The 56223-nt window shown below is 57.2% G+C and carries 52 protein-coding genes and 1 pseudogene (1 of these 53 only partly in view); 26 read left to right on the top strand and 27 right to left on the bottom strand.

Annotation, left to right across the window (positions count from 1 at the left end; all coding sequences use genetic code 11):
- A protein-coding gene (gene nrdF, locus ACFSE1_RS17870; RefSeq protein ID WP_377404459.1) for a class 1b ribonucleoside-diphosphate reductase subunit beta crosses the window boundary here: on the top strand, positions 1 to 598 show its 3' portion. 377 nt of this gene lie to the left of the window's left edge; 598 of the gene's 975 nt are visible here — the last part of the coding sequence; the start codon falls outside the window, past its left edge; its stop codon occupies positions 596 to 598.
- A 44-nt stretch (positions 599 to 642) separates the two neighbouring features.
- Here nrdF and ACFSE1_RS17865 read toward each other — a convergent pair whose 3' ends face one another.
- Both ACFSE1_RS17865 and ACFSE1_RS17860 read right to left on the bottom strand, forming a co-directional pair.
- On the bottom strand, positions 643 to 1722 hold the full coding sequence (locus tag ACFSE1_RS17865) for an ATP-binding protein (RefSeq protein WP_377404456.1): 1080 nt from the start codon (positions 1720 to 1722) through the stop codon (positions 643 to 645).
- Positions 1703 to 2401, bottom strand: coding sequence for a response regulator (locus ACFSE1_RS17860; RefSeq protein ID WP_377404454.1), 699 nt, complete (start codon positions 2399 to 2401; stop codon positions 1703 to 1705). Before ACFSE1_RS17860 ends, ACFSE1_RS17865 begins: the two co-directional genes overlap by 20 nt.
- A gap of 399 nt (positions 2402 to 2800) precedes the next feature.
- Here ACFSE1_RS17860 and ACFSE1_RS17855 point away from each other — a divergent pair, with 399 nt between their 5' ends.
- The 11 genes from ACFSE1_RS17855 to ACFSE1_RS17805 all read left to right on the top strand — a co-directional run bounded on the left by ACFSE1_RS17855 (position 2801) and on the right by ACFSE1_RS17805 (position 13113).
- The gene (locus ACFSE1_RS17855; protein ID WP_377404451.1) at positions 2801 to 3484 is read left to right on the top strand and encodes an MtnX-like HAD-IB family phosphatase; all 684 of its coding nucleotides are present in this window, start codon (positions 2801 to 2803) and stop codon (positions 3482 to 3484) included.
- A 14-nt stretch (positions 3485 to 3498) separates the two neighbouring features.
- The gene (locus ACFSE1_RS17850; protein WP_377404448.1) at positions 3499 to 4911 is read left to right on the top strand and encodes an aspartate aminotransferase family protein; all 1413 of its coding nucleotides are present in this window, start codon (positions 3499 to 3501) and stop codon (positions 4909 to 4911) included.
- A 4-nt stretch (positions 4912 to 4915) separates the two neighbouring features.
- Entirely contained in the window at positions 4916 to 5866 is a 951-nt protein-coding gene (locus tag ACFSE1_RS17845; protein ID WP_377404445.1) for an arginase family protein, read from the top strand.
- A complete protein-coding gene (locus ACFSE1_RS17840) occupies positions 5863 to 6213 on the top strand; it encodes a DMT family transporter (protein WP_377404442.1) in 351 nt (116 codons plus the stop codon). Before ACFSE1_RS17845 ends, ACFSE1_RS17840 begins: the two co-directional genes overlap by 4 nt.
- Before the next feature lie 44 nt (positions 6214 to 6257).
- Positions 6258 to 7103, top strand: a complete 846-nt coding sequence (locus ACFSE1_RS17835; RefSeq protein ID WP_377404552.1) for an alpha/beta hydrolase — start codon at positions 6258 to 6260, stop codon at positions 7101 to 7103.
- Positions 7093 to 8262: a GNAT family N-acetyltransferase gene (locus ACFSE1_RS17830; RefSeq protein WP_377404439.1), complete on the top strand. Its 1170-nt coding sequence runs from the start codon at positions 7093 to 7095 to the stop codon at positions 8260 to 8262. The genes ACFSE1_RS17835 and ACFSE1_RS17830 overlap by 11 nt, the downstream gene beginning before the upstream one ends.
- Positions 8259 to 8645 carry an EamA family transporter gene (locus ACFSE1_RS17825; protein WP_377404436.1) on the top strand — a complete coding sequence of 129 codons (387 nt, stop codon included), beginning with the start codon at positions 8259 to 8261 and terminating at the stop codon, positions 8643 to 8645. The genes ACFSE1_RS17830 and ACFSE1_RS17825 overlap by 4 nt, the downstream gene beginning before the upstream one ends.
- 346 nt (positions 8646 to 8991) lie before the next feature.
- A complete protein-coding gene (locus ACFSE1_RS17820; protein ID WP_377404433.1) occupies positions 8992 to 10332 on the top strand; it encodes a TolC family protein in 1341 nt (446 codons plus the stop codon).
- Positions 10333 to 10334: 2 nt separating this feature from the next.
- Positions 10335 to 11471: an FtsX-like permease family protein gene (locus ACFSE1_RS17815; RefSeq protein ID WP_377404430.1), complete on the top strand. Its 1137-nt coding sequence runs from the start codon at positions 10335 to 10337 to the stop codon at positions 11469 to 11471.
- A 4-nt stretch (positions 11472 to 11475) separates the two neighbouring features.
- Positions 11476 to 12189, top strand: a complete 714-nt coding sequence (locus ACFSE1_RS17810; protein ID WP_377404427.1) for an ABC transporter ATP-binding protein — start codon at positions 11476 to 11478, stop codon at positions 12187 to 12189.
- A 3-nt stretch (positions 12190 to 12192) separates the two neighbouring features.
- On the top strand, positions 12193 to 13113 hold the full coding sequence (locus ACFSE1_RS17805; RefSeq protein ID WP_377404424.1) for an HlyD family secretion protein: 921 nt from the start codon (positions 12193 to 12195) through the stop codon (positions 13111 to 13113).
- Positions 13114 to 13157: 44 nt separating this feature from the next.
- Here ACFSE1_RS17805 and ACFSE1_RS17800 read toward each other — a convergent pair whose 3' ends face one another.
- Positions 13158 to 14081, bottom strand: a complete 924-nt coding sequence (locus ACFSE1_RS17800; RefSeq protein ID WP_377404421.1) for an SMP-30/gluconolactonase/LRE family protein — start codon at positions 14079 to 14081, stop codon at positions 13158 to 13160.
- Between the two features lie 30 nt (positions 14082 to 14111).
- The gene (locus ACFSE1_RS17795) at positions 14112 to 14825 is read right to left on the bottom strand and encodes a GntR family transcriptional regulator (RefSeq protein WP_377404418.1); all 714 of its coding nucleotides are present in this window, start codon (positions 14823 to 14825) and stop codon (positions 14112 to 14114) included.
- Between the two features lie 101 nt (positions 14826 to 14926).
- On the opposite strand from ACFSE1_RS17795, the gene ACFSE1_RS17790 reads away from it, so the two are divergent.
- From ACFSE1_RS17790 to ACFSE1_RS17750, 9 genes are all read left to right on the top strand, one after another.
- Positions 14927 to 15979 carry a Gfo/Idh/MocA family protein gene (locus ACFSE1_RS17790; protein ID WP_377404415.1) on the top strand — a complete coding sequence of 351 codons (1053 nt, stop codon included), beginning with the start codon at positions 14927 to 14929 and terminating at the stop codon, positions 15977 to 15979.
- Positions 15972 to 16988, top strand: coding sequence for a Gfo/Idh/MocA family protein (locus ACFSE1_RS17785; protein WP_377404411.1), 1017 nt, complete (start codon positions 15972 to 15974; stop codon positions 16986 to 16988). Before ACFSE1_RS17790 ends, ACFSE1_RS17785 begins: the two co-directional genes overlap by 8 nt.
- Entirely contained in the window at positions 16985 to 18058 is a 1074-nt protein-coding gene (locus ACFSE1_RS17780) for a Gfo/Idh/MocA family protein (RefSeq protein ID WP_377404408.1), read from the top strand. The genes ACFSE1_RS17785 and ACFSE1_RS17780 overlap by 4 nt, the downstream gene beginning before the upstream one ends.
- A 22-nt stretch (positions 18059 to 18080) precedes the next feature.
- Positions 18081 to 19352 carry an ABC transporter substrate-binding protein gene (locus ACFSE1_RS17775; RefSeq protein ID WP_377404405.1) on the top strand — a complete coding sequence of 424 codons (1272 nt, stop codon included), beginning with the start codon at positions 18081 to 18083 and terminating at the stop codon, positions 19350 to 19352.
- A gap of 50 nt (positions 19353 to 19402) precedes the next feature.
- A complete protein-coding gene (locus tag ACFSE1_RS17770; RefSeq protein WP_377404402.1) occupies positions 19403 to 20371 on the top strand; it encodes a carbohydrate ABC transporter permease in 969 nt (322 codons plus the stop codon).
- The gene (locus tag ACFSE1_RS17765) at positions 20364 to 21407 is read left to right on the top strand and encodes a carbohydrate ABC transporter permease (RefSeq protein WP_377404398.1); all 1044 of its coding nucleotides are present in this window, start codon (positions 20364 to 20366) and stop codon (positions 21405 to 21407) included. The genes ACFSE1_RS17770 and ACFSE1_RS17765 overlap by 8 nt, the downstream gene beginning before the upstream one ends.
- Before the next feature lie 19 nt (positions 21408 to 21426).
- Positions 21427 to 22506, top strand: a complete 1080-nt coding sequence (locus ACFSE1_RS17760) for an ABC transporter ATP-binding protein (protein ID WP_377404395.1) — start codon at positions 21427 to 21429, stop codon at positions 22504 to 22506.
- Positions 22507 to 22544: 38 nt separating this feature from the next.
- Positions 22545 to 24269, top strand: a complete 1725-nt coding sequence (araD, locus tag ACFSE1_RS17755; RefSeq protein WP_377404392.1) for an L-arabinonate dehydratase — start codon at positions 22545 to 22547, stop codon at positions 24267 to 24269.
- A 72-nt stretch (positions 24270 to 24341) separates the two neighbouring features.
- Positions 24342 to 25070, top strand: coding sequence for a ribonuclease activity regulator RraA (locus ACFSE1_RS17750; RefSeq protein ID WP_377404389.1), 729 nt, complete (start codon positions 24342 to 24344; stop codon positions 25068 to 25070).
- Between the two features lie 279 nt (positions 25071 to 25349).
- On the opposite strand, the gene ACFSE1_RS17745 is transcribed toward ACFSE1_RS17750, so the two are convergent.
- Both ACFSE1_RS17745 and ACFSE1_RS17740 read right to left on the bottom strand, forming a co-directional pair.
- A complete protein-coding gene (locus ACFSE1_RS17745; protein WP_377404386.1) occupies positions 25350 to 25505 on the bottom strand; it encodes a hypothetical protein in 156 nt (51 codons plus the stop codon).
- Positions 25506 to 25617: 112 nt separating this feature from the next.
- The gene (locus ACFSE1_RS17740) at positions 25618 to 26520 is read right to left on the bottom strand and encodes a LysR family transcriptional regulator (protein WP_377404383.1); all 903 of its coding nucleotides are present in this window, start codon (positions 26518 to 26520) and stop codon (positions 25618 to 25620) included.
- A 133-nt stretch (positions 26521 to 26653) separates the two neighbouring features.
- Here ACFSE1_RS17740 and ACFSE1_RS17735 point away from each other — a divergent pair, with 133 nt between their 5' ends.
- Entirely contained in the window at positions 26654 to 28228 is a 1575-nt protein-coding gene (locus ACFSE1_RS17735; RefSeq protein ID WP_377404549.1) for a proton-conducting transporter transmembrane domain-containing protein, read from the top strand.
- A gap of 4 nt (positions 28229 to 28232) precedes the next feature.
- The gene (locus ACFSE1_RS17730; protein WP_377404380.1) at positions 28233 to 30650 is read left to right on the top strand and encodes a YbcC family protein; all 2418 of its coding nucleotides are present in this window, start codon (positions 28233 to 28235) and stop codon (positions 30648 to 30650) included.
- Between the two features lie 98 nt (positions 30651 to 30748).
- Here the strand turns inward: ACFSE1_RS17730 and ACFSE1_RS19455 are convergent, their stop codons facing one another.
- The 14 genes from ACFSE1_RS19455 to pdxR all read right to left on the bottom strand — a co-directional run bounded on the left by ACFSE1_RS19455 (position 30749) and on the right by pdxR (position 44413).
- Positions 30749 to 30835 (bottom strand): small membrane protein YohP, encoded by an 87-nt coding sequence (locus ACFSE1_RS19455; RefSeq protein ID WP_465269783.1) that lies wholly within the window; start codon positions 30833 to 30835, stop codon positions 30749 to 30751.
- A 77-nt stretch (positions 30836 to 30912) separates the two neighbouring features.
- Positions 30913 to 31560 (bottom strand): 2'-5' RNA ligase family protein, encoded by a 648-nt coding sequence (locus ACFSE1_RS17725; RefSeq protein ID WP_377404377.1) that lies wholly within the window; start codon positions 31558 to 31560, stop codon positions 30913 to 30915.
- 87 nt (positions 31561 to 31647) lie between these two features.
- Positions 31648 to 31959, bottom strand: coding sequence for a hypothetical protein (locus tag ACFSE1_RS17720; RefSeq protein WP_377404374.1), 312 nt, complete (start codon positions 31957 to 31959; stop codon positions 31648 to 31650).
- Between the two features lie 369 nt (positions 31960 to 32328).
- Positions 32329 to 33279, bottom strand: coding sequence for a DMT family transporter (locus ACFSE1_RS17715; RefSeq protein WP_377404371.1), 951 nt, complete (start codon positions 33277 to 33279; stop codon positions 32329 to 32331).
- On the bottom strand, positions 33276 to 34070 hold the full coding sequence (locus ACFSE1_RS17710; protein ID WP_377404368.1) for a gamma-glutamyl-gamma-aminobutyrate hydrolase family protein: 795 nt from the start codon (positions 34068 to 34070) through the stop codon (positions 33276 to 33278). Before ACFSE1_RS17710 ends, ACFSE1_RS17715 begins: the two co-directional genes overlap by 4 nt.
- On the bottom strand, positions 34067 to 35413 hold the full coding sequence (locus tag ACFSE1_RS17705; RefSeq protein WP_377404365.1) for an O-acetylhomoserine aminocarboxypropyltransferase/cysteine synthase family protein: 1347 nt from the start codon (positions 35411 to 35413) through the stop codon (positions 34067 to 34069). Before ACFSE1_RS17705 ends, ACFSE1_RS17710 begins: the two co-directional genes overlap by 4 nt.
- Positions 35407 to 35775 (bottom strand): hypothetical protein, encoded by a 369-nt coding sequence (locus tag ACFSE1_RS17700; RefSeq protein WP_377404362.1) that lies wholly within the window; start codon positions 35773 to 35775, stop codon positions 35407 to 35409. Before ACFSE1_RS17700 ends, ACFSE1_RS17705 begins: the two co-directional genes overlap by 7 nt.
- Positions 35685 to 36536: a fatty acid desaturase gene (locus ACFSE1_RS17695; RefSeq protein WP_377404359.1), complete on the bottom strand. Its 852-nt coding sequence runs from the start codon at positions 36534 to 36536 to the stop codon at positions 35685 to 35687. The genes ACFSE1_RS17700 and ACFSE1_RS17695 overlap by 91 nt, the downstream gene beginning before the upstream one ends.
- A 46-nt stretch (positions 36537 to 36582) precedes the next feature.
- Positions 36583 to 37881, bottom strand: coding sequence for an APC family permease (locus ACFSE1_RS17690; protein ID WP_377404356.1), 1299 nt, complete (start codon positions 37879 to 37881; stop codon positions 36583 to 36585).
- The gene (locus ACFSE1_RS17685; protein WP_377404353.1) at positions 37878 to 38525 is read right to left on the bottom strand and encodes a pyridoxamine 5'-phosphate oxidase family protein; all 648 of its coding nucleotides are present in this window, start codon (positions 38523 to 38525) and stop codon (positions 37878 to 37880) included. Before ACFSE1_RS17685 ends, ACFSE1_RS17690 begins: the two co-directional genes overlap by 4 nt.
- Positions 38522 to 39376, bottom strand: a complete 855-nt coding sequence (locus ACFSE1_RS17680; protein WP_377404350.1) for an ABC transporter substrate-binding protein — start codon at positions 39374 to 39376, stop codon at positions 38522 to 38524. The genes ACFSE1_RS17685 and ACFSE1_RS17680 overlap by 4 nt, the downstream gene beginning before the upstream one ends.
- Complete coding sequence (locus ACFSE1_RS17675) at positions 39373 to 41397, bottom strand: class I tRNA ligase family protein (RefSeq protein ID WP_377404347.1); 2025 nt, start codon at positions 41395 to 41397, stop codon at positions 39373 to 39375. The genes ACFSE1_RS17680 and ACFSE1_RS17675 overlap by 4 nt, the downstream gene beginning before the upstream one ends.
- 50 nt (positions 41398 to 41447) lie before the next feature.
- A complete protein-coding gene (locus ACFSE1_RS17670; protein ID WP_377404344.1) occupies positions 41448 to 42764 on the bottom strand; it encodes a lysine N(6)-hydroxylase/L-ornithine N(5)-oxygenase family protein in 1317 nt (438 codons plus the stop codon).
- A 176-nt stretch (positions 42765 to 42940) separates the two neighbouring features.
- A complete protein-coding gene (gene pdxR / locus ACFSE1_RS17665; RefSeq protein WP_377404546.1) occupies positions 42941 to 44413 on the bottom strand; it encodes a MocR-like pyridoxine biosynthesis transcription factor PdxR in 1473 nt (490 codons plus the stop codon).
- 239 nt (positions 44414 to 44652) lie between these two features.
- Between pdxR and ACFSE1_RS17660 the strand changes: the two are divergent.
- Positions 44653 to 44869: pseudogene (locus tag ACFSE1_RS17660) on the top strand (transposase); the annotation flags it as partial.
- Positions 44870 to 44900: 31 nt separating this feature from the next.
- Here the strand turns inward: ACFSE1_RS17660 and ACFSE1_RS17655 are convergent.
- From ACFSE1_RS17655 to ACFSE1_RS17625, 7 genes are all read right to left on the bottom strand, one after another.
- Positions 44901 to 46292: an FGGY-family carbohydrate kinase gene (locus tag ACFSE1_RS17655; RefSeq protein ID WP_377404341.1), complete on the bottom strand. Its 1392-nt coding sequence runs from the start codon at positions 46290 to 46292 to the stop codon at positions 44901 to 44903.
- Positions 46289 to 46609 (bottom strand): L-rhamnose mutarotase, encoded by a 321-nt coding sequence (gene rhaM, locus ACFSE1_RS17650; protein WP_377404338.1) that lies wholly within the window; start codon positions 46607 to 46609, stop codon positions 46289 to 46291. The genes ACFSE1_RS17655 and rhaM overlap by 4 nt, the downstream gene beginning before the upstream one ends.
- Positions 46606 to 47619: an ABC transporter permease gene (locus ACFSE1_RS17645; RefSeq protein ID WP_377404335.1), complete on the bottom strand. Its 1014-nt coding sequence runs from the start codon at positions 47617 to 47619 to the stop codon at positions 46606 to 46608. The genes rhaM and ACFSE1_RS17645 overlap by 4 nt, the downstream gene beginning before the upstream one ends.
- Complete coding sequence (locus tag ACFSE1_RS17640; protein ID WP_377404332.1) at positions 47616 to 48605, bottom strand: ABC transporter permease; 990 nt, start codon at positions 48603 to 48605, stop codon at positions 47616 to 47618. Before ACFSE1_RS17640 ends, ACFSE1_RS17645 begins: the two co-directional genes overlap by 4 nt.
- Before the next feature lie 9 nt (positions 48606 to 48614).
- On the bottom strand, positions 48615 to 50147 hold the full coding sequence (locus ACFSE1_RS17635) for a sugar ABC transporter ATP-binding protein (RefSeq protein WP_377404543.1): 1533 nt from the start codon (positions 50145 to 50147) through the stop codon (positions 48615 to 48617).
- Positions 50148 to 50310: 163 nt separating this feature from the next.
- Entirely contained in the window at positions 50311 to 51315 is a 1005-nt protein-coding gene (rhaS, locus tag ACFSE1_RS17630) for a rhamnose ABC transporter substrate-binding protein (RefSeq protein WP_377404329.1), read from the bottom strand.
- A 58-nt stretch (positions 51316 to 51373) separates the two neighbouring features.
- On the bottom strand, positions 51374 to 52186 hold the full coding sequence (locus tag ACFSE1_RS17625) for a DeoR/GlpR family DNA-binding transcription regulator (RefSeq protein WP_377404326.1): 813 nt from the start codon (positions 52184 to 52186) through the stop codon (positions 51374 to 51376).
- 193 nt (positions 52187 to 52379) lie between these two features.
- Between ACFSE1_RS17625 and ACFSE1_RS17620 the strand changes: the two genes are divergently transcribed.
- Together ACFSE1_RS17620 and rhaI are read left to right on the top strand one after the other, a co-directional pair.
- A complete protein-coding gene (locus ACFSE1_RS17620) occupies positions 52380 to 54476 on the top strand; it encodes a bifunctional rhamnulose-1-phosphate aldolase/short-chain dehydrogenase (protein WP_377404323.1) in 2097 nt (698 codons plus the stop codon).
- 81 nt (positions 54477 to 54557) lie between these two features.
- The gene (gene rhaI, locus ACFSE1_RS17615) at positions 54558 to 55850 is read left to right on the top strand and encodes an L-rhamnose catabolism isomerase (protein WP_377404320.1); all 1293 of its coding nucleotides are present in this window, start codon (positions 54558 to 54560) and stop codon (positions 55848 to 55850) included.
- The last annotated feature ends 373 nt before the right edge of the window (positions 55851 to 56223 follow it).

Here is a 56223-nt window from a genome sequence, read left to right as displayed (position 1 = left end):
CTATCGGTGGTCGCAGGAGAACCAGTTTCTACAAAGGAAGTCCTCGCTCATCATGGAGCAATATGACAGCGGCGATCCGTTCAAGATAAAAATCGCCTCCGTATTTCTGGAAAGCTTTCTTTTTTACTCCGGCTTCTACCTGCCAATGTATTGGTCCAGCCGAGCGAGGTTGACCAATACGGCGGATTTGATCCGTTTGATCATTCGTGACGAAGCGGTTCACGGCTATTACATCGGCTACAAGTTTCAGCGCGCATTGGAGCGTGAAGCGCCATCCAGACGTGAGGCCATCAAGCGTTTCGCTTTCGACCTGATGGACGAATTATACGATAATGAAGCGAAGTACACACAGGACCTCTATGATGCTGTGGGCCTGACAGAAGACGTGAAGAAGTTCCTGCATTACAACGCCAATAAGGCACTGATGAATCTTGGCTATGAAGCGCTCTTCCCCAGCGAAGCCTGCAAGGTCAATCCGGCGATACTGTCAGCGCTTTCGCCCAATGCGGACGAGAACCATGACTTCTTTTCCGGGGCAGGTTCTTCCTATGTTATCGGAAAAGCCGTTTCTACCGAAGATGAAGACTGGAATTTCTAGAACACGTCCAGCCAAACCGCTGACGCACTTTTGCTGGACATGCCCTAGCTGAACTCCCCTGGCTTGCTCAGCGGAAAACGCAACTCAATGCTAAATCCACGTTCCTCTGGCGGCAGGACGAGAGCGCTGCCGCCATGCGCGCTCGTGATGGCTTTGACAATGGATAAACCTAGACCAGATCCGCCAGAAACGCGGCTGCGGGAATCGTCTGCGCGCCAGAAACGTTCAAAAACGCGGCTTGCATTTTCTCTGGAGATGCCGGGTCCCGTATCCGTGCACCGAAAGAAAACATAGCTGTTGGATCGGCCTGTTTCCAGGAGCACGGTGGAGCTTGGGGCATAGCGGCGGCAATTGTCCAATATCGCAATGATCGACTGCCGGATCCTCGGCTTGTCAGCGTTGAAAACTGCAATACCAAGTCGCTTTACCAGAACAATATCGGCGCCGGAGAGTTCGCCTTCCATTGAAAGCGCAGCAGCGTCTACCTCTGCGGCAAGATCCAGGCGAGAATATTGAAGATCGAGCTGGCCAGCGTTGCTGAGGCCCAATGTGCGCATCTTTTCAACGATCTCGGAGAGATCATCGACATGGGCAATAAGGCGAAGATATAAGTCGGAGCTTGGTTCAAAAGCGTTATCGACCAATCCCTGCAACCGTCCGCGCAGAATGGTCAAGGGCGTTCGTAGCTCGTGCGCGATTGCAGAGTTGGAATATTTGAGTTCGGTCTCCGCACGCTCCAGACGTTCTGCCATGAGATTGAAATCGGCCATGAGTTCGTTTGCCTCGCCAAAACTGCGACGTGGCAATATTGCGCGGGCGGAAAAATCGCCCTGAGCGATTTTTTGCGCCGCACTGGCAACGGATTTCAACGGTTCCGTGACGTAGCGAGCCAGCCACCATCCTGCAACGGAAGCGGTGAGGATGCCCATACCGAGGATAATGCCGAGCCCGACGAAATCGCTGAATTGCCAAGGGCTGTCGAAATCGATGTCCGGGTTGATCCACTCGTAAATGAAAAAGAAATAGGCGACCAAGCCGGCATAGACCACGACAAACGCGAGGAGAGCCAGCAAGATCATTGCCCGGACAAGGCGGGCGTTCAGATTAGCGTGTCTGGATGTCATCGATCCGGTATCCTACGCCTCGCACGCCAGAAAGAAGATTTCCCACTCCCGCCGCCGCCAGCTTTCGTCTGAGATTGCTGACATGGCTGTCAACAGTGCGATCAAGCGCCTCGCCTTCGGGCAGACATGCATCGACCAGTTCCGAACGCTCGAAAACACGATTGGGAGAGGCTGCCATATGGGCCAGGATCCGGAATTCGGTGCGGGTCAGGTCCAGAATTGTGCGCTGCGTTCCAATCTCGATCACAGCCCGATAGGCTTGCGGATCCACCGAGAGAGGGCCAAGCCGAAGGACATGGTCGGAGCTTCGCCCGGTTACGCGCCTCAGTATCGCCTTGGCGCGAGCGACGACCTCCAGAGGGTTGAAGGGTTTGACGACGTAATCATCGGCGCCGATCCGCAAGGCCTGCAGTTTGTCCAGATCCTCCGCGAGCGCGGTGACCATGATCACCGGCGTATCTGCGACACGCCGCAGCGCCGCCAACACCTCGTAACCATCCTGACGCGGGAGCTTGATGTCCAGTACGACCAGATCCGGCCTGAGGCGTTGATGATGGCTCAGTCCGATCACACCGTCTCCAGCCGTTACCACCCTGAAGCCTTCACGTGTGAAATAGGTTTCCAGGATCTCACAGATTTCCGGCTCATCTTCGACTATGAGAATAAGCGCATTGTTCATGTCGATCTCTCGGTAACTTAGAGAACGTCCGGTTCAACGGAATCTCTAAAGTGCTTTATCTATTTGTTTTTCAAGCAGTCCAGACGCAAAATCGCCGACGCGCTTTTGCTGGACGTGCTCCAGGTCTTGCTGAGTATTTCGGACATTCTCCGCCGCTGAAACACGAATTCATGAAGTGCTGCGGGCGTGATCTGCAGATGTGAGCCGTCAGTTTCTGTTCTTCAGATGGCTCAATTCAGCGGGGTCCGTCAATCGCTCTTTTGCGCTCGGCAGGCCGTATTCGTGCGGTTCCGGCTCCCGGATCGGAGTCTCCACCGATTGCGGGAATTATCTCCACGCTTTCTCGACAAAGCGGACGCATCTCCTTGACCCGACGGCAAGAACAAAGGCGATTTGACGATGCATGCATTTTGCGATTTCGATGGAACGATAGCCATCGATGATGTGACGGACCTCGTTCTGGAACGTTTTGCAAGCGATGACTGGAAGCGCCTGGAGGAAGAATGGCAGGCGGGCCGGCTGAGCGCTGCTGAATGCATGCGGTCTCAGATCCCCCTCATCGATGCGAGCCTGGAGGATCTTAATGCGTTTCTCGATACAGTCGAGATCGATCCGGCTTTTCCCGATTTCGTTGCCTTTTGCCGTAGACACGCAATCGGTCTGACCGTTGTCAGCGATGGCGTGGACTACTTCATTCGCCGCATACTTGGGCGTTACGGTATCACCGACATCACGATCATTGCCAATCGTCTGTCATCGACGGTCTCGCAGCAGAATTTCCGGTATCGGCTGGATACGCCTCATGCCAGATCTGGCTGTGCGTCTGGCGCGGGTGTCTGCAAATGCACGGTTGTTCAGACATCCGACGTGCATTTCTACGTCGGTGACGGCCGCAGCGATTTCTGCGTTTCGCGACAGGCCTCGCTTGTCTTTGCGAAGTCCAAGCTCGCCCAGCATTGCGAGCAGCAAGGCATTCCCTTCGTTCCCTACGAAAGCTTTGCAGACGTGCAGTGTCCCATTGCCAGCCTTCTTAACGAAATGCCGAGCGGAGCGACCGACTTCCGCCTGACAAGAACAGCATAATCGAAGGAAACATCATGAACGTTCGTTCCAATATCGCCGAGCTTCTGGCTATCGAGCCACCCGAAGAGGAGCTTCGCAGGCTCGAAGCCATCTATTGCTCGCATGGCGACACTGTCCACTACACCGAACATCCGAAGTTCTTCTCCGGTTGCGACGGCTCCTTCCTCTTCGATAGCAGCGAGACACCGTTTCTCGATCTTCAGATGTGGTACTCCGCGGTTAACTTTGGCTATCGGAACGAAAGGCTGAACCGTGCAGCCCATCGCCAACTGGACCGCCTGCCGCAGGTGGCTTCGCAGTACCTGCACCGCGAGAAGGTGGAAATGGCAGCTCTGATTGCCCGGGACGCGGAAGCCAAGTTTGGTCACAAGGGCCGCGTTCATTTTAACGTCGGTGGCTCTCAGGCGATTGAAGATTCGCTGAAACTGGTTCGCAATTATACCGGCGGCAAAAGCCTTATGTTTGCTTTCGAAGGTGGTTATCACGGCCGCACACTGGGCGCGACGTCCATCACCTCAAGCTACCGTTATCGCCGCCGTTACGGTCATTTCGGGGAACGTGCGCAATTCATTGAATTTCCCTACCACTTCCGCGGCCCGAAGGGCATGTCGAAGGAGGAGTACGGCGAGTATTGCGTACAGAAGTTCGCGCGTCTTTTCGAAAGCGAATATAACGGCGTCTGGGATCCAAAGGCCGGCAAATCGGAATATGCAGCCTTTTACATCGAGCCGATCCAGGGCACAGGCGGCTACGTCATCCCGCCAATGAACTTCTTCACTGGCCTGAAGAAAATACTGGATGATCACGGCATTCTTCTGGTTGTCGATGAAATTCAGATGGGCGTTTATCGCACTGGCAAATTGTGGTCCATCGAGCACTTCGGTGTGTCGCCGGATGTCCTCGTCTTTGGCAAGGCCATCACCAATGGCCTGAACCCCTTGTCTGGCATCTGGGCACGCGAGGAGATGATCAATCCCACCATCTTCCCGCCTGGCTCGACCCATTCGACATTCGCATCCAACCCGATGGGAACGGCCGTCGCCTTGGAAACGCTGAACATGGTCAGTGAAACCGATTTCGGCGCAGCCGTCATGGAGAAGGGGGCGCGTTTTCTGGACGGCTTGAAGGAGCTGCAGAAGCGCCATTTCATCGTCGGCGATGTCGACGGTCTCGGCTTGGCTCTGCGGATGGAAATCTGCAAGCAGGACGGTTTCACCCCTGATAAGGCGACACTCGACTGGATGTCCGATGAGGGGATGAAGGGCGACATGCTGGTCGACGGCAAGACCTATGGTCTCGTTCTCGATGTTGGCGGTTACCACAAGAACGTCATCACTCTGGCGCCCAATCTTATGATTTCGCACGCTGAAATCGATCTGGCCTTGCGGTTGCTCGATGAGCTTTTGGCCCGCGCCGGGCGGAGATGAACCTGTGAATACCCTGCTGCTCCATCTTGATGACGCGATACTCATGCAAACATCCTTTATGGATGCTGCACTGTCAGCGGGCGCTTATGAAGCGGACGAGAGGTGCTGTGGAAGTACCATTCGTCTATGGAGCAGGAGAGAGTCGCTCGATCCCTTGAGACACAGCATTGCGCGTGCCGCCCGCGCGCAAACACCCCCCAGACTGTGTTTCATCGGATCGGGCGACTTTCATCATGTATCCGCATTGCTGATTGCGGAAGCGGCGGAACGCTTTGATGGCCCTTTGACCGTCATCCATATCGATAACCATCCCGATTGGGTGAACTTTGCCAATGGTGTGCATTGCGGTTCGTGGGTCAATGAGGTTGTCAAGCATCCCCAGGTGCAAAAGGTCATTACGTTTGGCGTTTGCAGTGGAGACCTGCAATGGCCAGAACGCAAGGGCGCCAACCTGCAGAACCTCGTATCCGGCAAGCTGGAACTCTACCCCTTCGATCATCCGCCCAGTCGCGTCAGACGCAATTATGGGGAAGGGGCGAGTTACGTTCAATCATCCAGGCGCTTGAACTGGGTGACGATGCGCCATTTCGGTTTTACGGGCTTTTGCGAACATTTGCTGCAGCGCATAGAGACGACCAACGTCTACATCACGATCGACAAGGATTGTTTGTCGCCGGAGGAGGCCGTCACCAATTGGGACCAGGGCAAGCTGCGACTTTCGATGCTGCTTCGTCTCCTGGGCGAGATTGGAGCAGGGCACCGTATTATCGGAGCGGATGTTCTGGGGGACTACTCCACACCGGTCTATAGCGGCACATTTTTCACCCGCTTCCTCAAGCAAAGTGAGATCCTGCTCGATCAGCCCTTACGAACGCCGGACCCTGCCGCGACGACTTCTTGCAATGCCGCCAGCAATCTTGCGCTTCTTCGGGCGTTTTCGGAAATCATGAAATGAACGGAAATATCAACGGCGCCATGCTTGGGCTTATCGCTTTTTGCGTCCTGACAGAAGCCTGCCGGGAAATCTGCTTTAAATTCGCTTCCATCCGCGAAGGCGGACATCTTTTTCTCCATCCGGCAATGGCTTTCGGCGTCGTGTTCTGGGCCGTGGAGCTGGTTGCCTGGACTTACGTGCTGGCGCATGTGCCGCTGTCCGTGGCTTTCCCTCTCATGGCATCGAGTTATGCAATCATCGCGCTTTCCGGAGCAGTGGTATTCGAAGAGCCAATCAACTGGCGCCACTGTGCGGGGGTTGCTCTGGTAACTGGAGGCGTGATCTGCGTGGGAGTGACCGGGTCATGAGCCACTCCCTCACCAGTTTCAACGTGGCGACCAAGGTCGACGCAATGCAAGCCGCACCGGCCGCCCGCGCCAATATCTGCAATCCTTTCAACGATGGCTTCTCGTTTTATGAAGAGGGCAGGAATGGCAAGGCTGTGCTGCTGGTTCATGGCATGAGTGGCGCCCCGGCGGAAATGCGCCTGGTCGCGCGCCAGTTCGTCCGCATGGGCTACTCGGTTCTGGCACCCTTGCTGGCCGGGCATGGGCGGGGCGAGCATGCTTTGCGTCGCTCCCGCTGGCAGGATTGGCTCGAAAGCGTTGCTTCAGCTGCGGATTGGCTTGCCGCGAGAAGTGACATGGTTTTCGCAGCCGGCATTTGTGTGGGCGGAAAACTGTCTCTTCTTGCATCTCATGGGGCGTTTTCGCCGATCCGCTCGGTCGCGCTTTATTCGCCCTGCTTTCACTATGACGGCTGGAACGTCCCGCGCTATTATGCCGTTCTGTCGCCCCACATCGGGTGGATGAAATATGTGCCCTTTATCGATCGTCTCAACTTCAGCGAAACGCCATCGCTGGGCATCAAGGACGATCGCTTACGTCGAATGATTGCCGGAATGGAGAGCGAAGGCGTCCTCAGCCATTTTCCCGGAAGAGGCCTGATCGAGATGCATGACCTTGGGGTCCATCTCAAGAAAAGCCTGCCTGGCATCACCACGCCCTCGCTTATCGTCCATTCGAGGGAGGACGATCTCAGCGCCCCCCGTCACGCCCACTATATTGCAAGCCATATCGGCGGGCCGGCTGAACTGCATTTGCTCAATGACAGCTATCACATGGTTCATGTCGACAGGGAGCACCGGAAGGTTGCCGAACTTTCCGCACGCTTTTTCGAGGTGAACCATGCGTTTTGAGGCAAGCTTCGAGGTGGCGGATAGTCCGAATTTCGAAATGAGCGATCTTCAGTTTGAAGTATGCGAGACCTTGGGTGGAATCGAGAAATCAGAGTGGGATGCCTGCTTCCCCGGCGAGCTTGAGCGTTATGATTATCTGCTGGCGGTGGAAAAATCCTCGCTCCGCGGTTTCCAGTGGAGATATGCGACGATCCGGTCCTACGGGCGGCTGATTGCCGCTGCACCGGTCTTCCTCTGCGATTACGGACTTGAAACCACGCTCGAGCGCGGGCGGCTTTCTCGCCTGATTGAAAAACTGCGCAGCATTGTGCCCGGCTTCTTGTCCCTGAAACTGGCGTGCCTGGGATCTCCCTGCACGGAATGCGGGCGTATTGGCACGCATCCCGGTATTCCTGACCTGTGGAAGGCCGATCTGCTGGCAGTCATGCTGCGCCAGACTTCTGCATGGGCTGAACGGGCTGGCTACGGCCTTTTTGGCCTGAAAGATATTCCCTTGCCATTAGACTGGACGCTTTCCAAAGCAATTGATGAGGCTGGCCTTGTGCGTATGGCGAGCCTGCCGACGGCATCCCTTTCCATCGATTTCTCGAGTATCGACACCTATCTGTCCAGATTGTCGCCGGGCACGCGCAAGGACATGCGCAGAAAGCTGCGGGCAAGATCGCAGGTGACAGTCGAGACTGTCGAGGATCTTGGAGATCTGTTGCCTCGCTTTATCGAGCTTTACAGACAAACGCGCCTGCGAAGCGAGTGGCAATTCGAAGACCTGACAGAAGACTATTTCGCGGGCGTTCTCGCCAATATGGGCAGTAACGCCTTCTGCAAAGTCTACCGTGTTGGTGACGAGGTTCTTGCCTTCAATCTGTTGCTGCGGGACGAAGCGCGCCTCGTGGATAAATTCTTCTGCATGGATGCAGAACGGGGTAGGTCCTACAATCTCTACTATATGAGCTGGTTCGAGAACATCCGGTTTTGTCTGGAGAACCGATTGGCCCTGTATCAAAGCGGACAGGCCTATTACGAGAACAAGATCCGTTTGGGCAGTCAGCTAACTGAGAATGCCTTGTTCTTCAGGCACAAAAATCCAGTCCTGCAGTCCGTTCTCGGGCTGCTTGCACCGCTCTTCGGAACCGATGGAACCGGGAAAGCGCGGCAATGAACAAAAGCTATCGCATGTTGTGGCTCTACGTGCCCATCCTGAACGCGCTTCAGCAGATCTTCCTGAAGCAAAGTGCCTCCACCTTCGTTGACGATTTCGGGATGAACTGGCTTACGGCTCTGCTTTCATCCCCCTGGTTTCTTCTGGCAATCGCGGCAGAAATTGCCTGTTTCGTGCTGTGGATTCGCATCCTCGCGGAAGTGGATCTGACCAAGGCCTTTCCCATATCGGCGATCAGCTATGTCTTCGTGCTGGCCAGCGCCTGGTTTCTGTATGACGAACCGGCTTCCTTGTTGCAGCTTGTGGGCAGTGCCCTGATCATGACTGGCGTCTGGTGGATTTCAACGGCTTCCACAAGCACATCGCGCAGCGCTTCTCCATGAAATCTGCACGGTGACTACGCAAAACCTGCAGTCAGCTGATCCAAAACCCGGTCTCGGCAAACGCAGTTTCAGCAAGAGACTGTGAGAAGCGAGCAACCTCAGCGCATTCGTGACCACCGGAGGCGCTCAATGCCAACATGAAAGCTTCCAATGCGGTTTCTTCAGTGGATCCAACATGGCGTTACAGAGACGGCAACGCCGGCAAGAAAAACGGCTTTCATTAGGTAAGCGTGCTCCAATGAAGTTTACTCAATGCACGATGCGGGCGTGGAATAGAGCGCCCAATGTCTGCTGTGCGAGCCTTTTCGCCCTGCTTTTAACCTCCTGCCAATCAGGGGCGCCGGCAATGTCAGACATCCTGCCGGTATCCTCCAGCGCCCGATCTTCCACTGCCAGTAGCCTGACCGACAAACAGTGGCCGGATGACGCATGGTGGCAAACCCTCAACGATCCGACGTTGAACGAGATTGTTCTGCGCGTGCGGCGAGGCAATCTCACCGTTGCGCAGGCGCGGGAGAGGTTGGTCGCGGCCAGCGCTCTGGCACGATCCGCCGCTTCCGCCTATCGCCCCGGTCTGTCGCTTTCCGGTGCTGCAACTGCATCGACGAGCAAGGTTGAAGCGCAGGATATTTCCCGTCGTCCGGCCCAGATCAATCTCGAGACCGGTTGGGAAATCTCCCTGTTCGGACAGGACGGAATGACCAGACAGTCCGCCGATATGGATGCTGCCATGGCTGCGGCGGATCTGGATGCGGCAAGCCTGTCCGTCATTGCGGAAGCGGCCAAAAGCTATGTGCGGTTGAGAGCCTTGCAACAGGAACGTCGCGATGCGGAGTTGAGAATATCCGTACAGGCCAAAGCCAGCAAAATTGCAAACACGCTTTCGCAAAGTGGCCTTGGTACAAAGCTCGCCGCACAGCTTTCCACCGATGACGTTTTGGCAGCAACCGAGCAGAAACGGCTGCTCGACAATGCCATTGCAGATGAAATCCAGAGCATCGCCATTCTCCAGGGGTCGAGAGAAGGCGATGTCGCGCTTTCGGCAATTGGACCACAGCCCTCCCTCGGCAGGGATCTGGCAATGGAGGTTCCGGCGGACCTTTTGCGGCGGCGTGCCGATGTTCGCCGTGCCGAGTTTGCGGTGCTTAAGGCTGCTGCCGAGGTCGGCATTGCGAAGGCCGATCTTTATCCAAAACTGCATCTTTCCGGCATGATCGGCTTCGGCTCGCCCGTCTCCGGCTCCCTTTTCGGTCTCATGGGTGGGCCATCGCTGCAACTGCCCATCTTCGATCAGGGAAAGCGACGCGATATCGTGGAGGCAAGGGCGGCTCAATTGCGGGAAGCGACAAGCGCCTATCGTCAGGCCGTTCTTGTAGCCTATGGCGAAGCATCGACCGCCTTGCGCGCCCTGCATGCGGCGAGGCAATCGACCGCCCGGGCCCGGTCGGATTTTGCTACTGCCTCGAAAGCGCAGGCGGCTGCCGAGCTGATGTCACGTGAGGGCCTTGCGGACGCCGCCAAGGTTCTGGACCGCCAACTGATTACCGTGGAGCGCCGCAAGCAGATCACCGAGGCGGTGGCGCGAGAGGCTGAGGCATTCATTGCCTTCGTCAAGGCAACGGGGGGAGGTTCAGGCAAGAGCAAAGGGCCTCGCCTGTCGCCTCCCGAGCAAAAGAGGGGCATATAGGAATGGCGATTTCCATCGCGCGAAAAACCCTCCTGCATGACTGGCGCCGGTTCTTGCCGGCGACCATAGCGATTGCCTTTTCCGGTGTTTTGATGACGGTTCAAGGCGCATTGCTTCTGGGAATAGTCGGGGCGAACAGTCTTTATGTGACACAATCCACGGCCGGTTACTGGGTCGGCTTTCCCGGTACCCAGAGTGTGGATCTGGGCAGGGCAATCCCGGCAAGTGTCGCCACCAATCTCTATGCCGAGCGAGAGATTTCGCATGTCGAGCCCATTCTGTTTGGGTCGGGTGACTGGAGAGGAATGCAGGGGGCAGGGGGCGTCAGCGTTACGATTTTAGGCATTGAAACGGACAATAACGCTGAAGCGCTTGCCCGTATCATCCCTATGTGGCTGCGAAACCAGTTGAATGAACCGGGTACGGTGGTCGTCGATGTCGCCGATGCGTCCAAACTGTCCGCCCGGAAGGGAAGCACAGCAGAAGTCAATGGTCATGCTGTGCGTGTCATCGGTTACATCGATGGGCTTCGTGGACTTGGGGGTGTCAATGTTGTCGCCTCCAGGGAGACCGCACGCAGTCTTGATCGCAGCCTGCCAGGCGAAGGCGGCGCAACCTATTTCCTCTATGACGTCAAAAAGGAAGCCGATGGTCCGATCGTCCAGATGAGATTGAACAGTGGCCAGGGTGTCCGTCACTTTGAAGTGTGGTCCGCTGAGGAGCTGGCCTCGATGACGACCATGTATATGCTGCTGGATTCCGGCGCCGGTATTGCCTTCATTTTTGCGACCTTCATTGCAGTCCTCATTGGCGCTGTCATCACCAGCCAGACGCTGATGTCCGCCGTGGCGGGCACGGTTCCGCAATACGCGACCTTGAGAGCTTTGGGAGTGCCCTTTCACAAGCTGCGGCTGATCGTGGTTGAGCAGGCGGGATGGGTGGGATTGCTTGGATTTTGCATCAGCCTGATCCTCAGCCTCGCGCTCGCCATTGCGGCCGCAATCTACAAGGTTCCTTTCGAACTGCGGTTCAGCATCATCGTTTCTGCCTCAACCGTGGTGCTTGTGGTGGCCGCCGTGGCATGTGTGCTGGCCATTCATCGGTTGCGCGACACAGATCCGGCAATGTTGCTGAGGTGATGTGATGCAACCCGTTTTGACCGCCCGCAATCTGGGCAAGTCCTTCACGATCCAGAATGTCCGAACCCAGGCGCTTCTCAACGTCTCGGTGGAGGTTTTCGCAAGCGAGTTCACCTTGCTCACCGGGCCGTCGGGCTGTGGCAAGAGTACTTTGCTGGCCGTGCTGAGCGGAATGACGAAGGCGGATGAAGGTGTGGTTTCTGCAGGCGACATGGCTCTATCGTCAATGACGGATGATGAACGTGACGCGTTCCGACTGAAGCACTGTGGCTTCATCTTTCAGGGTTTCAACCTTTTCCCTGGGCTGACTGCCGTCGAGCAGGTTCAGGTGCCTCTGGATTACATGGGGGTAGCGCCCAAGGAAGCGCGGGAAAGGGCTGCTCACGCCATTGCAAGCGTTGGACTTGCGAAGCGATCCCACCTGCGGCCCGCTGAAATGTCTGGCGGAGAGAAGCAGCGAGTGGCAATTGCGAGGGCGATTGTGAAAAACCCTGCCATTCTCTTCGCAGATGAGCCGACCAGTGCACTCGACAGTGAGAACGGTCGCAACATCGTGGAAATTCTCCAAAGCATAGCAAAGAAATCCGGGGCCGCCGTGCTTTGCGTTTCTCACGACATGCGCCTTGTGAAACAGGCTGACCGGGTTCTTCAAATGGAAGACGGCCGATTGTTGAGAGATGTGCGCCCGCTTGCCGCTGCCAGTTCAAAAGGATCGTGAGTCATGAAGCGTTTGCGTCCAACGCATAAATCCCTGGTCACCATTTCGACTGCCAGCATTCTCGCACTGTGCCTTTTGTGGTTTAGCGCACTTGCGCCAAGCGCCGAAGAGGACGGAGACAGTGCCGACCCGGTCGGGCCGCCCATCCTGGCGGCGGCGCGCGGTGTTGTCGATGTTCAGGGAGGGCTGCTGCGCATGACGTCACCGCGTGACGGCATTGTTGCATCTGTGCTGGTCAGAGAGGGGGATCAGGTCAAGGCCGGGGATGTGATGGCGACGCTGGATAACAGGCAGGAAGTGCTGTCAGCCAATATAGCGGCTGAAGAGGTTGTTCAGGCCGAGGAGCACTACCGCCTCCTCGAAATGAAAATGAAGGCCCTGTCCAGGCAGGCGGACAGGATGAAACGCGCAGCAGCAGGCGATGCGGTGTCCAGCCAGGCGCTTGATGAGGCACTGTTTGCCAAGGATAATCTGGCCGGTGAACTGAAGGTTGCCGCTTCCGTTCTGGCGGCATCGAAAATGCGTCGCGACATTGCCAATCGGGAAGTAGAAATCAGGACGATACGTGCGCCCGTCGATGGTTTCATCATTCGTCAGTCCATCAAGGTTGGAGAATTTGCTGCCGCCAATAGCCCGCTCGAAATCTTCACGCTTCTTCCGGACGGGCAGAAGATCGTGCGGGCTGAAATTCCCGAACAGTTTCTCGATAAGGTGAAGCCCGGTGTGCCCGTCGAACTGCTGGCGGAAGATCGGACAGGTCAGACTTTCCAGGGGCAAATCAGCCGCATCTCGCCCGTGCTGATGCAGGCAAGCGGGACTTCCGGCGATCGAAACGATATTCGCACCGCAACCTCCATCGTCCTGGTCAGCCAGGACGCGCCATTCCGAGTGGGACAAAGAGTGATTATCCGCGTTTACAAGTAGCGGCTTCAGTCCGGCGGCCCTGCGGTGGACGCTTCCGCCGCAGGCTATGCGTTACTGTCGAAGCGTGGGGCGGGAAATCCCTCGGCAGATGAGGGAATAAGCCAGACACCACCCGAAAGGGGAGCCCTGCTCAGTTGATCCTCGCTCATGTTGTGACGGTGTGACGTGACCAGGAGAGAGCAAAAATCCGGGCCGCCGAAACAGGGCATTGTGGGACGAGGCACCGGCATTTTCACGGTTGCGATTTGTCCGCTGCCATCCTCGGCGAATATGTTCAATACACCGGCTGAGACACCTGCGCTCCAATATCGTCCACTCGTGTCGATGCAACCGCCATCCGGTCTTCCGGTCTCTTCCTGCATATGCGCAACCAGCACGCCGTCGTCGAATGTTCCGGTTGTTTTGTCGAAGTTTCGTCTGCGTATCCATTTCTGCACGGAATCGCTTTGCCACATGACGGAGCCGTCCTGTGAAAAGGCAAGGCCGTTCGGGCATGTCAGCCCGGTTTGCACGCGTTCGGCAGAACGTGCTGTAACCCGCCAAAGCTCGCCGATTGGCTGCATTTCGGGCAGCGGAACATGATGCATGGTGCCGACCCAGAAAGCGCCATCCGGACCGACGCGCCCGTCGTTCAGCCGGTATGGGACGTTGTCCGGCTTCGGAATGGAATGGAGCTGATGCGTGCTGCCATCTTCCGGATTGAGGATGATGATATCCATGCCGCAGGCCACGACCAGATCGCCGTTTTCACAAAGCCCGAGGCTCGACACCGTGTCAGGCAGCTGCCAGTGGCGACTGATGCCGGATCCGATTGAAGCGGATCGCACCGCATTACCAAGAATATCGCACCAGAAAAGCACCTGTCGCCGCTCGTCCCAAACCGGCGATTCCGCCAGAATGCTTATGGTGTCGCAGAGAAGTTTCGCCTCGGACAGGCAAAGCGCGTCTTCCGGTTCTAGTGTTGCCATAGTGCTTTACCCGCTGAAAATGGTGGAAGGCTATTCGAAATAGTCCTGATGGTTCTCGAAAACCTGTGAAAGAATGCCGAGTACGCGTCTCAGGTGTTTGCGCAATTCATCCACCGCCCGCGCCTCATCAGCCGCCTTGACGGCATCGTATACGGCTTCGTGTTCGCAGAGCAGCCGTCCCATATGGGCCTCGTCGGTGATGGCGAGCGCCCTCAGCCGGTCCAGTCCCGCCTTTTCGCGGATCAGCAGCGTTTCCAGTCTCTCCAACCCGGTCGCGGCCGCCAGCGCTGCGTGAAACTGATCGTCATGGACACGGAAAGCCTTCCTGTCACCGGCCTTCATGGCTGCACGCTGGCCATTCAGCGCATGCTCGATTTCCTGCTCTGCCTCCGCCGTCAGTCCCATCTGACACAGTCTGGAAACGGCTGCGATCTCCAGAGCCTCGCGAATGAATTGCGCGCTTCGGATATGCTTTTCCGAAAGCTTAGAGACATAGGTTCCGCGGCTGGGAAGCGTCACGATCAGGCCATCGTCCCGCAGCCGGCTCAGCGCTTCGCGCACGGGCGTGCGGCTGGAGTTGAAAGAGTGACCGATTTCGGTCTCGGATACAGCCTGTCCCGGAAACAGCTCACGTCCAAGGATGGCCGACTTCAGGGCCGTATAGATCTGGTCAACCACCGGACGGTTGAGGTCAAGTCGTTCCATCGGCGGCACGCTGCCACTCGTCTGAGTCGATTTCGGCATTAAGCCCTCCGGTTCATCTTGGCCGGTATACCGGAACACAAGCTGGTTGACAACCGGGATACCGGTATGCCAACCATGGCGCATGGGAGGAGGATCCCGAGATGAACAATATCAAGACCTGCGTCATCGTGGGCGCTGGAATGGTGGCGAAGACGCACGTGCTCGCCTGCGCGGCAAGTCCTGACAAAATTCGCTTGAAGGGAATTGTCGACGGCGGATCCGGTCGAGCCGGTGCATTGGCCGCCGAGGCATCTAAGCATAGCGGATATGAGGTCATTGCCTATTCCTCGATCGAGGAAGCGGCTGCCGATGGTGACATTGATTTCGCCATTATCGCGACCCCGCCGAATGCCCGGATCGATATCGTCGGCACCTTTGCGAAGGCCGGCAAGCATATCCTGATGGAGAAGCCGGTTGCTCGCAATACGCAGGAGGCTGACCGCATTGTCGCGCTTTGCAGGGACGCGGGCGTTACGCTCGGCATCGTCTTCCAGCACCGCATGCGGGCGGCATCGCTGAAAGCCCGTGAGCTGGTCGAGGAGGGCGGGCTCGGAGCGCTTGGCCTTTGCGAGATTTCCGTGCCCTGGTGGCGTGCCCAGTCCTACTATGATGAACCGGGCCGTGGCACTCTTGCGCGCGATGGCGGCGGCGTCCTGATCTCTCAGGCTATCCATACGATCGATCTGGCGCTCAGCCTTGCCGGTCCGGTCCAGCGTGTCCAGGCCATGGCGGCGACGACACGTTTCCACCGCATGGAAACCGAAGATTTTGTAACGGCTGGCTTGCGCTTCCAGAACGGCGCCATCGGTTCGCTGGTGGCGAGCACTGCAAGTTTTCCCGGTACGGCGGAAAGCATCCTCCTTCATTTCGACAAAGCGAGCCTGCGGCTTGCATCCGGCCTCCTGCATATCGACTGGCGAGATGGCCGACAGGAAACCTTCGGTGGTGCAGCGGCCGGAACAGGCGGCGGAGCCGATCCGATGGCCTTTACGCACGAGTGGCATCAGGGCGTCTTCGAAGACTTTGCTGATGCCATCTCCTCAGGACGTCCGCCGGTCGTCACCGGCGAGGCGGCTCTTTTGTCTCACAGATTGATCGACGCGATCATTAACTCGGCCGAGACCGGCAAAGAAGTGGAAGTGCATAATGACTAAAGCAATCAGGTTCGCCGCTCTTGGTATCGAGCACCGGCACATTTTTGGCATGGCCCAGAATCTGCTGGAAGCGGGAGCGGAGTTTGTCGGCTGGTGGACTGAGGGCGAGCCGGATGTCGTTGAAGGTTTCCTCAAGCGTTTCCCCAACGTGCCGCGTGCCGCTTCGAAAGAAGCTTTGCTGGCGGATGGCACGATTGACCTTGTTGTGATTGCCGATATTCCCTCCAAACGAGCTGATCTGGCAGTTGCCGCCATGGAAGCGGGCAAGGACGTCATGTCCGACAAGCCCGGCTGCACCACATTCGAACAGCTTGAGCGCCTGCGCAAAACCGTGGCGAAAACCGGCCGCATCTGGACCATCGATTTTTCCGAACGTTTCGAGGTGCCAAGCGTCACCAAGGCTGCAGAACTTGTTGCTCAAGGCGCGATTGGCCGCGTCATTCAAACCGTCGGCCTTGGGCCGCACCGCCTCAACCGCCAGATCCGTCCGACCTGGTTTTTTGAGCGTGAAGCCTATGGCGGCATTCTCACCGATATCGCCAGCCACCAGATCGACCAGTTCATGTTCTTTACCGGTTCGACAGAGGTCGAAATCGTATCGGCGACTGTCGCCAATTATGCCAATCCGAAAGATCCGGGACTGCAGGATTTCGGTGAAGTCGTTCTGCGCGGCGACAAGGGGCACGGTTACATTCGCGTCGACTGGTACACGCCGGATGCGCTGCCAACCTGGGGCGATGGCCGCCTGACCATCCTTGGTACCGAAGGCTATATCGAGCTGCGGAAATATGTTGATGTGGGCAATACGGAAGGTACCGACCGTCTTGTTCTCGTGAACGGCGACCGCTGCGAATACATCGATGCATCGGATGCGGGATTGCCCTATTTCGGTCGGTTGTGCGACGATATTCGCAACCGCACAGAGACGGCGATGACGCAGGAGCATGTCTTCAAGGTATGCGAATTGTCTCTGCAGGCGCAGGCCAAGGCCGAAGGAGCGAAGGCATGATCGGCGTCGCAATCGTTGGAGCGGGCATCGGTGCCCTTCATCTGAAGGGCTATCAGGCCCTGCCCGAGCGCTTTGTCGTGCGCGCAATCTGCGACCTCGATCTGGATCGAGCCCGCTCCGTGGCGGGCGAAGACACGTCTATTCGCCTGACCTCCAATCTCGATGAGGTTCTGGCTGACGACACCATTCAACTGGTCGATATCTGCCTTCCGCCTCATCTGCATTTTCCGATGATGTTGAAGACCCTTGAGGCGGGGAAGGATGCCGTTTGCGAGAAGCCTCTCGTCCGGTCACTGGAAGAAGCAACGGCGCTGGTTGAGGCCGTCAAGAAAACCGGTCGGAACGTGTATCCGGTGTTCCAGTACCGTTTTGGCCACGCGATGCGTCAGCTCAGGGCCCTGATTGACGCTGGTCTGGCAGGCAAAGCCTTCGTGGTCAGCTCTGAGGTTCACTGGAACCGCGGTGCGAGCTACTACGATATTCCCTGGCGTGGTACCTGGAAGGGAGAGTGCGGCGGAGCGATCCTCGGCCATGCGATCCATGCCCATGACCTTCTATGCCACGTCCTCGGGCCAATCGAAGACGTTTTTGCAATGGCCGACACGCGCGTCAACACGATCGAGACCGAAGACTGCGCCGCTCTCAGTTTCCGCATGAAAAGCGGCGCGCTGGCAACAAGCTCGGTTACGCTTGGCGCTGCCGAAGATACCTCGCGCCTGCGCTTCTGCTTTGAAGGTTTCACCGCGGAAAGCGGCACGCTACCTTACCGTCCGGCGGAAGACACGTGGCGCTTCATCGCGCGTGCACCGACCACGCAGGAGCAGATCGACGCTGTGCTGGCAACAGTGGCGGATGGTGAAGACGGATTTGCAGGTCTTGTCGAGGCAATTGCCAACGCGATGGAAGGACGCGGCGGCAAGGAAGTGACTGTCAGCGACGGCTTGCAGTCCATCGAACTCGTCACTGCCATCTATCGATCAATCAGGGAGGGAAGGCCGGTGCGCCTGTCCGAGGCCGCTGAAGGGGAGTGGGTCAAGGGCTGGGCTCCGCACGCATCCGCCATTGCATAATCATCTAACGGGAGGAAACCAGATGACTAGAAAATACAGCATGGCATTGGCCGTCGCTTTCAGCGCGGCGTCATTTGCAGGCATCGCTCAGGCGGCACAGGAGGTGCGCTTTACCTGCGCTTACGACGGAAACGGCTGCGAAATCTTCAAAGACATTCTGGCGCGCTATGAGAAGCAGAATCCAGATGTGAAAATCGTCACCGATGTCGTGCCCTACAAGGCGCTGCTGGAAGGTCTGCCGGTACAGCTTGCTGGTGGCAGCGGCCCTGATTTCGCAACAGTGACCGACCTTGGCGGTCTCAACCGCTACTATCTCGATCTCACCCCCTATGTGGATGCGAAATACTGGCAGGATAACTTCGGCGACGTGTTGCCGTGGTACCGTAGCGGCCCGGACGACAAGGGCATCTACGGCATGCATACCCAGCTGACGATCACCGGTGCCTTCATTAACCGCACCCTGTTCGATCAGGCGAATGTTGCCGTTCCTGGCAAGGATGCAACCATGGACGACTGGGCAAAGGCCGCCAATGCTGTCGCAAAGGCGACCGGCACGCCCTATCCGATGGCGATTGACCGCTCCGGTCACCGTATTGCAGGTCCGGCAATTTCCTACGGCGCGAAAATCTTCGATGCTGAAGGCAAGCCGATCCTCGTCGATGAAGGCTTCACGACCTTCGTGAAGAAGTTTGTCGAGTGGAACAAGGACGGCACCATGGCGCGTGACGTCTGGGCCGGTCAGGGTGGCAATACCTATCGTGATGCCGGCCAGGAATTCATCAACGGTCAGCTCGTCTATTACTATTCCGGTAGCTGGCAGACGGCGCGTTTCGATAGTCAGGTGGGAGATGGCTTCGATTGGGAAGTCGTTCCGCAGCCCTGCGGCGGTGCTGCTTGTACTGGAATGCCAGGCGGAACAGGCATTGTCGGCTTCAAGAGCACAAAGCATCCGAAGATCGTCGCAGACATCCTGAACTTCATGGCGAAGGATGAGAACTATCTGGACTTTACCGTCCGCAGCCGCAACGTTCCGGCCCACAAGGCAGTTGCTGCAAAGGGTGTGACCTATACAGGCGCGACGCCTTCCACGCAGAAAGCAATGGACGCATGGTTGGCCCAGATCCCCGGCATCAGCCCGATCGCCTACGCTTACCAGGGCTACAAGAACAACCGCGCGATGTTCAACATCTCGGTTCAGCGCATCACTCAGGCTATCGTTGGTGAAAGCACCGTCGATGAAGCGATGGCCCGTGCGAAATCGGACCTGGAAGCAGCGTTGAAGCAGGCGAATTGATCCGTCGCCTTCCGGCGCGGGTATGCCGCGCCGGATCGAAGGAGGACCCCATGTACAAATTTCTTGCGCCCGTCATGGGCATTGTCGAGTTGCCTTTTTCTGCCCTGCAGAAGGTGCTCGGCCAACGGCGAATTGCCTGGGTGTTCCTGACGCCCAACCTCATTCTGTTCGCAGTGTTCGCGTTTCTGCCCATTGTGCTGAACATCGCCTACTCGATGACCGGCAGCGAACATATATTGCTTTCGGAACGCCCATCGGTCGGCGGAGAGAATTTTTCGGTCCTCCTTTCCTGTCAGAACTATCTCGATCCCAACAGCTGTGAGCGCGATCTTTTCTGGCGCTCGGTGGGAAATACGATCTTTTTCGTGGTGCTACAGGTGGGCTTCATGGTGGGATTTTCGCTGATCACCGCGATCATCCTCAACCGCGATATCAGGGCGCGGGGATTTTTCCGCGCCGTCTTCTTCTTTCCCGTTCTCCTCTCTCCAGTAGTCGTTGCGCTGATATGGAAGTGGATTCTCCAGCGCTTCGGGGTTCTGAACGCTGCAATGGAGGGCTTGGGGCTCGGTTCCGTCGATTGGCTGCTGGAAGCCAATCTTGCCTTTGGCTGGTCGGTCTTCCTGTCGGTCTGGGCGCATATGGGCTTCTACACGCTTATCCTGCTTGCCGGTTTGCAGGCGATCCCGCGCGATGTCTATGAGGCGGCGCAGCTGGACAGGGCAAGCCCGTGGCGCATCTTCCGGCGCATTACCCTGCCATTGCTGGCACCCACCATGCTTGTGGTTCTCGTTCTGTCGCTGATCAAGGGCGTACAGACGTTTGATGAAGTCTTTGCCTTCACAGGCGGTGGACCGGGCTCGGCGACCACCTTCATCATCCAGTTCATTTATCAGACCGGCTTTGCCGGAACACCCCGCGATTTCGGCCTTGCGGCTGCCGCATCGCTACTGCTGGCCGTGGTGCTGGTGGTGTTGACAGCCCTGCAGTTCAGGGCAAACAGGAGCAAGGTCGATGGCTAGAATTGCTGCATTTCTGACCCGCACGCGCGGCCATAATGGCAAGCTGCACTGGACGGACTGGCTGTCTTACGCCTATCTCGGCATGGCGGTGCTCATGATGTTCGGGCCAGTCGTCTGGCTTGTGCTGTCGTCCTTCAAGACGGAGGCGGATCTCCAGCGCTTTCCGCCGCGCTTTCTGCCCTACGCCCAGGAAACGCTTGTCGTCGATGGACAGGCAGCGCCATTGCCCGCCTATATCGACAAGGACGGACGCAAGCTTGGTATGGTTCGGCGCATCGGCCTCGTTGCGCAGGTCATCGACCCCGCGAAGCCAAGCGAAGTGTTGAAGATGCCGTTCAACGAGCTGAAGCCTGCGGAAAAGGTCGCGCTTGCTACGGAAAACTACACCGAACTTTTCGAGCGCTTCAACTTTCCGCTCTATTTCTGGAACTCGACCTTCATCACGGTGACGTCCACAATCATCATGCTGATCGTCAATTCCATGGCGGCTTTCGCGCTGTCGAAATACAAGTTCAGGGGCAGGGGCGTGGTGCTGGCCCTGGTGGTTGGCACATTGATGGTTCCACAGACGGTCGTTCTTGTGCCCTTGTTTCTCATCACCAGTCAGTTGGGGATGATCAACAGCCTCTGGGGCGTTATCATCCCCGGTGCGGCCACCCCGACAGGCGTTTTTCTGTTGCGGCAGTACATGCTGACGATCCCGGATGAAATCCTCGATGCAGCGCGCATGGACAAAGCGAGCGAGTGGAAAATCTACTGGCGTATCATCCTGCCGCTCTCGGCTCCGGCGCTAGCCGTTCTGGCAATCCTCGCGGTCATGTGGCGGTGGAATGACTTCCTCTGGCCGTTGATCGTGTTGACACGCAACGACAACTTCACCCTGCAGCTGGCGCTCAATTCCTTCCAGGGGGAGATGACGACGGAATGGAGCAACCTTCTGGCCATGACAGTGCTGACACTGGCGCCAATCGCGCTCGTCTTCATGTTCCTGCAAAAATACATCGCCACCGGCATCGCATCGACAGGCGGCAAATAATATCGGGGAGGAAATAAACATGACAGGTGTTCAGCTTCGTCAGGTTAAAAAGGCATATGGTGCGCTTGAGGTGATCAAGGGTGTCGATCTGGATATCAAGCATGGCGAATTCTGTGTGTTCGTCGGTCCCTCCGGCTGCGGCAAGTCCACTCTGTTGCGCATGATCTCCGGCCTTGAGGAGTTGAGTGGCGGCGATATCGTGATTGGCGGCGACGTGGTGAACAACGTCCCGGCCGCGGACCGTGGTCTGGCCATGGTGTTCCAGTCCTATGCGCTTTATCCGCATATGACGGTGCGCGAAAACCTCTCCTTCGGGCTTGAAAACATCGGCACGCCCAAGCGGGAGATTGCCGAAAAGATCGGCCAGGTCGCAAAGATGCTGCAGATCGATCAGCTTCTGGAGCGTCGTCCGAAGGATCTGTCGGGTGGGCAGCGTCAGCGTGTGGCCATTGGTCGTGCCGTCGTGCGCGAGCCGCGCGTCTTCCTCTTCGACGAGCCGCTCTCCAATCTGGATGCGGAGTTGCGCGTCGATATGCGCGGCGAGATTTCGAGCCTGCATCGAAGGCTCGGAAACACCATGATCTACGTGACCCACGATCAGGTGGAAGCCATGACCATGGCGGACAAGATCGCCGTTCTTCGTGCCGGCAGGCTGGAGCAATTTGGTGCGCCGCTCGATCTCTACAATCGTCCAGCCAATCTTTTCGTGGCAGGCTTCATCGGCTCGCCGAAGATGAACTTCTTTTCGGGCGAAGTCACCTCGCACTCAACGCCTTCCCTGAAGATCGCAACAGGTGAATCGATTCCTCTGCCGGACAGCGGTTTTTCCTTCAAACCCGGACAGAAGGTAACGCTCGGTATCCGTCCGAACCACATCCAGATGAGTGCGGACGGTCCACTCACCATTTCGGTGCGAACGGCTGAACAGCTGGGCGGAGAATCCTATCTTTACTGCAGTCTGGGAGATGGCACCCCCGTAACGCTGCATCTTTCAGGCCAGACCTCTACCGCAGCGGGCGAAGTTATCCGTTTTACAGCGCCCTTGGCGCATATTCACCTTTTTGACACGACCAGCGGGCTTTCGCTTCGGCAGGACTGACTGCCGCATCGCGCCAACCGCAAAGCAGGAATTTTCAAATGACCGACAAAAAGCTCCGTTCCGATCGCTGGTTCGCGCCCGACGACCTGCGCAGTTTCGGCCATCGTTCGCGCATGATGCAGCTTGGATATGCGGAGGAGGATTTCGTCGGCAAGCCCGTTATCGGCATTCTGAACACGTGGTCGGATCTGAATACCTGTCATTCGCACTTTCCGGAAAGAGTGAAGGACGTGAAGCGCGGCGTTCTTCAAGCGGGCGGCTTCCCGGTCGAAATGCCGTCCCTTTCTGTAGATGAGAGCTTCACCAAGCCGACGTCGATGCTCTACCGCAACATGCTGGCGATGGAAGCGGAAGAAATGATCCGCTCTCATCCGCTGGATGGCGTGGTGCTGATGGGCGGATGTGACAAGACTACTCCGGGCCTCGTCCTGGGCGCGATCTCTGCGGGTGTGCCGATGATCTATTTGCCCGCGGGGCCCATGCTGCGGGGCAATTACGCGGGCAAGGTTCTGGGTTCAGGTTCCGACGCCTGGAAATACTGGGACGAGCGCCGTGCGGGCAATGTGACGGATGAAGAATGGCAGGGCTTGCAACGAGGCATCGCTCGCTCGGCTGGCGTCTGCATGACCATGGGTACGGCATCGACAATGACGGCCATTGCCGATGCCTTGGGCATTACGCTTCCTGGGGCCTCTTCTATCCCTGCTGTCGACGCCGAACATCAACGCATGTCAGCGGCCTGTGGACGCCGCATCGTTGAAATGGTCGATGAGAAGCTGTCACCAGATCGAATCCTGACGGCTGCCGCCTTCCGTAACGCCGCCATTGTGGCCATGGCCACAGGGTGCTCCACCAATGCCGTTGTACATCTGATCGCCATGGCGCGGCGTGCTGGTGTGCCAATGACATTGGATGAACTTGACCAGCTTGGCCGGGTCACGCCGCTCATCGCCAATGTTCGCCCATCAGGAAAAGATTATCTGATGGAGGATTTCTATTATGCAGGCGGTCTGCGTGCGTTGATGAAGCAGTTGGAAAGCCGGCTGGATTGCTCTGTGATCACCGTGACCGGGCGCACACTCGGCGAGAATCTGGAAGGTGCGGAGGTCTACAATGATGACGTCATCCGCTCGCTGGACAATCCGGTTTATGCGGAAGGCTCGCTGGCGGTGCTACGGGGAAATCTCTGCCCGGATGGCGCCGTCATCAAGCCTGCCGCCTGCGATCCGAAATATCATGTTCACGAAGGTCCAGCCCTCGTCTTCGATAGCTATCCCGAATTGAAGGCTGCGATTGACGACGAAAACCTGGATGTCACCCCCGACCATGTTCTGGTCTTGCGTAATGCCGGTCCGCTCGGAGGCCCAGGCTTTCCGGAATGGGGAATGCTGCCTATCCCCAAGGCGCTGATCAAGAAGGGCCATCGCGACATGCTGCGGATCTCCGATGCACGCATGTCCGGCACGTCCTACGGTGCCTGCGTACTGCATGTTGCACCGGAAAGCTTCATTGGCGGACCGCTCGCGCTGCTCAAAACCGGCGATATTGTCCGCCTGGATCTGCCGCAGCGCCGTCTCGACATGCTCGTCAGCGAGGAGGAGATCGCCCGGCGTCGCGCCGCCTGGCAAGCACCCCCGCCGCGATATGAACGCGGTTACGGCTATCTCTTTTCCAAGCATGTCACGCAGGCCGATGCTGGATGCGATTTCGATTTCCTGCAAACGGATTACGGTCGCCCAGCAGATGAACCTGCCATCTATTGAGCGCCCCAGGCCAACGGGCAGAACTCTCATTAAACTTCCAAATTAAATGCACGCCGTCATGAGGAGACGTCCATGAACACTGAAACACGCGAGAAACTGATGACGGTTTCGGTCGCCACCCTGGCGACAGCGCTCTACAAACGGGGCCTGCGCAATCAGGTTATCCAAGGAGTGCGGCCGCTCGGCTACAAGGGCAAGAACATGGTGGGGCCCGCCTTCACCCTGCGCTATATTCCCGCCCGTGAAGATCGAAATCAGCTGGTTGAATTCCGCAATCCCGCCCATCCGCAGCGGGTCGCGATCGAAACCTGCCCGCCCGGTCATGTGCTTGTCATGGACAGCCGCAAGGATCCAAGCGCTGCATCGGCTGGCGATATTCTGGTGACGCGGCTGATGGTTCGTGGTGGTGCAGGCATCGTGACCGATGGCGGCTTCCGTGACGCTGCGACGATTGGTGAACTGGATATACCGGCCTACCATACTCGCCCCTCCAGCCCGACCAATCTCACCAAGCATGAGGCGATTGAAATCAACGGGCCAATCGGATGCGGGGATGCGCCGGTTTTCCCTGGCGACATCATCGTTGGCGATGCGGATTGCGTGATCGTTATTCCCGCCGGGATTGCAGATGAAGTCGCGACGGAAGCGGTGGAGATGACGGCTTACGAAGACTTCGTGGTGGAGCAGGTAAAGGCGGGTCAGACCATCATCGGCCTTTATCCCTGCACGAAGGAAGATCATCAGGTGGCTTACGCGAAATGGCGCGAACAGAGGGACAGCTTGCAAAAATCGGAAGGCTGAGGAGTTTCGCTGTCATCGCGTCTTGTCACGATGGCCTTGAATTGGCTCGGGGGATGCTCTCGCTCGGGCTAGTTTCAGGCTGATGGGGACACGTTCTCGAATGAGCCGCACGTCTTGTGATTCATGCCGACACACGCCCCGGGGCTGGCGTAATGACCCAAACGATTATGGACCACATTCCGGTAACGACTGGCTGACGCCATAAGTGCGCTCAGCCCGTTCCCGGCAGTTCATGGCCTGTGAAATGATGTGAGCGGTGTTTTGCGCGATGAGCGCTGATCAATCAGGCCAAAGGGCGTTAATCCCCCCGTACACCACAATGATGCCGATGAAAATGCCGAGGATCGCTACTGCTCCGCAAAAGCCGATCAGGATCAAACTCCCCTTTACGGTCTTGCTCTTCGGCCTGTTGGGTTTCGCGTTACCGTCTGCCATGTTTCATCCAATGCGTCGATCGTGTCAGTGGGCGAACAGGCTATGTGGGGTGGTAGTTCCAAACGGGAATTCTCAAGGGTCGGCAAGGTTTCGAAGATGTGCCGAAAACGCACTAGGAATGACCGTCGTGAATTGTGCCGGGGGCGTTCTGATGCAGCAATTCGAGTAGCAAAGGATTGGGAAAGCGACGCTTTATGGTCACCGCATAAAAGGTCTCCACCATCCCCGGGAGAGCGTCAAGTTCAACCAGGATACCCGCCTCCAGCTCCCCCTTGACGACGATGGGTGGCAAGACCGCAAGGCCCGCTCCTTCGCGGGCAAGCAGACGCATCATCGCCATATCATCCACCTCGGCGGCAATCTGTGGTGTAAGGCTGAGGGTTGCCATCAGCGCTTCGAACTGTGAGCGAACATCGCTTTCGAGCGTTGGCAGGATCACGGGATGTTGCCCGAGAAGATCGGTGAGTGTGGCCCCCGGCGTCAGGTAGGAAGGTCTGCCAATCAGGCTCACGCGCTGCTGATAGACATGCTGGGCGATGAAGGGTGTCACCGCATCGGCCATCGGTGCCTTGTTCAAGAGAACAATATCGAGGTTAAGGGCCTCCAATGCGCCCAGTAGTTCTCTGGTACTACCGGAGCGAAGGACCATATCGATATCCGGGCGACCGAGGATCGGGCGAAGGAACTCCATCTGGAAGTTACGTGACAGGGTTGCCAGCGCTCCGATGCGGATTGCGCGGCGTTTCCTTCCGGCCTCCTTCAGCGTCTCCACCAGTTCTTCACCTGCGGAGAAAATTGTGTCGGCATGATCAAGCGCGATGCGGCCAGCTTCGGTGAGGTAGAGTTGGCGACCGCGTCTCTCGAAGAGGGCGTGCCCCAACCGCTCCTCCAATTGCTTGATCTGGATGGAGAGCGCCGATTGCGACAGATTGAGCCGTTCAGCCGTCCGCGTCAGGTTGCCATCATGGGCAACAGCACGAAAATAGCGGAGGTGATGATAGTTCAGTTCAGCCATAGTTCTATTTTATAGAACGATTTCGCAGAAACAATGAATTTTTATTGAGGTCACGCGGCTGCTAGCAGAGCTGAGAGATCGTCGCTGCCTCCTCCCAAGCAGCGGCCCAGCCCGGAGACCTCCAGTGATCTACATGCTGCCGCTTCTCGCACCTCTGCTGCTTGCCGGTGCCTCGCTTTATGCTTTCAGCGCGCCCGGCCTTCGCCCACGCTTCGCGATCCGTATTTCGGAAATTGCTGCCTTCGGCTCTATCCTCGTCGCTGTGCTGGCTGGCATTGTGCTTGCGATCCATGGGCCAGGCACCAGCCAGCCAGTCGGATATGGTTATCTTGCCTTTGCATCCCGTCTTGATCTCGTCAGCCTGGTCATGCTTCTGCTTGTCTCCTTCATTGGCTGGGTCGTGCTGCGGTATGCGGGCACCTTCCTTGATGGCGAGGAGCGTCAGGGGCCCTTTACCGGCTGGATGACGGCGACGCTCGCTGCTGTTCTCTTGCTCGTCCAGTCCGGCACATTGCTGCAGCTCGTCATCGGCTGGGTTGCCACCAGCCTGCTTCTGCACCAACTCCTGCTCTTCTACCCGGAGAGGGTTGCAGCCCGGCGCGCAGCACGCAAAAAATTCATCGTCTCACGCATCGGGGACGTCGCGTTGATCGGCGCGGTTATCCTGCTCGCTATCTCCTTCAAGACAGGCGATATCGCTGCCATCCTTGCCGCAGCGCGTGAAGGCGAGGGGCTGCCGCTAGCGATGACTGCCGCAGCGCTCCTTGCCGTCGCGGCCCTGCTCAAATCGGCTCAATTTCCCACCCACGGCTGGCTGACGGAAGTGATGGAGACGCCGACGCCGGTTTCTGCTCTGTTGCATGCAGGTGTTGTGAATGCTGGCGGTTTTCTGTTGATCCGCTTCGCCGATGTCATGCTGCAGGCGCCTGTCGTGCTCGCCGTCCTGGTCATGGTCGGTGGCTTTACGGCCCTCTTCGGCAGTCTCGTGATGCTCACCCAGTCGGCAGTCAAGACCTCTCTCGCCTGGTCGACCGTGGCGCAGATGGGCTTCATGATCCTGCAATGCGGTCTTGCGCTCTTCCCGATTGCACTTTTGCACATCGTGGCTCATTCACTTTACAAGGCGCATTCTTTCCTTGCCTCCGGCTCTGCCATCGAAACGGTTGCTGCCATCCGGCGTCCGGGTCCTGTTGCGATCCCCAATGCCAAGGCTGTGGGGCGCGCCTTCCTCATGGCGCTTGCCATCTATGCAGTCATCGGCCTGCTCTTCGGCTTTGCCGACAAGCCGCCGCAAGCTCTAGCGCTTGGTGCAATCCTGATCTTCGGCGTCGCCTATCTGATTGCGCAGGGGCTGGCCGATGCAGCGCCGCGAGCCCTGACCTGGCGCACCTCACTCTACGCAATCTCGGCGGCAACCGCTTATTTCGCTCTGCAGCGGATAGCCGACAAGCTGATGCTTGGGCCGCTGCCGGCCACACCACAGCCGGGTCCATTGGAATGGACATTGATGCTGCTGGCTGTCGTGAGTTTTGGTGTGGTCGCAGTCGCGCAGTCGCTCTTCCCGCTCTGGGCCTATCATCCGGCCGCGGCGGGCCTCAGGGTCCATCTGGCAAACGGCCTTTACGTCAACGCCCTTTTCGATCGCCTGCTCGGTGGCTGGACCGTCTCCCGCACCGCTTCCACAACGCCTGCTTCCATCAAGGAGTGAACAGATGACCGAGTTGACCAAAATCGACACTCTTCATGGTGAAGCGCTTGCGCAAGCGGCAGACCAGGCGGTTCGGGCAATTCCGCCAGCCTGGCCATTGACGGCGACCGTTGCTGTCAATCCCTTCCTGGGGCAGGTGAGCGAGACACTTGAGCAGACTGCGGCCAGGCTTGCCCGGATCGGTGGCGTACGGCTAGCTCTGCCGCGCAAGCATTATGCAGACAAGTTCGCCAAAGGCGAGATCATTGATGAGGACCTCGATGCCGCTCTGCAATCCTCTGCGCTTTCCGGAAGCATCGATCTTCCGGCTTTGAAAGCCGCCGCTACCAAAGAACCGCAGCCTGTTGCAGCGCTTCCCACCGTCGCGGATCTTGCGGCGCGGGCGACGGGCAAGGATTGGACCTACCTCGTGGCGGAGCGGATCGGCACCTTTGCTGCCGGCTTCTTCGATCAGGGGCAGGCTTTATGGGCCGCTTCGCGCCGCAACGGCCTCTATGCCGCCTGGCGGGCCTTCGCGACACATGACCTGACCCCCGAGATTCATGGTTTGAAGGGTTTCAGCATCCACGTGGATGAAACGCCGGAAACGCCTGAAGGGGTAATTGAGCGGGTGGCTGTTTCTCTTGGCCTGGGTGCGGAGCCGGGCACCTACTTTCATCAGCTCCTCCTCACGCTTGGCGGATGGGCGCAGTTCGCGCGCCATCTCCAGTTCAAGGCGGAAATCGAAGGGCGCTCGGATTCAACGGCGCTTGAATTGCTCGCCATTCGGCTCGTCTTCGAGGAGGCACTCTATGCTCGCCACAAGATGGCGATCGAGCGCGAGTGGCTGGAGGTGCGGCGGATCCATGCCCAGCCGATTTCAGCTGATCATGACACGCTCATTGATGGGGTCCTTCAGGTTGCTGCCGAGCGCGCCAGCCAGCGTAAGCTTGCCGCGACACTTGCCGCGCCTTCGAGCGTCAAGCTTGCCGAATTGCGGCCCATGCTGCAGGCAGCGTTCTGCATAGACGTGCGCTCGGAAGTTTTCCGGAGAGCACTGGAGAGCGTGGATCCGGGCGTCCGGACACTCGGTTTTGCTGGCTTCTTCGGTCTCGGTGCCAGCCATAAGGGCTTTGCCTCCGACGTGGCCGAGCATCGCTTGCCGGTTCTTCTGAAGCCTTCTGTCTACAGTTGCAGCGCCGTGGATCACGATGGGGAGGCCGATCAACAGGCGCGCTTCAGTGCGCGCGCCATCCGCGCCTGGGGCCGGTTCAAGCTTGCTGCGGTTTCGTCTTTCGCTTTCGTGGAAGCAATGGGACCTGTTTATGCCGGCAAGCTCATGCGTGATGGCCTCGGCTTCAGCAAGGGCAAGAAGGCGGATGCGGCAAAACCACGTTTTGCACCAAGTCTTGATCTGGAAACGCGCACCGTGGTTGCCGAGACTGTGCTCAAGGCGAAGTCGTTGACCGACGGCTTCGCACGCTTCGTGCTGATTGCGGGTCATGGGGCCAACGTGGTCAACAACCCCTATGCCAGCGCGCTTCATTGCGGCGCCTGTGGCGGTTATGCGGGCGATGTTAATGCCCGTCTTCTCGCCAGTCTTTTGAATGATCGTGAGGTGCGTGAGAAGCTGGTGGCGAGAGGGTTCACTATTCCGGCGGATACGGTTTTCATCGGCGGCCTGCATGACACGACGACCGATACGGTGACGCTGTTTGAAGACGATCTTGAAAACGACATCGCGCCAGAGGATAAGGCGCGCATCTGTCAGTGGCTCGTTCAGGCTGGCAGCCTGACGCGGGCGGAGCGCGCACGGCGTCTGCCACGGGCGACAGCAAGCAGTGTGTTCGACCGCAGCCGGGACTGGTCGGAAGTGCGCCCGGAACTGGGGCTTGCAGGCTGCCGTGCCTTCATTGCCGCTCCCCGGGCGCGCACAGCAGGCCGCTCACTGGATGGTCAGGCCTTCCTGCACGACTATGTCTGGAAGAAAGACGAGGGCTTTAAGATCCTGGAACTGATCCTGACGGCTCCGGTTGTCGTCGCGAGCTGGATCAGCCTCCAGTATTTCGGCTCGTCGGTCGCGCCCTCACTTTTTGGCGCTGGAAACAAGCTCTTGCACAATGTTGTCGGAGGTTTCGGCGTCGTAGAAGGCAATGGCGGAAACCTGCGTGCCGGTCTTCCCTGGCAGTCGGTCCATGACGGCGAGGGCTTCGTTCATGAGCCTTTGAGGCTGACCGTGGCCGTCGAGGCTCCGAAGGAGGCAATCACCGATATACTGAAGCGACATGACCAGGTGCGCGCCCTCTTCGACAATGGCTGGCTGAACCTCTTTGCTCTTGATGAACAAGGCCAGCTGGCCTGGCGCTATGCCGCAGGGCAGGGCTGGACGGATATTCGGCGGTCAACCGTTACCCATGCGCTCCGGGTCGCTGAAAGTGCGTAAAGGCGGTCCTTGCGAGTGAGACTGAACTGGCTCCGGCTGGAAAACGCGTCGGGCTATGGCCGATGATTGGCCTCATCGGCAATAGCCCGGTTTACCGCTCAAAAAATCAGCTTTAGCAGGAGAATGACAACAATCAGCCCGATCAGAAAGATAACTCCAATGGTTCCGCCAATAAATTTGAGCATCCGTTTTTCCCTTGTTCTCTGACACTTTGGGCAGCGATGCAAAAGCTACAACAGCACCCGTGATGAGGGGAAACAGGTCAGCGGGAACATGGTTCCCCGCTTTGCCAATCTTGCAAGGGCTGACGCCGAACTGGAAAAACCGCGATGCCGGCGACCTTTTGCATCTGCCTCCACAGGAACTCTTGCTCGTCCGCCGCAGACGTCAGTCCGAGGACGATCGGAATGGCATATAGCTGAAAGGGTTTCCACGGACCGCCCAGATATTCCCACAGCTGAAGCCCCGTGATTCTGATGGAATAGGCCGCGAAACCCTCAGACAGATGCCTCCAGAGCGCGTCTGCTTTGTCTTTCGGTGATTTGTTTTGAATGGTTATGTGCGGCTGCCACGTCTTCACGTCTTGTGGTCCCAGCCATGAGGCGAAACTGGCCCTGAGCGTTGCACGCACCTTATGCAAATCACTGCTTGCGATGGAAAAGGCGACCCCTGCGCCGAGATGACGCAGACCGTCCACATCTGCGGCGATTGTGTTCGTTCTTCCCGCTATCTCCGAAAGATGATTGCAAATTCTTTTCTCATATTCGCCGGGAAGCCGGTGAAACATGGTGAGATGGGCGGGAAGAACGTTTCCATCTGGCGGGAAATGCGCGGCCCGCAACCGATTGAACCGCTCGAGGTCTTCTGCCGCGATGCATGCTGTCAGTATGAGCGGCTTTCGGGTTTTCATTCGGCATCCTGGCGGCGCTTTGAGTTGCGAAAATGCCTGATTCAGAAAGTTTGCGAACTGCGGTAGCGAGCGGGCGCCCGATGCTCCTCAGCCTTCTGCCTCTTGTGTGTTGGCCGTGCCAAGCAAGCCACGCAGCGCCGTACAACTGGGATCTGCCCCTTCGAACAGGCGCTCGGGCGAGGTCCAACCGGTTGAAATTCCGATCGTTGTGGCAATTGCCCATCCCGGTTCATTGGTTGCCTTGTCAAGCAAGTGCGGCACCTGCACAGCAAGGCATTCATTTGTTTGCTGCGCAATCTGCACTGGCGCATTAGCCCGTTCAAGATGTTGCTGAATGTCTGCATGAAGCGGATCGACAACAAAAAGAGTGAACATCCACGCAACAATATCTGAAATCATAGTCTGGTCCTATCGCGTACGGCATATGTCGGATGAGGTCCGACATCGTGAAAGCGCCGACAACTTCCACCAGAGGGGCCCGGACCAGCGGGTCGGCAGAGATGTGGGGAGCGGACAGCCTGTATTCAAGTCATGACATCTCGGCCGCTTTAAAGGAGACGCCGCCTGGCGCGAGACATCCCTGGCGAAGCTCGCATTGTTGAACGAGCCCTGAAGGTTGTGTCCAGCGTACTCACCGAGGCTATGGCTCTTATCGCGCTGAATTTCGACGCCAAAACCGCGTGGCTGAGGTAGGAAGCCCCTCCACAGCCACGCGAAATTCGCAAGGGAACGCTCTCTGGCATCAACGGATTTTTGCACCCAAGCCAGCTAAAGCTCGTTGGTCACTTGCGCGTCGTTTCGCTCGGAATTCGAACCGACCCTGGTTGGCGGTACATCAGATGCTTCAGGGAGCGATGTCATAAGTGCTCCGCAGATAATAGCTAATCCCGCAACGCTCGCCTCTCCTGTCAACCATTCTCCAAAAATTATTGCAGCAAACAAGGCGGAGAAAAAGGGTTCGCTCGACTCGATAACCTGCGCTTTATAGGCTTCAATGTGATGGAGTGCGACAATAGTGCAATAGAAGCCGCAGAGAGAGGGAATAAGTCCAAGAGCCAGCAGGTTGGGCAAGGTGGCTAGCGGCAGGGCGGGGGCGCCCGAAGCGACATACGGTATTGCCAGCATGGCAAAGCCATAGGCCAGAAACCACCAGAAATTTTCAAGGCATGACTTCAGCTTGAAGAACTTCCAACTGAACATGAAGCTGGCATAGCCAAAGCCTGCGATCAAAGCCAGGCTTACGCCCCACATGCTGCCGGTTGCCAAACCGTCACCTGCAATGAGAAACACGCCGCCACCGAACACCAGTACCATGGCAAGTATTTTTCGAGGCGTGACTTTTTCTTTTAAAATGAAGATGTCCAGTGCAATGGCCCCCAGCCCACCCGCAAAAACCAGTATGGAAACAAGGGGAATGGAGGCGAAGGACAGTGCTTGTGTCTCAAAATGGTAGAGCGTGAAAATGCCAAGCGCTGAGCAGATGGCAATTTTCCAGGAGTCGCGAAAGCCAGCGCAAATCTTGGCCACGCATCCCTTGCTGGCTAGCACGATCAGGCTCACCACCAACAATGCCACTCCACAACGTGCAAAGGCCACGGTTGAGGCATCGAGCCCCTGGTGAAAGGCCGCGCGAGAAAGCACGCCCACTGTGCCATTGGAAAGTGCGGCCAGCACCGCGAAGACGGCTCCGATAATGGCGGACTGCTTCAGGCTTGTCATGATGCTATCATCTTTCCTTGCTGGTAGCTGCGACAGGCTGCACCAAACCGCCTGAAAATGCTGGAACTCACACCGTCTTCGTTATGAAACCATTCGGGATGCCACTGCACCGCCGCAACGAAGCCTGCTGCTGCGGGAAGGGATACGGCTTCTATCACCCCATCTGTGGAGTAGGCATCTACCGCAAGAGTGTCGGCTAATTGACCAATGCCCTGCCCGTGTAGACTGTTGACCAACACGTGGCCGTCTACGGCGCAGGCGCGTAGGCACTGGGCAATCACGCCATTTCCTTCAGCCTGTATTTTGTGGACAGGCCGGTACTGATCGTCGCGTGCAAGGCTCAGATTCTCTGTGTGTACCAGCCGATGCGGACCATTCGAAATTTCCGGACATAACGTGCCACCCAGAGCGACATTCAACTCCTGCAAGCCCCTGCATATCCCCAGAACAGGCAGCCCGACAGAGATGGCGGCTTTAATCGCAGCCATCACGGTTCTATCCCGGTGTGGATCAAGTGTTTCGGGCGGAGCACTCGATCCGCCGTATAGACGCGGATCGACATTTGAGGCAGCTCCGGTCAGCAGCAGCCCATCCAGCCTTGCCATATAGGCGGCTACATATTCGTCTGTGCAGTCTGTCGGCAGAAGCAGCGGCGCAACGCCTGCCGATTGGCTTAAAGCTTCCAGATAGCGAACACGAACGCAGTCTTCTGCCACGTCATCAACAGATCGTCGATCGGTCATCACCCCTACAACAGGTGGCCCTATTTTCGATTTATGATCGCGCTTCATGCCCTTTCCAGCGCCTGCGTCACGTCAGCTATAATGTCCGCGATATGTTCCAGACCGACAGAAATGCGGACCATCCCATCGCTCACGCCAGAGGCAATGCGTGCTTCGGGCGAAACAGAGGCGTGCGTGGTCGAGGCCGGATGCGTTGCCAATGAGCGCGCATCGCCAATATTGGCAACATGATACAGAAGTTTAAGTCGCTCAATAAAGGTTCGTCCGGCTTCAATGCCGCCATCGAGTTCGAAAACCAGCATGGGGCCGCCCAGACCACCTAAGTTTTGCTGTGCCCTCTCCTTGTCTGCGCCCTTCAGCAGATTGGGGTAAGTCACCCTGGTGATGCGCGGATGATTTTGCAGGAATTCTGCAAGCTGCCTTGCATTGTCGCAATGGCGCGGCATTCTGAGGGGCAGCGTTTCCAGTCCCTGAAGGAACAGGAAAGACGAGAAAGGTGAGGGGCAGGGGCCGAAGTCCCTCATGAGCGTATTGCGCATTTTCAGAAGATAGGCGCTGGCCCCGTAAATGCCGCCAAGCTGTCCAGCAGCCTCCGCCCACTGAATGCCGCCATGCGCCTTATCCGGTTGAACCATCAGCGGGAAGCGCTCGCCATGGGCTTGCCAGTCGAAATTTCCGCCATCGACAATGACGCCGCCAATGGTTGTGCCATGACCGCAGATATATTTCGATGTGGAATGGATGACGATATTGGCGCCAAGTGCCAGCGGTTTGCTGATCAGTGGTGTCATCGTATTATCGATGATGAGTGGAATGCCCGCCTGCTTGCCCAGTGCGCCAACGTCAACGAGTGGGAATGGCGTCAGGCGCGGATTTGGAAGCGCTTCGGCAAACCAGGCACGTGTGCGTTCATCCGAAGCCGCGCGGAAGCTCTCCGGATCTTGTGGATCGACAAAACGGGTTTCTATACCAAGCCGCTTGAACGTGGTGCCGAGAAGATTGATCGTACCGCCGTAGAGATGCGATGAACTGACGATATTGTCACCCGCTTGCGCAAGGTTCAGCAACGCCAGCATGATGGCCGCCTGACCGGAGGACGTGGCCAATGCGGCCTTGCCACCTTCCAGTGCTGCAATCCTCCGTTCGAAAATATCTGTGGTGGGGTTCATCAGGCGGCTGTAGGTGCGCCCTTCCTGCCGCAGATCGAAAACGTCCGAGGCGTGCTCTACGCTCTCGAATGCAAAGGCATTGGAAAGATAAAGAGGCACGGTGGTGGAAAATGTCGCGGGATCGAAGCGGTAGGCACTGTGGAGCACCAGCGTCTCGGGTCGCATCTGGTCATCGCTAGAAACGGATTGGGCCGCTTGCGCATCAGCAAGTCTGTTCAACATGAGCCATTTTCCCTCAAAATGGTTGGATGGACATTCAGTTGGCGTGCTGCTGCCGTTGCTTGCTGAAAGCGTCGGCGGTTTTGATCGCGGATCAGCGACACGATCGAGGGCTCGCCCTTCGGGCCGCGTTGGAAGATGCCGCCGGTCTGGGCGCAATGCGCGGCATAGACAGGATCACGCATGCGAATGTGCATGGCTTCTGGTAAGCGCCAGAATGGCGTTGTCGGGTCGAGATGATGATCCAGATGGTGGTGGTCGTTATTGATCGCCGTCAGCCATTTTTCGATATGTCGGCTGCGGCGATTGCGCGCCATGTGGATGTTGACCGTCTGCTCATCGATAGAGCTGCAATGCTCTGACATTTCAATGAACCAGCCAATGATGTGGAAGGATTCAGGTAGGGAACGACCCACAGCAGCATCAGTTCGAGGAATGTGCCGCTCCAGAGGCTGAGCCCGGTAACGCAGAGCCAGAACGCGTAGAAGCCGTATCGGTCGAACTCATAGCGCCAGCCTTCGTTTCGCTTGGCACGGTTGCTTTCCTGCTTGCCCGAAAGACCTTCGACAATCATTCGGTAACGGTTGTGAACGAGGTATTTCAGATAGGCGTAGGTCTTTGAGCCCAGAAGAGGCAGGATGATGACCTTCCACAGAAATGCCCTATCGGAGCGGGGGGTGAAAACACCTTCCGCAATGAAGAACTCCAGATCCGGGTCTGCATCCGCCCTGCCGAGGAAAGGATGGTGGTTGTGAACATGGGATTCTTTGTAGGCATAGAACCGCTGAAAGATGGGCCATGCAGTTGGAAAGGTGCCGAGAACGAAATTCAAACGCCGGTTTTTAGCCAAAACCCCATGGGCGGCATCATGTAGAATGGTGGAAATTCCCCGTTGATGCGCGCCAATCATGATCAGCGATAGCGGATAAAACCACCAGCTTACCCCAAGACACAGCCAGACCAGAAAACCAATCACGGCAAAATCCTTTATAATATAGAGGATGCCATGCCAGTTATCCGTCTCAAGCGACTTGATGTCCTTTAGAATAGCCTTGTCGAAGCGATAGTGATCATAGCGATCAGGGGCTTCTACGCCTTGATAAATGGGAGCAAAACGAGCGTTCATACTGAAACCGTCATGTCGTTATAAAGTAGGATCTGAAGATTAGCTGTCATTTTGCCGAAGAGCGAATGCCTGCCGCCTGTATGCTTCCCCAGCCGGAAATCAGCCATATGGCTGCTGCAATGGCAGTTGCTGCGCTCAACTGCACGGGGACGCTCAGGCCGAACACCAGGCAGAGGATGAGAGACGCCAGCGCGTGAATGACCACACTTTCCTTTCGGTAGCGCCTAACCGCCAAGGCAAAGGTCGTCGCGTAGATCAGCACGAAGCCTCCTGACACAAACTCGATCAGGGTTCCTTCCGCATTGCTGGACGATCGGAAGATCAGCAGGGTGAGCGTATAGGTCACCGCAAGGGCCGCCAGCGCGTGGAAGGGAATCTGAGCCTTGCCTTGCCGTGCAAAAACAGCAGGCAAATGGCCATCACGGGCCGTTGCGGCCAATAGCCGACTGGCTGCCAGAACCCAGGCATTCGTGGAAAGGATGACAACGACCAGCGCAAGGCAGTTGGTGAACAGAGTGGCATTACCAAAGCCTGCACCACTGACCAGATGATCCAGCACAGCATAATCACCGGTGCGGATTGTTCCCTGTGTCACCAGCAAAAGGGCAATGGCAACAGAGAGATACAAAAGACCGACCAAGGGCACGGAAATGAGCGTTGCAAGGCGGAAGCTTCGCTCCGGCTTTCGCACACTTGGCGCAATCGTAGAAACGTTTTCCCAGCCGAGGAAAGTGAAGAAGCAGATTGCCAGTGCGCCGAGGAACTGCTCTACCTCAAAGCTGCTGCTTTCCGGCCATGATGTCGTGCCACTGTTGGCAAATACCAGCCCCACCAGGCTCAGCAGGCAGGTGGTGGTTAGAACAACAAGTGTGGTTTGCACACGCGCCGAATTGCGCAAGCCCAGCATGTTGAAGCCAACACTGAGCAGCATGAAACCGATACCGAGCTCATAAAGCCATTCACCCGGAATATTGAATGCGGCAATGGCATAGCGCGCCGCCACAAGGCCCATGATGGGGTTGCCCCCGATCATGATCAGCATCGTCAGCATGGAGAGTGCATAGCCCAACCGGGGAGAGCCGCATTGTGAAATGAAATGCAGGATGCCATTATTGTTCGGGTAATCCAGAGAGATACGTGCGAAGATACGTGCCATCGGCCAGGAGCAAAGCGTCAGGAAGAGCCAGGCACCCAGCACCCAGGTTCCGGCCCTTTCCTGTGCAATGGCAGGAATAACGAAAATTCCCGCGCCAATCAGGTTCGTCACGTAATAGGCCACAAGTTGCGGCACGGCGATAACGCGCTCTTCGCCCGTTGTCTGGGCTTCATCAAGTGTGCTGCTCATGGCTTCGTCCTTAAGCGGGCCAGGTAACCCGGCTCCGGCATCTGGTTGAATTCATCGGGAAGCGGCTTGCCGAACTGCATCGCTATTGGCAAAACACCACCCCATACGGGGGTTGCCCTATCTTCCTCAGGTTCATTCGGCGGCCCACGACGGATCTTGGCGGAGGCGGAATGAAGCGGCAGGCCCATCACGGCGGTGGCTTTCAACTCGCTGGCCGTCATTGCTCGCAGCGCATCCCAGCGTCCGGGAAAGAGATGGTCGAAGAAGGACTCCAAGAGCGCGGTCTTTTGCGCTGTATCTTCGAAGCGCTGTGCTTCGCCGATGACGACAACGCTTTCGAAATTGACCGTATGTTCAAAGGCGGAGCGGGCCAGCACCAGCCCGTCTATGCGCGAGGCCGTCAGGCAAACTTTGGCACTGTCGCTGCCATGCGCAATCCGGCTTTTTGAGGAGCCGTGCCAGTACACCATGTCGCCCACGCGCCATTGCATGGTTGGAATGACGACCGGCTGCCCCTGTTGAACAAAAGCCAGGTGGCAGAAAGGGTTTTCGTCAAGAATGCGATAGACGGTTTCGCGGTCGTAATGGCCTTTATGGTGTTCGCGCCGCAATCGGCTCTCGTCGGTCATGAGCGTGTCGTTCATGATGCAAGATCTCGCATCTGGTGGGGCGTGGCAGTGTTGTGTCCTGTTGCGATCCGTAGCTTTTCGACGGTGAAACCTGCCTGCCTGAACTCGCCATTGTGAAAGTCCGGGCTGACTTTCAATGCCTGGCTCAAATCCGCCCCTTGCGCTTTTGCAGACAAAACAAGCTGGAAGGCGATGGCGACGGCTTGATCGAAGGTGGGGTTTGGCCGCACCACATGAACCGCACGCTCTACGTCGCCCAGCAGTTCATCAAATTCGGCCACTGCACAGTCGTCAGGCACCAGATAGATCTGTTCTGGTCCATTGCGCTGGATGATCTGAGCAGCGACCCAAACATGGGTTCCGAGCAGAATGTGTACCCGCTTTTCTTTCGAAACCACCGTTTCCACCTGCGGATATTCATCTCGCAGCAGGCTCGCCAGCCTTGCGGCATAGGCAGTGTCATCCGTTTCGATGGCTGCCGCAAAGTGGTTCTGCTGCAGCCATTCCGCCATGGCCGCAACCTGCGCACGGTCCGAAGGGCATATTCTGAAACCCGATGTGACCTCGACCAGGTCTGGTGCTGTCGAGGCTGGCATCACGAAGGGAATGCCATGCTGCCGGTAAAGCCTTCCCGCCTGCCTTGCGCATTCGCTGTTGAAATGGCCGATCACGGCATCCACTTCCTGCTGGATGAAATGATCCGCTACCGTTACCGCCTTTTCGGGGCGTGCTTCGTCATCGCCAAATACCAATTCACAACTGTCCGAAAAACCTTGCGATACAGATTTCAGCATATCGCCATAGGCGCTTCTGGGGCCGCTGAATGGACCCGTCACGCCAATTCTGAGCGGCCCCGCATTCTTCATGATGCAAGCGCCATCGTGGCTGCGCCGTCGAACTTCGGCATGATGTGTTCTGCAACGCTTTCATCCAGATGCGGCAGGACGAGAAGATTATCCAACGCAAGTTGCCTTCCGCTTGGCATGAACGTGGCCGTGGCGTGAATGGCGAGTTCGGCCTCCTTCAGTTCCAGCAAGCGGCTGAGCTGCGCTGCCAACTCTGGCATAATCGGGTCTGCGGCGCGTGCAACCAAGGTCAGCGCCAGACCTGTCAGCGCTTGCGCGGTGCGGGCGTAATTGAAGGTCGAGGCATCGGCGAACAGGCAGGATTGCGTGGCCTGGAAGGCTTCGCATTCCTCGATGATTTCGCGAATGTTGGCGGCGAGGCGCCGTGGCGAGAAGCCATCTGCCGACGCAGCATCCTGCTGGGCCAGATCCTGCCGTTGAAGGAAGGCGAAAAAGCGCCGCTGGTCGGGAAGCCACGCGCCGGGTTCGCAGGATTTTCCGTCCATGACCTTGGCGATTTCTGCGAAGCGCTCGATGATTCTATTCAGCTTTTCGGCGAAAATGCTATTGATTTCTGTAATCGCCGCCTTGGGCACGAAGTTTTCACGGCGTCCCTCGGGGCGACGAGACATCAGCATGTAGCGCGCGTAATCCAGCGGAACCGACCGGATGAGGTCGCGTCCCCATATGAGGTGACGGCGGCTGGTTGAGAATTTCGCTCCGTCCAGATCAAGCAACTCGTTGACAATGTGCGTGGAGGGGGGCGTCAGACCCAAAGCCATGTAGACGGCGGGGAAAAGCAGGGTGTGATAATAGGCATTGTCGAAGCCGTAGCAGTGCGTCACGTCGCCGTTGTTATAGGTCAGCGCCGCACGGGCAATCTGGTCATCGAAACTGCCGCCTTTATCTGCGCCAGCAGCCCAGAGATATCCAAAGGCCATCTCGAACCATACGTAAACCACCTGATCCTCAAAGCCTGCGAGATCGTGGCGGATGCCCCAATCACTGCGATGGCTGATGGCAATATCCGGCAAGCCGTCGCGGATCATCCGCAGGCTCAACGCCAGTGCATGAGCAGGCATGTTTGCTGTCTTCACATATTGCCCAAGTTGATCGGCGAAGGAGGAGAGACGGAAAACAAGCTGTTTATGCTCGCGAATTTCCAGAGGCGCGCCCGTCTTGCTCTTTGCGCCACCCAGATCAACGCAGTGATTTGGTCGTCCGCAGGCTTCGCAGGCATTGCCATCGCTGGATTCATTGCAGTGCGGGCAGGCACCGGAAATATGAGCCTCGTGGGCCTGAATACCGGATGGCTCGAAATAGGCCGGTGCGGTGATTTCTTTAATTAGACCGCGTTCATGAAGGCGACGCAGACCAGCCTTCACAAAATCCGCATAGGCGGCGTCGGCCTTGGGTTCGATGAAGCCGTTGAGGGGAATGCCAAAGCTCTGCCAGGTGGCTCGAATGGCGGCTGCGTAGTGATCGGCACACTGCATGGAATTCATGCCTTCGCGCCGGGCGCAGGTTTCCACATAGGTCTGGTGGTCGTCACGGCCCGTAACGTGGCGCGCCTTACGTCCAGACCGAGCTGCCACACGGCGAAGCACATCAGCCGCCAGATAGGGACCGGAAAGGTGGCCAAGGTGCAGGTCGCCATTGGGGGTTGGCGGGGTGGAGAAAATCAGCAGGTCGCGTTCGGTATCATCGGTCTGCGTTGAGGTGCGTGCCCCGCCTTCCCAGTAGATCGAGTGAAAGCGCAAGGGCGCATCGCCGCTTGTATTGGTGATGATATGGTTTTCGAACCCTTCGAACAGAACAGCATCGCCCGGGCCAACATCGACCACATGACCCCCGGTTTCGACGCGGCCAATGCCATCGGTGAAGATGAAGATTTCCTGTTCAAGATGGTTGTGACCTTCGGATTGTTCGCCCGGTGCCAGCACGCAACCCATGAGGTTCGCATTGCTGCCAGCCAGTTGAACATAGCGGCAATCCAGATTGTAGGAGCGCGTTTGCGCCTCGAACATCGATATCTTTTTCATCGTTACAAAATCACTTTGGATAAAATGGAAATGACCGAATAGACTCAGCGTCAGGCAACTTCGGAAAGCGGTAGCTTTGTGTTGTGGTGGTGCGGCAGGCTCTGCACGATTTCCCCGGCACGTACGGCCATGTTGGAAATCAGGGTAGCGCTCAGGCCGTGCGTTTTTTCGCACATATCCGGCACGAACAGGGCAGGTGCATGCGGAAGATCGAAGCCAACGCGGTAGAGCCTGTCCACATCTAGGCTGCCATCATTGTTTGTGCGCAGTGCCTCGCGCGTCCGCTCATCCATCAGGTCGCGCACGTCGCGCGGCCGGTATCCGGTCGCACAGATGACGGCATCCAATTCCAACTGCGAGGTGGTTTGCGTGAGCTCATGATTGACCGTGGCAACAACTGTGCTGCCGATATGTGTGGCGTCGATCAGGCGCGACATGCGATGCAGGTGTAGACGTCCTTCGCCCGTCAATCTGTCCATATACCAGCGCTGGTAAAGCGCTTCGATGTCGGCCAGATCCACAGCCGCATAGTTGGTGGAAGCATGCACCGAGAGGATCTTTTCCCGGATCGATGCTGGTGCGTTGAAGAAGCTTTCCACGTGTTCAGGGTCGAAGACCTGATTCACGAAGGGGCTGTCATCGGCGGGGCTATGGCCGAAGCGCGGCACAATGGCGTGAACTATGGAACCGGGAACGTTATCGTAAATGTAGTTTGCGGCTTCCGTGGCGCTCTGTCCGGCTCCCACAACGGCCACCCGGCTGCCGGGGCGCAGGCGTTGCATGTTCGGCAAAAGCTCACTGGTGTGAAACACGCCGCTTTTGCCGCGCAGGGTTTCGGGAACTTGTGGGCAGAGGCCGCCTGCAAAAATGACGTTGCGGGCAAAAATCCGGCGCTGCCCATCAGCGCCCGCAACTTGCAGACGGAAGCCCGGCGCCGAGCTGCCCTGCGGCTCTATCAGTGAAATTTCTTCCACCCGCTCGCCATAGTTTACCTGAGATGCGAACGCTTGCGCGCACCATTCAAGATATTGATGAAACTCGATACGGCTCGGAAAGAACGTCTTGAGGTTGGCGAAATCCGCAAGGCGGCCCTTTTCGTGCAGAAAAGAGGTGAAGCTAAAACGACTTCTTGGGTTACGAAAACTGACCAGATCCTTGAGAAACGAAACCTGCATGGTTGCGCCGCCCAGCAGCAAACCCTTGTGCCAGCCAAAGCTGGGTTGGGCTTCGAAGAAGCTCGCCGAAAGCTCTGGCCGCAGTTCCTCCATGGCAATAGCCACGGAGATATTGGTCGGGCCGAAGCCAATTCCGGCGAAATCGACCAGATTGAAATGGTTCTTGTCTGAAATGGAATTTTGAAATGGCATGAGTCCCCTTCAGACGCTTTCGCGCCTGCTCATTAGGCTGAAAAAGAATAAAATCGCTCTAGAAAGAGCGCGTGCCAAACAATCAACTTAAGAGTGAAGTACGCTGCTTCACCACATCTTTTTTTGCGCTAGTAGCGCAGTAGGTGAGGCGCGAAAAGTACCAATTTAAACAAAAGTCAGGAACCATTTCTCACGATGCTGGCTATCGTTCTTGCAGCTTCCTTGAGCTTGCTCGCATCCCATCCTGCAAAGCCCATGATCAAGCCATTGAGATCGCTTCGTTGCAGGCAATAGCTAGATAAAGCGGTCGCGCCTATTCCCCGCTTTGCCGCCGCGCTGGCAACGTGCCGGTCTGGAATGCACGCTGGAAGATGTCCGACCAAGTGCAGACCGTCGCCTTCTGCATTGACTGTCATGGTACCGTCCAGCAGCGAGCGCAATTCTTCCGCCAATGCCAGTTGCCGCATGCGGTAGAGCTGACGCATTTCCACGAGATGCCGGGTAAAATAACCAGACGCAATGAAATCATGCATGGCCAGTTGCAGGGGCAGACTGACCGAGCCGTCCCGCAGGGTTTTCAATGCAACGAAAGCGTCAACAAGCTCCGGCGGGCTTACCATGAAAGCAAGCCGCAGGGAGGGCGCTATAGATTTCGAGAACGTGCCAACATAAATGACACGCCGATCCACATCCAGTCCGAACAGTGACTGCTGCCGTCTGACTGATGAGCGGAATTCGCCATCGTAATCATCCTCGACAATATAGAAATCGTGCTTTTTCGCCAGTTTGAGAAGACTGGCGCGCCGTCTCGGGCTCAGCTCCGCTCCGGATGGATATTGATGCGTAGGCGTCGTGAAAACCAAGCGGATATTGTCTATTTGTGCCAACCGCTCGAGGGATGCGGTTTCGATACCTTCGTCGTCGGTGGGACAAGCCAGCGCGCAATTGCCGGTCAAGGTTAAGGTTGCGGTCAGTTCCGGAAGGCAGGGATCTTCAACAGCAGCAGCGCTGCCAACCTCCAGCAGCAGCAGGGCGGACATTTGAAATGCCTCGCGTGAACTTGATAGAATTATGATGTTCTCAGGGGATGAAAGTACGCCTCTGCTGGGGCCGATCTGGGCCGCAATGGCCTGCCTTAGCGGTAGGTATCCGCGCGGATCTTGATTGGACCAGGCACTTTTTGAAGAGGCACGCGAGCCGCGTAGAACACTCTTGTTCCAGCGTTCGACCGGAAAATGCTGAAGGGCGGGAATGCCCGGTGCCAGAACAGCATCCGGTGAGGCGAGTGCCCAGCGGTTCGACTGCCCCATAAGTTTTCTGGATCTTGACGATAGCAAATCCGGGGAAGTGATCGGACAAGACTGCGCCTGCTGATCCCGGCGCTGGGCAATGTAGGTGCCTGATCCCTTGCGAATTTCGATCAGACACTCCGCATGCAGAAGAGTAAATGCATCGTTGACGGCATTGCGGCTGATGCCAAGCGTTTCAGCCAACCGGCGACTGGCTGGCAATCTTACGCCAGGTACAAGGCTACCAGAAAGAATTAGTGATCGCAGCGAGTTCGTCAATTGCAGGAAAAGTGGAGCAGTATCCTGGCGATTGAGCACAATACTGGAGATATCAGCCTCGATCTTTGAAAAACTATTCATTTGTGTCCCCGTAAACGGCAAGGGTACAGTTACAGCAATTGGGAAATTTTTAGCTATGCTATTACGATCAGGGGCTCCGGGCAAAGGATCCGTTGACGCCAGAAATGTCGCGGGTGATTTCCTGCGAGTGATTTCCTGCGAGTGACCTTGACCTCGTTTGACGTGCACCCAATAAATTGAGCCATTCGGAGCTGGAATTTTCCGCTTATGATCCCGGTTGGGAAGAAGAGCAGAATTCGGTGAAAGCGTCCAAGTTTTTGGAAGTGCCGATCGCTTTTGTGCTAAAGCAAGCAGAGGATGGCACGCCGATCGGGCAGGTCTGCCGAGGCGGGAATTTTCGATGCCACGTTTTGCAATTGGCGCAAGACGTGTGCGGGCTTGATGCCGTCCGAGATGAAGCATCTTCGCCAGCTTGAGGAGGAGAACAGCAAGCTGAAGCGGATTTTTACCCACCTGACTTGATTCACTGGCCCTTGGCTAATCCTGTCTACTTGGCCTTGCCCTGAGGTTGGAGTTCAGACTGCCAGAACGACGCATAGGCTTGCATGAGATTGGCATCATAGGTGCCTTCAACCGCCACCGCAGTTTGATGCGAAACCCCGCCTGCGAGCAAGCTTGCACCCAGACTGGTGCCTGTTGATCCTGAGACAGCGAAGACAGGCCTCATCATCAGTGCTCGCAGCGCTTTCAGATAGATGAGATTCGCAGAAAACGGCCCTTCTACCAGGATGGGCCCTTGCGCGCCTATAAGATCAAGACAAGTCCTCGTCATGAGGGCAAGGTAGAGACAGGCCGCCGCCCATTTTTCTTCGACAGGGGCCTCATCTGCACTGAGCCATCGAGTCTCTGCCAAAGGATAGGGACCTGATTTCGCAGCGAGGTTTGGCATCAGCATGATGCGTTTTTGAAGTGCGTTGGGCACCGCTCGCTCTGCTGCGGACATCTCGGGCGGCCCGAGCGCTGCGACCAGCATTTCAAACTCACGCCCACCCATGAAGCGCGATGAGGGCACGGGTCGACCATAGGCATCGACATTGGCAAGAGCGTCCCTTGATGGATCGAGATGTTCCAGATCACCGCCAACCGCAAAGTTGATGACCCATGTGCCGGTGGAGACCACCGCGAAGGGTGGTTCACGCCCCACCAGATGCGGCAGCAGCGACGCATTGGAATCATGGATACCGCAATAGACCGGCACGGGCTGTCGCAGGCCCAGTTCCGCGGCCAGATCTGCTTTTACCGTCCCGAGTGCATCGAATGCAGAGCGAACCGGTGCCATCTTCTCGCGAACGTCCAGCCGATCTACGAGTGATGAAAAGGCCGCCTGACCCGGTTGCCAGAGGTCCGTATGGCAGCCGAGAGATGTTACCTCATTCGCCGCTATGCCCGTCAGCCGGTAGGCCCAGTATTGCGGATAGGTCAAGATTGTGCGGACCTTAGCGAACGCTTCCGGGAAAACACTTCTCTGGAAGTGGATTTGCGCGCCAAGGTTGAGGCCGCCGGATAGAGCCGGTGAAAACGTCTCTGGGAAAGGCGGGCGAAGCGCCGCATAAGCGGTCCGGATAGCCTCCGGGTACTCATATTCATAATCCAGCACCGGCATGGCCAGTCCGCCCGCTTCGTCAAGCAATACGCCCGAAGCGCCATGCGCGGTAATGGATATTGCGTCGAAGCCGGGAGCAGCGCTGAATTGCGCAAGGCATTCGCAGAAAAAACGCCACAGCCCATCGATATCGTAATGGGGATAGGGTTCGCCCGGAACAACCTTGTTCGACCGGCGTCGCACATCAAGCTCTTCGCCGGTGGCGCAATCCAGCACCAGCACCTTGGCATTGGTCTTGCCGATATCCAGAACGGCAATGTGCCTGACCTCGCTCATGGCAGATAAAACACCGGCACAAGATCGATGGCCACAGGAGAGTTATCCGGGTTTGTCTCCATGATATCGGCCATATGCGCCCACCAGCGCTTCATGACCGGATGATCGGGCAGGCTTGCCATGCCATGGTCTTTGGGACGACTGAGCACGCCGAACAAGATGTTCGTTTCCGGGTCGAGATGAATGGAATAGTCGCTGACGCCAGCTTTGGCCAAAAGCTCCACCAGTTCCGGCCAGATCTCGTCATGCCGCTTTTTATATTCAGCCTGCATGCCGGGATTCAGCTTCATCTTGAAGGCGTGTTTTTCAAGGCTCATGATTTCGATGCCTGCTTGATGCGGCGCGCCAGAATAGGCAGCGCGATGGTGATGATGAGAAGAAGGCCAACAAAGATCGACATCACGATACCGGGCACATTGAGCAGCCCCAGACCAAAGGTGACGAGACCCATGACGAAGGCGGCAATAATGACGCCCGCAATCGTGCCTGCACCGCCGAGAATGGAAACGCCGCCCAGAACCACCATGGTGACAACTTCCAGTTCCCACCCTTGCGCGATGGAGGGGCGCGTGGAGCCCAGGCGCGAGGTGAGGCAGACAGCAGCAATGCCGCTCATCAGGCCGGTCAGCAGGAAGAGAATGAATTTCACCCGCTCCACTGGCACGCCGGAAAAACGTGCGGCGAAATCGTTATTTCCGATTACGTAAACCTGACGACCGAAATTGGTGGCGTGCAGCAGCACCGCAAAGATGGCAGCGCAGAGCAGGAAGAGGCCGAACTCGACAGAAAAGACCCAGAACAAATAGCCCTGGCCGAAATAGGCGAAACTTTCCGGATAGCCGCCATAGGCCTTGTCGCCCAGTGTGATGTAGGAAATGCCGCGAAACAGGCTCATCGTGCCGATGGTGACCACGATCGAGGGCAGCTTGAACACGGCTACCAGCGTCCCGTTGAACACGCCGCAGGCAATCCCGACACCGATGCCGATGGCCACGAGACCGGGTGTGCCAATGCCAAACTGCGCCGCCGCACCCATGGCCGTGGAAGCGAGTGCAATGATGGCTGCTACCGAAAGATCGATTTCCCCGGCAATCACCAGCATGGCCATGGCAAAGGCAATCATCGCTTTTTCGGTAAAATTGAATGTGGCGTCGGAGAGGTTCCAGGCATCAAGGAAGTAGGGCGATGCCAGCGAATTGGCGATGAAGATCAGCACGGCCACGCCAAATAGCAGAACTTCCCAACTGGCCAGAATGCGACTGACCGGCGTTCCTAGCCTATCCGGAATAGCGCGGCGGGTGGTGGGTGAAGATACGGTCTCGCTCATGCGGATACCTCGGTATTTGCGCGGTCGCGCAGAATGATGCGGCCCTTGCGAGCTTCGGCGCGGGCATTGAAGACCACAGCCAGCACGATGACCACGCCGGAAATTGCCATTTGGGCGAAGGGTGAAATTCCGATGACGGGAAGTGCGTTCTTGATGACGCCCAGAAAGAGCGAGCCGAGAACAGCGCCTGCGACGGAACCAATGCCCCCGGCAATGGAAATGCCGCCAATCACGCAGGCTGCCACGCTATCGAGTTCGAAGCCGCTGGCAATATCCACATAGGCGACTGCGTAGCGCGAAACCCAGAGATAGCTGCACAAACCGGCCATGGCGCCGGATAGAACGAAGGCGAAAAACCGCGTGCGCCCGATATTGATGCCTGCATATACAGCGGCGGTGGCATTGCCGCCAGAGGCATAGGCGGCACGGCCGAAGGGCGTTCTGGTGAGCAGAAACCACATGAAGGCAATGACCAGCACAGCGATCCAGGAAAGGACGGGCAGGCCCAGAATTTCCGTGCGCGGCACGTTCAGGAAGGTTGCTGTCATCTGGTGTGCGTTCACCCAGCTTCCGCCAGAAAGCACGAAGGCCATGCCGCGATAGATGGTCAGCGTGCCCAAGGTCACGACAATCGGCGGAATTTGCAGGCTCCAAACAAGGAAGCCATTGATTGCGCCGAGAGCGGCACCAATGCCCAGCGCCATGATGATCAGCACAACAAGTGGTAGATCGGGAAAGGCGGCATTGGTCATCGCAACCGCCATGCCGGTAAAGGCAAGATTGGCGGCAACGGAAAGGTCGATGGATTTGGTCAGGATCACCGTCATCTGTGCCAGCGCCAGCATGATCAGGATCGAGGTGTCATTGAAGATATTGGCAAGGTTGCGGGGCTCCGCAAAGCCCTGCGCCCGGCTGGCAAAGCCTGCCACCATGACCATGATGATGCCGGTGAGAAGCAGTTCGCGGCTTTTGAGAAAACGGTTCATGAAACACTCTCACGCATTGCCGGTGGCGGCGCGCACCAGCTGTTCGGCTGTGGCATCTGCCCGGTCAAAAAGCCCTGCCATCAGCCCCTCCCGCATCACCATGACTCTATCCGACATGCCGAGAATCTCCGGCAGTTCGGAAGAGACCATGATGATGGAGAGGCCTTGGGAGGCAAGCTCGGAAATAAAGCCATGGACAGCGGCCTTTGAGCCGATGTCGATGCCTTTTGTCGGTTCATCCAGAATAATGACTTTGGGCTGGGTGGCCAGCCACTTGCCGATGACCACCTTCTGCTGGTTGCCGCCGGAAAGCGTGCCGACCGGAACGGAAAGCGCCGCCGCGCGCAGATCCAGCCGCTCGGCATATTGCCGGGCAACCTTCAGTTCGTTTGCGGCATTCAGAAAGCCGGAACGCGATGTGCGGCCCAGCGAAGGCAGTGACATGTTCTGGTAAATTGGCATGGGCAGCGCCAGCCCGTGGCGGCCGCGTTCTTCCGGCACATAGACCAGACCCGCTGCGATCGCATCTCGCGAGGAACGTATATCAACTGTTCTGCCGTCCAGAATCAGCGAGCCGGAGGAGGGGCGGGTGATGCCGAAAAGCGACTGGCACAGTTCGGAGCGCCCGGCCCCGATCAGTCCGTAGATGCCGAGGATCTCACCCTGCCGGAGTTCAAAGGAAATATCGCGGAATTCCGTGGGGTGGCTATAGCCCACGACGCTGAGGACCGGCTTGCCGATTTCCACATTGGTTTTGGGAAAGACGTTGTGCACATCGCGGCCCACCATCATGCGCACGATGTCTGCCTGCGGCGTGTCTTTCAATCGCCCATGGCCCACCGCCTTTCCATCGCGGAACACGGCAAAGTTTTCGGCGATTTCGTAGACCTCATCAAACTTGTGGCTGATGAAGAGAATGGCTTTCCCCTGCCGCTTCAAGCCTTCGACGATGCGGAATAGGTCGTCGATCTCCTTTCGTGAAAGGGCAGCGGTGGGCTCGTCCATGATGACGATCTGCGCTTCGACGGAGAGTGCGCGCGCAATCGCCACGAGGTGCCGCTGGGCAATCGAAAGGTCCTTGAGCCGGATGCTTGGATCGATCTCGCTTTCCAGCTGGCGCAGAAGTTCGCGTGAGCGGTCGTTAATCGTGCGCCAGTCAATCGTGCCGAAACGGGTGCGCGGTGCGTGACCGAGAAAGATGTTTTCGCCAACGCTCAGTTCATCGAACAGAACCGTTTCCTGATGAATGGCGGTGACACCCGCATCGATTGCGCTTTGCGCACTACCGAATTGCACGCGCGCGCCATTGATCAGGATTTCGCCTTCCGTGGGGCGATAGATGCCGGTGAGGATTTTCACAAGCGTGGATTTGCCCGCACCGTTTTCGCCAATCAGTGCCGTAACCTGGCCGGGATAAAGGCTGATGGAAACCTGATCCAGCGCCTTCACACCCGGAAAAATCTGGCTGATGCCACGCATTTCCAGAACGGGTTCTGCATCGGCAAGCGGAGTGATCATGGTCATCGGTGCCACAGCATTCATTGTTGATTTCATCCAGAGAACCCTCCCTGACCCTCCCACACAGGGGAGGGGTCGGCCTGCCGAAATCTCTTGGCACATTGCTGAACAATGCCATGAGAGCAGGTCTCCCCCGGGTAGGGGAGACGGGCAGCAGGCCAGAGGGAGATTTTCGAAAGTGCGACGATCAGAAAATCTTCGAGAACTGATCGATGTTCGAAGAATTGTAGACGAATGGATCGGCCATCGCGGCTTCGCCATTGTCGCCAATCTTGATCGTGCCCATGCGGCCCGCCTTGATATCGGTGCCCGGCTTGCCTGTCGCATCACCCTTGACGAGATGATAGGCGATCTGTGTGGCGGAATAGCCAAGATCGATCGGGTTCCAGATCGCGAATTCCTTCGTCGCGCCAGACTTGATCGCACCCGCCATTTCGGACGGAAGGCCAAGGCCGGTCACGTAAACCTGACCGATCTTGCCCGCATCCTTCACCGCCTGCGAAGCCGCCAGAACGCCAACCGTGGTCGGCGCGACGATGACCTTCACATTCGGCTGCGATGTCAGCAGGCCCTGCGCTTCGCGATAGCTCTTGTCGGCCAGGTCATCGCCGTACACGGTGGTGGCGAGGTTCAGGCCGGGAAAATCCTTCAGCTGCTTCTTCATTTCGGCAATCCAGATGTTCTGGTTGGTCGAAGTGGTGGTGGCAGACAGAATAGCGAAATCACCCTTGCCATCCGGCAGATGATTCTTGGCAAGCGTCAGGCACATCTTGCCGATCAGCTCGTTGGAGGACGGGTTGAGATGCATGATGCGGCCTGCCGGAGCGACGCCGGAATCCCATGAGATTACCTTGATGCCGCGCTGTGCGGCCTTCTTTAGCGCTGGAACCACGGCGTCCGGATCGTTGGCGGAAATGGCAATGGCATCGACGCCCTGGGCGATCAGCGAATTGATCACTTCGATCTGGCCTTCCGCCGTTGTGCTGGTCGGGCCGGTATAGATGATCTTGACGCCACCCAGTTCCTTGGCAGCTTCTTCCGCACCCTTGTTTGCCGCTTCAAAAAAACCGTTGCCGAGCGATTTGACCACCAGCGCGATTTTCATGTCGGCTGCAGATGCCATGCCGGCCATGGATACAGATGCGGCCAGTGCAAGCGTTGCGGCCGCAAAAGTTCTTCTTGTCAGTTTCATAGTCCACTCCTCCCTAAGTAAAGAACCGTTGGTCTCCTCATCCTCGATCGCGTTTTCCTCAGGCGACCGAAGAAGCATTCTCCTTGACCGGCGCTGCGATGGGCTTCACCGTCAAAACCTTGATGCCCGCATTTTCCAACATCAGAAGCGCTTCTTCCGGCACACCGTCATCGGTGATGATGGTGGATACGTTTTCCAGAGGGCACAGAATGAGGCTGGAGCGCTTGGCGAACTTGCTTGAATCCACCATCACGATCAGCTCGTCTGCCTGCCGCATCAGCCGTTGTTCGCTCTGGATCACCAGTGCATCCGGCTCCATCACGCCATGGGATGAAATGCCCTGCGCGCCAATAAACATGCGTCGGGCATAGAAACTGCGGATCGTGTCATTCTCGAAAGGCGAAAGAATCAGGCTCTGGTCGCGGTAAATCGCGCCCCCCGGCACTGAAACCGTACATTTCGATTGCTTCACTAGATGTTCGGCAATGGCAAAGGAGTTTGTCATCACCTGCAGACGGCGGGCAGACATGAAGTGCACCATCTGGAATGTAGTGGTGCCGCCATTGATGATAATGGAATCACCTTCCTGGCATAAATCCACAGCGGCGCGCGCAATTGCGCGTTTCTTGTCGATGTTGACCGGTTCTGACACGCGAAACGGGCGCGCCGCCAGATTTCCCTGTTGCGGAGGATGAACGGCTTCCGCGCCACCACGGACCCGCCTTAGGCGCCCTTGCACATGCAGAGCCGCAATATCTCTGCGGATCGTCGCCTCCGACGCTTCCGTCAGTTCGGCAATATCCTGCACAGTCACAACAGGCTTTTCCTGAACCGCGCTGAGAATAATGCGATGCCGCTCACGTTCGTGCATGTCTGTCCTCCTGAATTCGATCTATTCGTAAACTCTTTAGGATGTCAATCACAAACGATCAAAAAAGATTACTGTGCGCTGCACAATGAGCGTTGGTGATCGTTTGTGATTGACAACTAACGTGTGACTGCGCCATATCCTGCGTGGAACTTAGATGCGTCGCCTTCTTGGCGATAACATGGGAGGAATTTGCATGTCGGGCCAACCCCGCCTTCTCGAAAATCGTTGGGACGATGCTTATGCGGCGAAACTGGATGAGCCGGGCAAGCTGCTATATCGCTCCAACCTGCTGGGTGCTGACAAGCGCATCACCAATTACGGCGGTGGCAACACCTCAGCCAAGGTCATGGAAACCGATCCTCTCACCGGGCAGAAGGTTCAGGTGCTATGGGTGAAGGGCTCCGGCGGCGATGTCGGCACCATCAAGCTGGATGGTTTTGCCACGCTTTATCAGGAAAAGCTGGAAGCGCTGAAAGGCATCTATCAGGGCGTTCACGATGAAGACCGAATGGTTGGCTTCCTGCCCCATTGCACGTTCAATCTCAACCCGCGCGCGGCTTCCATCGATACACCGCTGCACGGCTTCGTTCCCTTTACACATGTAGATCACATGCATCCGGATGCAATCATTGCGATTGCGGCCTCCAAGAATTCGAAAGAACTGACCCAGCAGATTTTCGGAGCCGACATTGGCTGGCTGCCCTGGCGCCGCCCCGGCTTCCAGCTGGGCCTCGATCTGGAGGCTTTCGTAAAGGCCAATCCGAATGCCAAGGGGGTCGTGCTGGAAAGCCATGGCCTGTTCACCTGGGCTAATGATGCCAAGGATTGCTACGAACTCACGCTTGCCATCATCAACAAGGCAATTGAGTGGTTTGCGCAGCAAACGGAAGGCAAGGTCATCTTTGGCGGCGCGGTGACGCAGAGCCTGCCGGCGGCTGAGCGCCGCGCCGTTGCAGCCCGCCTTATGCCTGTCATCCGCGGCCGCATCGGCAAGACCGAACGCAAGCTCGGCGCTTTCGACGATCAGGATGCCGTGCTTGAATTTGTGAATTCCAAGGATCTGCATGCGCTTGGCGCGCTTGGCACATCCTGCCCGGATCACTTTCTTCGTACGAAAATCCGCCCGCTGATCGTCAATTTTGATCCCGCCAAGCCGGATGTGGATGCGGTCATCGAAGGGCTGGATAAGGCTCTGGCGGATTACCGCGCCGATTACACGCGCTACTACGAAGCCTGCAAGCACGAAAACTCGCCGAAAATGCGCGATCCTAACCCGGTGATCTTCCTCATCCCGGGCATTGGCATGCTGTCTTTCGCCAAGGACAAGGCGACCGCGCGCATTGCCGGCGAATTCTACGTCAACGCCATCAATGTCATGCGCGGTGCATCCACAGTCTCCGAATATCAGGGTCTGCCCGAACAGGAAGCCTTCGATATCGAGTATTGGCTGTTGGAAGAAGCCAAGCTTCAGCGCATGCCAAAGCCGAAAAGCCTTGCCGGTCGGGTTGCGTTTGTCACCGGTGGCGCTGGCGGTATTGGCCGGTCGACGGCCGAGCGCCTGATGGCGGAAGGGGCCTGCGTTGTGCTGGCCGATATTGATGCCGAGGCACTGTCTTCTGCAAACGCCGAATTCGCAAAGCGCTTCAGCGATGATGCTGTTCGTTCCGTGCAACTTGATGTCACCAGCGAAGACGCCGTAAAGGGCGCCTTTGCAGAGGCATGCGTCGAGTTTGGTGGTGTCGACATCCTCGTTTCCAACGCGGGTATTGCCTCTTCTGCGCCGGTGGAAGAAACCACGCTCGCCATGTGGGATAAGAACATCAACATCCTGGCGACCGGCTACTTCCTGGTGTCGCGTGAAGCGTTCCGCCTGTTCCGCCGTCAGGATCTTGGTGGAAATATCGTGTTTGTTGCTTCGAAAAACGGTCTCGCTTCCTCACCCAATGCCTCGGCCTATTGCACCGCAAAGGCTGCGGAAATCCATCTCGCCCGCTGCCTGGCTCTTGAAGGCGCGGAGGCTGGCATTCGCGTCAACACCGTCAATCCCGATGCCGTGCTGCGCGGATCAAAAATCTGGAATGGCGAATGGCGTGAACAGCGCGCCGCGTCTTCGAAAATCGATGTAACGGATCTGGAGGAGCATTACCGCAAGCGCTCGATGCTCAAGCTCAATGTCTTCCCCGAAGACATCGCGGAAGCCATCTACTTCTTCGCGTCCGATCTTTCTGCCAAATCCACCGGCAATATCATCAACGTGGATGCGGGTAACGCGCAGAGCTTCACGCGGTAACATGCCTGTCCTGGGCAGCCCTTCTTCGCCGCAAGGCGCAAGGGCTGCTGCCAGCAGGTGCCGCATCCTCGGGAGGAAAAAATGACCAATTTGAAAATCGCGGCAGATGTCATTGCCGACCAGAACGATAAGCGTTCTTCCGCTCATAAGGCGGATTTTGCTGCACTGGGTGAAAAACTTGCGCGCAGCAATATTGATATCGAAGCAATCACCGCCAAGGTGGCGGACTTCTTCGTCGCGGTTCCGTCCTGGGGTGTTGGCACGGGCGGAACCCGCTTTGCGCGCTTTCCGGGCCCCGGCGAGCCGCGTCATATCTTCGACAAGCTGGATGATTGCAGCGTCATCCAGCAGTTGACGCGCGCCACGCCCACAGTTTCCCTGCATATTCCGTGGGACAAGGCTGACCCGAAGGAGTTGAAAGCGAAGGGGGATGCACTGGGGCTTGGCTTCGATGCCATGAATTCCAACACGTTTTCGGATGCGCCGGATCAGGCGCATTCCTATAAATACGGCTCCCTTTCGCATGTGGATGCCGCCACCCGCGCCCAGGCAGTCGAACATAATCTGGAATGCATCGAACTGGGCAATGCCATCGGCGCCAGGGCTCTCACCGTCTGGATCGGTGACGGTTCGAACTTCCCCGGTCAGTCGAACTTCACGCGCCAGTTCGAGCGCTATCTGGATTCGATGCGCAACATCTATAAAGCACTGCCGGATGATTGGCGGTTGTTCTCCGAGCACAAGATGTACGAGCCCGCCTTCTATTCGACCGTGGTGCAGGACTGGGGTACGAACTACATGATCGCTCAGACGCTGGGGGAAAAGGCCTTCTGCCTTGTCGATCTCGGCCACCATGCTCCCAATACCAATATCGAGATGATCGTGGCTCGCCTCATCCAATTCGGCAAGCTGGGGGGCTTTCATTTCAACGATTCGAAATATGGCGATGACGATCTGGATGCCGGTTCCGTCGAGCCCTATCGCCTGTTCCTCGTGTTCAACGAGTTGGTAGATGCTGAACATCGCGGCGTCAAAGGCTTTAACCCGGCTCATATGATCGATCAGAGCCACAATGTGACTGACCCGATTGAGAGCTTGATTGCATCTGCGAATGAGATCCGTCGCGCTTACGCACAGGCCCTGCTTGTGGATCGGTTGAGGCTGGAAGGCTTCCAGAACGAAAACGACGCGCTCATGGCGACCGAAACCTTGAAGCATGCTTATCGGACGGATGTGGAACCAATCTTGGCCGAAGCTCGTCAGCGTGCAGGCGGTGCAATTGATCCCATCGCAACCTATCGGGCGAGCGGCTATCGCACACGCGTCGCTGCGGAACGTCCTGCCATCAAGGGCAGCTCCGGCGGGATCGTATGATTGACCTGACGATGTGACTGGTCTTGACGTACAACTCGATCCACGTCGACGGGAACTTGCCGGCGTGGCTCGTCCTTGGTGTTAGTCTCGACAGGCGACCAACATCCAGACGCTTGGCGACGTTCTCGTAGTAGGTTGACGGGGTGGTCGAGCTCCGTCATCGCACCAGACGGATGGCGCCCTGGCGGACTGGGCTTGTCGCAAATTTTCTTGGTTAACGGCCTGTTGACCACCAGCGGAGAAATTGCCGCTCCCAATGTAGCGGAGCGAGCCCATGATTCTGAATGCGATTGCCGAGAAGCTAGGGTCGAAACCCAATCAGGGTATTGATGAGATTAGCTATCCATGATTCACTTCCTGCAGCAACAGGAGT

This window comes from Affinirhizobium helianthi (assembly GCF_042680945.1).
GTDB lineage: Bacteria > Pseudomonadota > Alphaproteobacteria > Rhizobiales > Rhizobiaceae > Neorhizobium > Neorhizobium helianthi.
This window is presented reverse-complemented; position numbering and strand designations above follow the sequence as displayed.

Excerpts from the sequence above, each read along its gene's own strand:
- ACFSE1_RS17815 (WP_377404430.1), top strand. The coding sequence starts at position 10,335 with ATGGCGATTTCCATCGCGCGAAAAACCCTCCTGCATGACTGGCGCCGG.
- ACFSE1_RS17635 (WP_377404543.1), bottom strand. The coding sequence starts at position 50,147 with ATGAATGCTGTGGCACCGATGACCATGATCACTCCGCTTGCCGATGCA.
- ACFSE1_RS17850 (WP_377404448.1), top strand. The coding sequence starts at position 3,499 with ATGAACGTTCGTTCCAATATCGCCGAGCTTCTGGCTATCGAGCCACCC.
- ACFSE1_RS17860 (WP_377404454.1), bottom strand. The coding sequence starts at position 2,401 with ATGAACAATGCGCTTATTCTCATAGTCGAAGATGAGCCGGAAATCTGT.
- ACFSE1_RS17790 (WP_377404415.1), top strand. The coding sequence starts at position 14,927 with ATGAACAATATCAAGACCTGCGTCATCGTGGGCGCTGGAATGGTGGCG.
- ACFSE1_RS17865 (WP_377404456.1), bottom strand. The coding sequence starts at position 1,722 with ATGACATCCAGACACGCTAATCTGAACGCCCGCCTTGTCCGGGCAATG.
- ACFSE1_RS17680 (WP_377404350.1), bottom strand. The coding sequence starts at position 39,376 with ATGAAGAATGCGGGGCCGCTCAGAATTGGCGTGACGGGTCCATTCAGC.
- rhaS (WP_377404329.1), bottom strand. The coding sequence starts at position 51,315 with ATGAAACTGACAAGAAGAACTTTTGCGGCCGCAACGCTTGCACTGGCC.
- ACFSE1_RS17775 (WP_377404405.1), top strand. The coding sequence starts at position 18,081 with ATGACTAGAAAATACAGCATGGCATTGGCCGTCGCTTTCAGCGCGGCG.
- ACFSE1_RS17735 (WP_377404549.1), top strand. The coding sequence starts at position 26,654 with ATGCTGCCGCTTCTCGCACCTCTGCTGCTTGCCGGTGCCTCGCTTTAT.
- ACFSE1_RS17830 (WP_377404439.1), top strand. The coding sequence starts at position 7,093 with ATGCGTTTTGAGGCAAGCTTCGAGGTGGCGGATAGTCCGAATTTCGAA.
- ACFSE1_RS19455 (WP_465269783.1), bottom strand. The coding sequence starts at position 30,835 with ATGCTCAAATTTATTGGCGGAACCATTGGAGTTATCTTTCTGATCGGG.
- ACFSE1_RS17805 (WP_377404424.1), top strand. The coding sequence starts at position 12,193 with ATGAAGCGTTTGCGTCCAACGCATAAATCCCTGGTCACCATTTCGACT.
- rhaM (WP_377404338.1), bottom strand. The coding sequence starts at position 46,609 with ATGAGCCTTGAAAAACACGCCTTCAAGATGAAGCTGAATCCCGGCATG.
- ACFSE1_RS17795 (WP_377404418.1), bottom strand. The coding sequence starts at position 14,825 with ATGCCGAAATCGACTCAGACGAGTGGCAGCGTGCCGCCGATGGAACGA.
- ACFSE1_RS17675 (WP_377404347.1), bottom strand. The coding sequence starts at position 41,397 with ATGAAAAAGATATCGATGTTCGAGGCGCAAACGCGCTCCTACAATCTG.
- ACFSE1_RS17745 (WP_377404386.1), bottom strand. The coding sequence starts at position 25,505 with ATGGCAGACGGTAACGCGAAACCCAACAGGCCGAAGAGCAAGACCGTA.
- ACFSE1_RS17645 (WP_377404335.1), bottom strand. The coding sequence starts at position 47,619 with ATGAGCGAGACCGTATCTTCACCCACCACCCGCCGCGCTATTCCGGAT.
- ACFSE1_RS17695 (WP_377404359.1), bottom strand. The coding sequence starts at position 36,536 with ATGAACGCTCGTTTTGCTCCCATTTATCAAGGCGTAGAAGCCCCTGAT.
- ACFSE1_RS17800 (WP_377404421.1), bottom strand. The coding sequence starts at position 14,081 with ATGGCAACACTAGAACCGGAAGACGCGCTTTGCCTGTCCGAGGCGAAA.
- ACFSE1_RS17685 (WP_377404353.1), bottom strand. The coding sequence starts at position 38,525 with ATGAACGACACGCTCATGACCGACGAGAGCCGATTGCGGCGCGAACAC.
- ACFSE1_RS17840 (WP_377404442.1), top strand. The coding sequence starts at position 5,863 with ATGAACGGAAATATCAACGGCGCCATGCTTGGGCTTATCGCTTTTTGC.
- ACFSE1_RS17770 (WP_377404402.1), top strand. The coding sequence starts at position 19,403 with ATGTACAAATTTCTTGCGCCCGTCATGGGCATTGTCGAGTTGCCTTTT.
- ACFSE1_RS17825 (WP_377404436.1), top strand. The coding sequence starts at position 8,259 with ATGAACAAAAGCTATCGCATGTTGTGGCTCTACGTGCCCATCCTGAAC.
- ACFSE1_RS17655 (WP_377404341.1), bottom strand. The coding sequence starts at position 46,292 with ATGAGCGAGGTCAGGCACATTGCCGTTCTGGATATCGGCAAGACCAAT.
- ACFSE1_RS17705 (WP_377404365.1), bottom strand. The coding sequence starts at position 35,413 with ATGTTGAACAGACTTGCTGATGCGCAAGCGGCCCAATCCGTTTCTAGC.
- ACFSE1_RS17765 (WP_377404398.1), top strand. The coding sequence starts at position 20,364 with ATGGCTAGAATTGCTGCATTTCTGACCCGCACGCGCGGCCATAATGGC.
- ACFSE1_RS17620 (WP_377404323.1), top strand. The coding sequence starts at position 52,380 with ATGTCGGGCCAACCCCGCCTTCTCGAAAATCGTTGGGACGATGCTTAT.
- ACFSE1_RS17820 (WP_377404433.1), top strand. The coding sequence starts at position 8,992 with ATGTCAGACATCCTGCCGGTATCCTCCAGCGCCCGATCTTCCACTGCC.
- ACFSE1_RS17730 (WP_377404380.1), top strand. The coding sequence starts at position 28,233 with ATGACCGAGTTGACCAAAATCGACACTCTTCATGGTGAAGCGCTTGCG.
- ACFSE1_RS17690 (WP_377404356.1), bottom strand. The coding sequence starts at position 37,881 with ATGAGCAGCACACTTGATGAAGCCCAGACAACGGGCGAAGAGCGCGTT.
- araD (WP_377404392.1), top strand. The coding sequence starts at position 22,545 with ATGACCGACAAAAAGCTCCGTTCCGATCGCTGGTTCGCGCCCGACGAC.
- pdxR (WP_377404546.1), bottom strand. The coding sequence starts at position 44,413 with ATGAATAGTTTTTCAAAGATCGAGGCTGATATCTCCAGTATTGTGCTC.
- ACFSE1_RS17810 (WP_377404427.1), top strand. The coding sequence starts at position 11,476 with ATGCAACCCGTTTTGACCGCCCGCAATCTGGGCAAGTCCTTCACGATC.
- ACFSE1_RS17835 (WP_377404552.1), top strand. The coding sequence starts at position 6,258 with ATGCAAGCCGCACCGGCCGCCCGCGCCAATATCTGCAATCCTTTCAAC.
- ACFSE1_RS17785 (WP_377404411.1), top strand. The coding sequence starts at position 15,972 with ATGACTAAAGCAATCAGGTTCGCCGCTCTTGGTATCGAGCACCGGCAC.
- ACFSE1_RS17750 (WP_377404389.1), top strand. The coding sequence starts at position 24,342 with ATGAACACTGAAACACGCGAGAAACTGATGACGGTTTCGGTCGCCACC.
- ACFSE1_RS17740 (WP_377404383.1), bottom strand. The coding sequence starts at position 26,520 with ATGGCTGAACTGAACTATCATCACCTCCGCTATTTTCGTGCTGTTGCC.
- ACFSE1_RS17710 (WP_377404368.1), bottom strand. The coding sequence starts at position 34,070 with ATGAAGCGCGATCATAAATCGAAAATAGGGCCACCTGTTGTAGGGGTG.
- ACFSE1_RS17715 (WP_377404371.1), bottom strand. The coding sequence starts at position 33,279 with ATGACAAGCCTGAAGCAGTCCGCCATTATCGGAGCCGTCTTCGCGGTG.
- ACFSE1_RS17760 (WP_377404395.1), top strand. The coding sequence starts at position 21,427 with ATGACAGGTGTTCAGCTTCGTCAGGTTAAAAAGGCATATGGTGCGCTT.
- ACFSE1_RS17700 (WP_377404362.1), bottom strand. The coding sequence starts at position 35,775 with ATGTCAGAGCATTGCAGCTCTATCGATGAGCAGACGGTCAACATCCAC.
- ACFSE1_RS17625 (WP_377404326.1), bottom strand. The coding sequence starts at position 52,186 with ATGCACGAACGTGAGCGGCATCGCATTATTCTCAGCGCGGTTCAGGAA.
- ACFSE1_RS17640 (WP_377404332.1), bottom strand. The coding sequence starts at position 48,605 with ATGAACCGTTTTCTCAAAAGCCGCGAACTGCTTCTCACCGGCATCATC.
- rhaI (WP_377404320.1), top strand. The coding sequence starts at position 54,558 with ATGACCAATTTGAAAATCGCGGCAGATGTCATTGCCGACCAGAACGAT.
- ACFSE1_RS17725 (WP_377404377.1), bottom strand. The coding sequence starts at position 31,560 with ATGAAAACCCGAAAGCCGCTCATACTGACAGCATGCATCGCGGCAGAA.
- ACFSE1_RS17855 (WP_377404451.1), top strand. The coding sequence starts at position 2,801 with ATGCATGCATTTTGCGATTTCGATGGAACGATAGCCATCGATGATGTG.
- ACFSE1_RS17780 (WP_377404408.1), top strand. The coding sequence starts at position 16,985 with ATGATCGGCGTCGCAATCGTTGGAGCGGGCATCGGTGCCCTTCATCTG.
- ACFSE1_RS17670 (WP_377404344.1), bottom strand. The coding sequence starts at position 42,764 with ATGCCATTTCAAAATTCCATTTCAGACAAGAACCATTTCAATCTGGTC.
- ACFSE1_RS17720 (WP_377404374.1), bottom strand. The coding sequence starts at position 31,959 with ATGATTTCAGATATTGTTGCGTGGATGTTCACTCTTTTTGTTGTCGAT.